The sequence below is a fragment of the Sphingobacterium sp. UBA6317 genome (genome assembly GCF_002440385.1).
GTDB classification, from domain to species: domain Bacteria; phylum Bacteroidota; class Bacteroidia; order Sphingobacteriales; family Sphingobacteriaceae; genus Sphingobacterium; species Sphingobacterium multivorum.
Genome location: NZ_DJTD01000017.1, coordinates 57,672 through 101,809, shown reverse-complemented (window position 1 = coordinate 101,809; position 44,138 = coordinate 57,672). Strand labels below are relative to the sequence as shown.

Below are 44,138 nucleotides of genomic sequence, written 5' to 3'. Positions count from 1 at the left end.
ACCAGGAGTAAAGTTAATATGAAGTACAAGGTTATCAAGTCCTATCAGAGTGAAGCACTCATGGAAAAGGGGATCCTTAAGGATGAGCTCATTGAGCTATCCGGTGCTGCCTGCAATAAATACAACGGCAAGCCGCTACGCCTAGTCCACTTTTGGGACAGCACCACTGGTTGAACATCGGGAATTGGGACCCGCAGCTAAGGTAAATACCTATAAGTTGGTCAATGGAACGCTGAGTGGAGATGATATCATGATCGGTGCCGAAAAAGACGGTTTGGGAAATCCAATTAATGGCGAACGTCAATGGGCTTCAGGCCAGTACAATCTGGTGATCTTATATAAAAACACAACCTTTAATATGAGTACTTTCAAATCAATTCCTATTACTATATTGTACGAATAAAGCTATACTTTAAAGGAGACCAGTTATATTCCTAATAATCTATTATACATTAACGAATCTATATGTGCCTTGGGTGAGCTTAAAAAGGCTAAACTTTTTCTGTTGCAGACTTGTTGATAAAGTATATGAAAAATATGATGTTATCCTATCCCCTTAGAAAGTGGGTTACCACCTATGTATGCGGAAGCTTCCTCGCGATTGTTATGCTGGCGGGTTGTCATGACCGTAATGCCAAGCAGCAGCCGAAAAGTAAAGCAGAAAAGACAATGACCGAGCAGGCGGAAAATACTGACTTTACCCTAGCCTGGCTCAATGCTCTTTTTTATGAAGAAGATTTCGAGCCCGCTTTAAAATCGGATCTGCAGCTCAATAAAGAACAGATCAAAGCCTTAAAAGAGGCGGCGAGTGCCGCTGTTGGAAAGCTAAGTGAGGACGCTGAACCCTCGACCAAATCATTTAAAGAATCTATCAAACAGGCGACAACAGAGATTGTCCGGATCCTTGGTGAACAGAAAGCTGGTCAGTTCTTTCATTTTATTGCAGCACGTTATACGGACGAGCAGAATACACTGCCCTTAGAACCCAATCAGGTACCCGAAGATACACGGGTAGTTGTGAATGCACCTGCCTTCCGTATGGATGTATTTCAGCAGGGCAAGTTGATCAAAACCTACAAGGTGGGTGTCGGCTACCCGGAGTTTCCATTGCCGACAGGCGTACGTAAGGCAACCAATATCATTTTTAATCCGACCTGGACACCACCGGATGAACCTTGGGTAAAGGGCAAGGTAAGTCCTGGTGAGAAAGTACCTGCCGGAAGCAAATTAAATCCACTGGGACCGATCAAAATTCCCATTGGCATGCCATCGTTGATTCATGGCGGAAAAGATGTGTCCAAACTTGGTGCTTTTGCTTCCCATGGTTGTGTGGGCCTCACGGATGGACAGGTGCAGGATTTTACCCAGCAGCTTGCTCAAGTATCGGGAAGTCCAATTTCAGCGGAGAAAATTGCCGACTATGAGAAGAAAAACACCAAAACAGAATCGGTCAAACTTACACAGCCGGTGCTGGTAGAACTGCGTTATGAAACCATCGTTGCGCAAGATGGTCAGCTGCATATTTATAGAGATATATACGAGCGTGGTACCAATACTGTCGAAAATGCGACCCGTGTACTCGATAACTATGGCGTCAAATTTGAAAAACTCAGTGAGCAGGAAAAAAATAGCCTGACCCAAGCCTTGGCGGAAATGAATACCGATGCGCGTGGCAACAAAATTGCCGGGGCTGATCATCCCGATCAGGCCACAAAAGGAGACAGTGCGCAGAAAAGAGATGCGGACAAAGAAAACCGGAAGGAAAAGGGGCAGGTGACCAGGAAAGTCATCGGTCAGCAGGAAATGGCTATACCCATTGCCGCACTACGTGGAAAGGGCTATCCGATTCCGGTTGCGTACAATATAGGAAAATAGTTTCCAAACATAGGTTGCTTCTGGTAACGGAAGCAACCTATATTTAAAATAGAAAATTTTATTTGACCTTGATCAATTAGATAATTAAACACTCAACTCCGCTTTATTAGATAAAGCTGAAAAAAAAGGAATTCAGAAAGGCATTGAAAAAGGTCTTAAGACTGGTATTGAAAAAGGTAAGCGTGAAGAAGCTATTGCCATTGCACTAGAGTTTAAGAAAATGGGTTTACCTATTGCTGATATTGCTAAAGGAACCGGTCTTTCTATCGAAGAAATCGAAAAGCTGTAATCAAATACTTTTAAAGTTTATAGATATTTATTTTGAGCCATTTCCGGAAGGGAGTGGCTTTTCATTTTAAGGATGCTATATGGTCAAAAAAACTCCCCTTTCATTGCTGATAAAAGAGGAGTGCCTTTTTAAACTAAATATATGAAAAATCTTATCGTTAATAATAAAGCGCCCTAATAAATAAGGCGCTTCGCTAGATGTTGGTATATTTCAACCGGCTGATCTAATATAGAAATAATTTTTTGGAATTGGAAAAATAAAAATATTTTTTTATGTCTGCTTCTCCATTTTTTTTGGCTGGCTTAGCTTAACCCAATTATTGGTCGCTCGTCATCGCCGTGGAAGTAGTCAAAAAGTTGACTTGGTTTTATTTGTAATATTTTTGCTAAAGCATACACTTGATAGGGGTAAAAACCGGTATCATCATTTTCATGTCGGATTTTTCTTATTGGGTACACTTGAGGTCCAATTTTCGGTGTCATATCTTTATTTTTACGGCTGGCAACGAAAATTACCTTAGCGAATTTACTTAAGCTTTCATTGGTTTGTGAATTTTTCCGTACCCGTCATTGGCTAAGCCTACACGTTCAATACCAAGTGATGTGTTTCTATTTTTTATCAGATAGGGCCTCTATCAATAACTTTTGTGTAGAAATTAAATCCTTTTGAGTCTGTATTGTTTCTTCCTGCCTAGATATCAGTCGATTAGCCTGGTCTAACTGCTCCTTCAGAGAATTGATTTTTTCCAAAGAAGTATTATTGTCATTTTCGTAGAACGATTTGAAAGGTTCGAGATCAGTATAATATTTGAGAAAATTGTGGTTTAATGCTGAGGTATAGAGTGCTAATTTTTGTACCGATAGTGTTTCTTGCTTTAAATCATATTCAATGTTTTGGGAATTTTTCACTTTAATTTCTTCCATCAAACGCGCATTGCTCACACCTTGATTTTTTGCTTCTCTTTTAATTATATGTCCGATATGAATTTTCATAAAATTATTTCAAGATTTGACAAAAATATTTTGGGTAAAACCAATTTATTTTTGGTTTTTAATTTCTGTTAACTTATATTTGTATCATAATCAGTTAGCTGATTACTGTCTCGTCAACTGAAACCAGCAATTTTATCGACGCGAGACCTTTAGGAGCATATTGTCCCAATTTTGTATATTTGTACAATTTTTGGGAAAAGCTCCTACTGGAAACCGTGTCAGGTCCTTGCTGGTACCATGTTGGCGGTGGAAGGTAGGAGCTTTTCCTTTTGTAAGTTCTTACTTCCCGCCTCGAGACTCTTGTTGATAACCCAACTAGTAAATTATGAGACAAAAAAAGTCATTAACCACAACAGAACGACGGCAGATAAAGGATCAGCTTCGTCAGCTTGCAGTATCACTGCTCATCAAGAACAAATACTGCCCGCCAGAATAGCTTCTCAAAAGCTTAAAATCAGCAATGGCCCTTTACCTCGGATGAGGAATGTGCATACAAAAGCCAACAAAGGCCTGTGGATAGCATCGCCACTGTTGATTTTGCCGACCGGTACTTTTTTAAGATCTATGCCCCAAAAATGCACGGCTCCCTTCTCTTTTATCTTCGCACTTTAAAAGTAAGGGTTTCCGAAATCAAAAGCAAAGATTAAAGAAAAATACGATTGTAGATTATCTATATATAAGGTCGGTTTTTTATTTTACCAACGGACGCGGTATCGTCTCTATCAAATTACGTGTAACTGTCCTGCACCGCGCCCGATAACCTATTTCTTATTTTTTCACCGCTGTGACCTGAGTTCATTCAGGTTCCCGCAAAAAACTGATTTCGGTCGGACAGGGAGAGCTATGTGCTATCGTTACAGCCAAAAACTAAACACATGAAAGCCATTTATGAAGATCTCTTGCATCTTGACAGGCCATTCTATGAGATCCATGAAGACAGTTACGATCCATTGAAATGTATCGAAAGCTTTTGGGGTAATTATCCGCTAGTCACAATACGCGAGTACCTCTACGCATTTGACCTTAAATGCAAAACCCTCGGCGCAGCTACTGAAGGCAAATTAGAAGCTGTACAGCAGACGCTCTTTTTGGCCGATATCCTGCGTGCTCTGATGGCGTATTTCATGACGCATAGCCGTCATTTAGATACGGGCCAAATTAGACTGTCAGCTCTGGAAGCGAATATGGAGGAAATCAGACTAACCAAAAAAATCAACGATTTTTTTCAATCCATTAACCAACCGAAACCTTAAGATGATGAAAACAATACTTTATAATTTACACAAGGCTTTTAAAAGCAAACGAGCACGAGCGATACTGCTGTGTTTGGTTTCTATGTTTAGTTTATCTGCCCAAACGCCCTGCAAGGACAGCGGGGCGGATGGGCTTGATACCATTGGGCCGGTACTTGTCGGAAATAAATTGCCTGAAGATTTCTGGTCCCGAAAAGTGAAAATTTATAACCAAGGGGATACAGCATTTGTAGAACTATCCAGATACAAAGGCAAATCTTTTCTTCTTGACTTTTGGTCTACTACCTGTGGTACTTGCATCAGTGGTATGTCAGATTTGATTAAAATCCAAAAGAGTTTTGGTAAGGAACTTAATGTTTTGCTCGTAAACTCATATGGTAAATTAGACACCTATCAACGTATTCACAAGATGCCTATCGATGTTCTGCGGACAAACGACCTTAGCACTGTGTATGCCGATGATTATCTGATCAAGCTGTTTCCTCATCGTACGTTCCCATTTTATGTTTGGGTGGACCAAAATGGTACAGTGGTAGCATTAACCTTAAAACGGTTGGTTGAAATGGAAAATGTTGAAACATTTATCAAATATAATCGTCTCTATGAAAAGTCTAATTAGTTTGATCTTAATGATGGTCTGCTGTAAATCGGTCTTTGCGCAGGGTAAATATCGAGGAAATGTTATTGATCAGGATCATAATCCTATTGCTTTCGCTACGTTTAAACTGGAGGGAACTGCACCTGCTTATCGGACTGATTCCTTGGGTAGATTTGAGTTCTCCTCTTCCAATGCAATAAGGTTTGTTACATTTTCGGCCATGGGATTTGAAACCAAAAACATAAACTGGGATACCAATGTGACAAATCGCATCATCCTATTGGTTAGAAAAGACAATAGACTCGATGAGGTACACGTGAATACGGGATATCAGACCATCCCGAAAGACCGGGCGACGGGTAGCTTCGGGGTGGTATCTAATAAAGACTTCAATAAAATCCCGAGCAGAGGGATCTTGGATCGTATTGAAGGTAAAGTATCCGGATTGCAGTTTGATAGAAGGAGCGGAAAATCGGTGCTAAATATACGCGGGATAAACACCTTTTCTGAATTAGCGGCCCAGCCCCTCATCGTTGTTGATAATTTCCCTTACGATGGTGCGTTGGATGATCTTAATCCTAATGATGTGGAATCTGTCTCCGTATTGAAGGATGCGGCAGCCTCCAGTATATGGGGATCCCGAGCAGGAAATGGCGTGATTGTCGTGACGACCAAAAAAGGAAAGGCAGGCAATAAGCCGATTATCAATTTTACAACGACAACAATGGTCAGCAGAAAGCCTGACCTGTTCTATAACAAGACGATCAATAGTAGGGATTTTATCGAAGTGGAGCGTTTTCTCTTTGATAATAAGTATTATGATGATGCATATAATAGCGCCTATAATCAGACGACGATATTTTCGCCTGTCGTGGACATGCTGTATGCAAATAAAGCGGGGAGCTTGTCGGATATTGATCTGAATACGCGATTGAAAGCGCTAGAAGGGAACGATTATCGAAATGACCTGCTGAAATATGTTTATCAAGCTGCGGTAAATCAACAGTACTTTTTGGATATTTCCACAAGTAATGCAACCAATAGAAATCGCTATTCGGTTGGCTATGATCGCGGTAGAGGGGATACAAAAGGAGCAAATAATGACCGTTTAACTTTGAGGGCTACAAATAGCTGGAAGCTCGGGCAAAAGTTGTCTATAGAAAATATGATTTCTCTGATCAATGGACGGGATCGGGTTTTCTCTTCGACACCACGCTATCCGATGATTCCCGGGGGTGGAAAAAATAATTTGTATCCTTATGCCTCGCTAGTGGATGACGAAGGAAACTTCCTGTCGATCCCGAGATTTTATAATTCATCTTTTCTTGAAAGGGCAAATGCTGACGGTCTATTGGACTGGACCTACCGACCTTTAGCGGATCGGGATAAGTCGACTTACAAGTCCTGGAATCGGCATCTTTATTTAAATTTTAACTTGCATTATGACATCCTCCCCTTCTTAAAGGCCGATGTGATCTATGGTTATGAGAATAGTAGTAGCAAATCAGAATCGCTTTCCGGAGAGGATTCTTTTGAGGTGCGGGATTTGATCAATAAGTATACGCGAATTGTCGGTGGGGCAAAACTGTACGATTTTCCATTTGGTGCTATACTGCGAAATGGTGATAATGAGATGCAATCGCATAGAGGAAGGGTGCAGGTGAGCCTCAACAAATCTTTTGGAGACGAGCATGCCCTGAATGCGCTGATCGGTACAGAGCTGTATACCAGGAATATCGACCAGCGCTCTTCGGGCTCCTATGGTTACAATGCCGAAGTGCTCAGCCGCAAAAGTGTTGATTACAACACCATCTATAACTTGTATGGAGGTCTGGGATATGGGTATATGACACCCTTGGATGCTTATTCGGGTACATTATCCAGAACCTTATCAATGTATTTTAATGGTTTGTATGAATATAAGGCTAAATACGGGCTTTCTTTTTCTGCCCGTAAGGATGCTGCGAATTCGTTCGGAACGAATGTCAACAGCCAGTGGAATCCATTGTGGTCGGCAGGTTTACTTTGGCAGGTGGCAAAGGAAAAATTTATGCAAGGTGCAGATTGGATCGATTATCTTAAACTACGGTCAACCTTTGGCTACGGTGGTGTACAGCCCGCTGGAGCCCTCAATAAAACTGTGATCGGTTATGTCGGCAATGCTAAATACTCAAATCTACCTTACGCCTTGATCGGAAGCCCGCCAAACCCCGGGCTCAAATGGGAAACAGTGCGCACCTTAAATTTTGGTCTGGATTTCTCAATATACGGTGGTAAATTAACGGCTAATCTAGACTATTATCGGAAAAAGTCTTTCGACCTGCTTTCTGATGACCCCTTTGATCCGACTTCAGGTTATTCGCTGTTGACAAAAAATGTTGGTAAAATAGCAACTCATGGGATCGATTTGACCCTCGCCTCAAATGGTAGTTTCGGAAAAGGTTATTGGCAGTCTTCCATCAATTTTTCCTATAACAAAAATAAAGTGACTGATTATAGAGGGACAATCGGAGCAACCAGCCTGTATCTAGATGGTGGGAGGACGCTTATGCCGTTATTGGGTAAATCTCTGTACCCAGTTTTCTCTTATAAATCTGCTGGACTGGATCCCGTCAAAGGCGATCCAAGGGGATATAAAAATAGCGAAATATCGAAAGATTATCAGGCGCTGACCACGGATTCACTGCAATACCTAAATTATCATGGCACTGCCTTACCTCCAATATACGGAGCATGGAATAATACTATAGGTTATGGCAAGTTTTACCTAGATTTTAGTCTGCTCTTCAAATTTGGCCACTATTTTAAGAAGAAATCCATTGTCTATGGTAGTCTATTTGACTCCTGGGATGGGCATGCTGATTTTGCTAAAAGATGGCAGCAGCCAGGAGACGAATTGGTGACAACAGTTCCAGCGATGCAATACCCCAACGATAGTTATCGCGATCTGTTTTATCAGCACTCTTCCAATAATATCGTCAAAGGCGATCTCATTAGGCTGCAAAATATTAGGTTCGGTTACAACTTTGGCCTAAGCGACAAAAAGATCAAGGGTCAACTTTACATTGGAGCAAATAACGTGGGATTGATCTGGCGAAAAAATAAGGAAAATCTCGATCCTGATTATTTGGATTTGCCTGCTCCGCGTGTAATTTCAGTCGGTGGGAATATTAATTTTTAATACTTGTGACATGAGACAATATATTTACAAACTACTCATAGTAAGCCTATTTTGTATGGCTTCCTGTAATAAATTTCTGGAGGATAAAACAAATAAAACAAGTACAGTGCCATCCACATTGGAGGATTTGCAAGCCTTGTTAGATGCAGGAAATCAGCTGAATCTCGGAAGTTATCCTTTTTTCTTGGAAGCTTGCACGGACGATTTTCTCCTTACGGATGCTGGTTATAATAATCTTGACGTGTTTGATAAGCAGGTGTATACCTTTCAAAACCCAGATTTATATTCGGCAACAGAGAAATTGATATTATGGCGGGATGCCTATAAGGCTATTGCGATAGCCAATACGGTATTGGATGGATTGTCGGATATTAAAATTTTAAAAGGCCTCGATCCTAACAATATTAAAGGACAAGCACTATTCCATCGAGCTTTTATGCACTTTATACTCTTGCAGATATATGCTGCACCCTTTGATCAAAAAGGCAATAATAATGTACCGGGAATACCCATCAAGTTAAGCTCAGATATCAATGACAAAACCAAGCGGTCAACAGTAGGGGAATGCTATCGTTCGGTTATTCAGGATTTGGAGGAAGCAGCTGGCTTGCTTCCAAATGAATTAGGGATAGTGACACGACCTAATAAAATTTCGGCTCATGCTGCACTCTCAAGGGTCTACATGGCGATGGAAGATTACGGAAATGCAAAGAAATATGCTGAATTGGTCTTGACACGGTACGATAAGTTGATGGATCTCAATACAATGAGTGTAGATGCATCTTTTCCTTATCCAGCTATGAATGCAGAAACTTTGTTTTTTGCGTACTCAAATGGTACAACCATGTTTGGTGGAAGCAGAGGCTCCTATATGACTGATGATTTATTGAGTATGTATGATACTCATGACTTAAGGTTTCGGGCGAACTATAAAAAAGGGACCGATGGACGCTACACGTTTAAAGGTCATTACGTAGGTTCGGGAACCTACCTTTTCTTTGTTGGACTTACAACTTCTGAAGTTTTATTAAATGCTGCTGAAAGTAATACGCGACTGGGCAATGCGACGCTAGCTAAGCAACAACTCAATGAGCTCTTACAAAATCGGATTGAGAAGCAATTCTTTGTGCCAATAACGGAAAGTAACATCGAAGCCTTATTGAAGACAGTTATTCGGGAAAGGCGCAAAGAATTGGTCCGCAGAGGGCTAAGGTGGTCGGATTTGAGGCGGCTAAATAAAGACGAACGTTTTAAAAAGGAAATCGTTCGCAAGGTCACGATTGACGGAAAGATTCAAGAATTTAGCCTGAAGCCCATTAGTAAATACTATATTTTTAATATTCCAGCCGAGGTTAAAAATATGACCGGTATGGAATAATCATAAGAAAGTAGCGAAGGATAGTTCCCTCGCTACTTTCTTTGAGCTATAGCTTGAATTAAAACGGTCTGAAATCGGTGACAGTTTCATTTGGTGTTTTACTACTGTTGGCAGTGCTTATGCGAAGTGCGATAGTTGTTGGTGTAGAAGATCCCGAAGGGGTAACAAGTGCCGTCATATCGGGTTGTGAGGGATTTGATGGATTGGCAGGGGCATTGATCTGACAAACAGTTTGTTTAGCACCTTCACATTCTTCACTTGGCCCCAAGCTGTATTTGCTGGGATCGGTAGGAGAGTCTGAGGATGTGCCATGGTATGACCACACCTGATTCGCCGCTACTGTCTTTACTTCTTTCTGATTATTAACCTCTTTTTCACTTTGAATACTTTGTGCATTCGCGCTGAATGAAATTCCTAATACCATCACACCAATGCTCATGGTGCCAATGATTCTTTTTACTATTTTTTTCATTTCTTATGTTTTTAAGTTTATCCTTGTCGCTTATCCTTATTATCCTCCTGGATCGGCCGTGGAGGTGTTTCCTAATGACCGGACGGGCATTTCCCTGTCCTCCGATCTGTTATCTTATACCAAAGTTAGCGCAGTAATTTTCGAAAGATGTTTGAATTTTAGGTAGGCCGTTGTATGATTTTTTGTGAGGTGGTGCCCCGTCTTTTCTTCGAGTTTGTATTTTTATTCTTTAGTGGAAGAGCGCATTTTTGGGACGAAATGTCTGATACAAGGGACAAATGCCAAATATTGGGGATGGATAGGGATTTTTTTTATTTATATGCCCTCGGACAAATACCAGTATGTTTCCGAAAAAAAGCTGAAAAATTCTGCTGGGATCCGTAGCCGCAATAATTGCTGACTTCTTTAACCGAATGTCCTGCCAGCAATAACTCTTGTGCTTTAAGAATAAGATGCCTAGTCCAGGTCTGTTTCGGACTTTCACTATAGATGGCTTTATAGATTTTGTTCAATCTGCTCATGTCTACCTGCAGCTGTTCTGCAATCGCGTGAATGGAGCAGCTGCTGAATGTTTGCTTCACCTGATCCCTAATCATTCTCTCGGCCCTTTCGGCTAGGAATTGATCGGGATCTATCTTTTCATAGTGTTCAAAATTTTTATAAATGGCGATATCAAATAGGTCATAGACAAGTTTTACTGCCATAGCTTCATTGTCTTTATGATAATTGAAAAAATGCTCTTCAATTCTAGAAAGCTGATAGCTTGTCTTTTCTTTGATTGGCCATATTACACTTTGGTAGAGCCGCTTTTTGTCGCGTAGATGTGCTGTACTGAATTTAAAGAGGAAATGGTCTTCTTTAAATATGGCTGATCGTATATACCCTATATCGACCAGAACTCCGTAGATCAAATATTCTCCCTGCATCAGAATCGTTTGCATCTTCCCTTTGGGAATGTAGGCATAAGTATCATATCCAGAAGGCAACTGCACGTGACTATTATTTGCTGAATGTTCTATGTTAATGGTCGAAACGGAATACCTATTATACAGCAGATGATAATCGGATTTATCGGTTTGCACGGACAATTGAAGCGTTCTTTGCACGTGGGCCTGCACGCGATAAAATAGGACGCTATGGTAATCAATATATTCTTCTAGCAATTGGATGCTCGCATCCTCATAGCGCTGTAACTGTGAATCGGGAAGCTTGGGCAAAAATGCTCTTACTTGTCTGGAAAACTGGGGCACCTCGGGCAATATAAAATGAAAAGTTTTGATCATTGGATATACAGTCAATCGGGTTTTATAAAGGGCTCAATCCATGTTTATAAAAGTAAAATCGAGGATTGAGAAATACCTAAAAAAATGATAGATGACCTATTTCTGAGGAAATCATGCACAAAAACAAGGATATCTGACCTCTTTGTCTGTTCCTTCGTCAGTCATTGTCAATATGCCTCCTTTTTTTGTAACCTATCATTCTTTTCCTTTTTTTGAAAGATTTCAGCCACATTTGATCGTTAGCTAATACAATTTTAGTGCTGTACAGCCAGCGGGAGTGGCCTGACCCGTATCGTTGCAGGCCGATGTTTAATTCAATTTCAAACATGAACGACAACATACAGACAAGTGATCAGATCGTCGAACTGGGGTTAACTTTGCCTCAGATGATGCAGCTATTTCCGGAAATGGGAGATGTCGTTGACGATGAAAAATGCTGGGTAGAAATACCTTAACGCTAATTCAGCATCGCTTTCCGTCGGAAGGCGATGCTGTTCACTGATTGAATAATAACCTAATTTTTCTAGACCACAATTTAAATGAACAATAATCAATTGACCAAACCGTTTTGGTTTGCCAACGTATGGAATTTTTTTCCGGAATTTACGGTAGAAGATCTTGAAATAAATTACCTGAGATGGAGCGCTTACCGAAAGTCTTTTGCCAAGATGCTGCAACCCGTCCAACTGGACCGAATGCTGGACGCCTCTTGTCTTGAAATGCTTCCAACTGATCTTAGCGGGATTTTCATCTCTTTCCATTATGGCGCATACCGTCTGATACCGCGCTATCTGCTTGCAGCAGGCTATAAAATCTCTGTACTAGCTTCGCCCGGTATCATTAAAAAGGAACAAAAAGAGACTGAACTCCTGATGCAGCTAAACAATCTCGAAGCAGATAGCCTGCGCTATATCGATGCTTCAAGACGTACAGTGCTCAAAAATATACTTTCGGACCTAAATGAAAAGCGTTTGGTGCTGGTATACCTTGACGCGGACGAAGGGGTGAACCGCCTAGCTGCTAAAGGGTCCCGATCTTTGCTTAAGGTCCCCGTCGCAGCTAGTGGACTGTATTTCCACGCGAGTATCGCCGAGCTTGCCTTCCGGTTTCATATTCCCCTCTCTTTTCTGCTGATGGAAAAAAATGAGAACAATGGCCTGTGGAATCTGGCTTTATCAAAAAGGCTGCGCTGTAAAAGAGCGGAGCAACGTGATGGGTTTATGAAGAGGTTCAAGGGAAAATTAAACAGGGCGATAAACCGCATTGTCATGAAGGAATGGACAGCATGGGAAAACTGGCCCTTGATTCATTTTTATCATCCGGATCTTAAAGAGAGAAAGGTCGTTTCACAAGATGCACTCACGTGGGTAATGCCTATATATTTACAAGAACGTGCCTTTTTTTTCGACGTGAAAAATCGTCAATTTTTCGAACTAAAAACGGATAATTTGCTAAAAGGGTAAAAATTATGAAATGAAGTAAGTGAGTTGATGTATAATTTCTTGATAGGGATGGTGTTTCCTTTTGAAGAAATATTATTTTTAATTAATTTATTCTTTACGCTTTGTTTTTTGTAATTTAAGTGTTCAAAGTACACCAGTTATAGAAAAAACAATTTTGCCAACGTTTAAAATAGGATATAATGGAAGATAGACGGACCAAAATAACCCAGTTTTTCACGCGGAGATACATCTTATTTTTTATCGGAACAGGATTCTTGCTGCTGCTGCTGTTCAAATTGAATATTCAGGTTTGGCATCGATTGACCATGCGACATCTGTTGGCCTTAACCGGACCATACTTGTTTTCATTCGCGATGTATTGGCTGGCGATAAATTTATTGCAGTTAAGTTCTATTTATCTTAAACTGGTCATACTGCTTGTGCTGGGCTGCTGGCAATACCTGAGTATAGATTTCTGGGTGGATTATACCTACTCGTGGCTTCCTGCTCACGGCATTTCATTTGCCGGAAAACTGACGGATTATCATTTGATGCAATTCCACAATCGGATCATGGTAGGCAATTTATTGGTACTGGGGACAGCCTTAATTGTACACAGCGTTTTTAGAAATTGTTCCTATTGGCTAAGGTTTCAATTGCTCACCATGGAATTGGATGCTGGCAGGCTGGCGGGACGTCTCTCTAAGCATTTCGTGAAAGAATGGATCAAGATCGTGCAGCATAACAAACTGCTGCACCGAAACGATACACTGGAACTATTTCGATACATCATTGCAGTGACGGCAAACCGGAAAGTCAAAGTAGCTATTGCCGAAGAATGGAAGCAGCTCAAGGTGATGGCTTCCTGTTTTACAGACCGCCTGATGCTATTTAAGGGGGAAGAAGTCCTCTTTGCGACCGATTGGAGCCGCTCTATCATTGCTGCATCCATGCTCTCGTGGTTTGAAAATGCCCTGAACTATAGTCCTCGGGGAGCACAGGGTCAAATTATCATGGAATGGACGCGGGTAGATGGTCAGTTGCATTTCCAGATGATCAATTATGTCAGCGGCAAGCGCTCACCGGGACATACTGGGGTGGGCAATAAGTTGCTGCAGGAATTATTTGATGCGGTATTGCCCGGAACATATCGGATTGAATATCGCGAACAAAATACTATTTTCAGCGTCCAGCTTACGCTGCTCCAAAACTACCGAAAAGCGATTTAACTGAGTATTTTATAAAATAATGCCATATGCCAATAATCCCTATTCTTATCGTTGAAGATTTTCGACCTGATGCTGAAAAATTAAAAACTCTTTTAGAAGAAACAGATTTGGACCTCCTTATCGATGTGGCGGATAATAAAAAAGATGCCTTACGGAAAATCAACTCCGGCAAGTATGATGTAATTTTTATGGATGTTGTGCTGGACCAAAGGGCCGACGATACCTTGCTCAATGGAATGGATCTTTACCAGTCTATCGATGCCAAGAAAAGACCTGAGGTCGTATTTGTGACAGAGCATGAAGCGTTTTCGCTGCGCTCTTATGATTTGGATGCGGCCGACTTTATGCCCAAACCGGCTACGTTTCCGATGGTCTGCAGAGCGCTAGAAAATGCGTTTCGCCGTTTGGCTGTTCCGATCAATCTTAAATGTGTGCCACAGCCTGAATTCGCCTTAATCGAAATGACCGATAAAATGTGTCAAAGGGTACAGTTCAGTGATATTTACTTCGTGCAGAAAGTGAAAGGGGACAATGAGCTGGCTTTTTTCGAAAGAAATATGAGATTGGATGGGTTTGGCAAACCAGTGCCGCGTAAGGCAAAAAAGACCATTAAAGAGATTGTTGATTTTCTACCGGCAACCGAATTTGTTCAGGTGGATCAATCGACCCTAGTCAATATGAACTTTATTGTTTCCTTTTTGAAGCGTAAAATTGTGATGAGCGAGGGCCCTCAGCGCTCGTTCGCCGTGACCCGCAGCTATATCAAGGAACTCCGGCAGAAGCTGCACGTGATCGAATGAGCAGACGGATAGTAGGGATGAATTAAACTGAATTAATAAACCGAATGATAGTCAAAATAAACTAAGATTATGGAAAAATTTTTTGAAGAAGTAAGATCCGAACTACGCGCGCTCGTACAGGCGGTGCAGGTGATCGCCAAGGAAGCGCGCCAGGTAAGCCAAAACCTGATCAATTCAACGTCCGAACTATTGGACAATACCGATATAAAAGAATTACTGCATATCAGGGATACCAAATTGGGGCAGATCAAACCCCAGCTCCCGGGCTACAATCTGGACGGTAAGGATTATTACTTTAAAAATGAAATCATTGCCTATATTAAGGCAAATCCCAAAAAGTACAAGTAGCGTGGAAGAGACAATTGCCCGGGTTTTAGAAGTGCCGGATCTGGGCAATTTTACGCTTCACTCTAGCTTGACACAAGAAACACACTACCTCGACTAAACGATCACCCTACCTTAGCCCTTGTTAAGCTCAAGGATAACCCATGTGCAGGTGTCGTATTTAACCGTTTTCCATCGTATTCTACCGTATTTCACCGCAGTTAGCTGTAGCTATTGACATCGCTTGCTTTCGAGTGCATATTTGTATCGTCAACGCAATGATGGGCGCCCTTTGTTGTGACAGTCAACAGATTATTTAACATTAAAAACACAAGTAATGGCAAAATCAAAAGGTAATGTCGTCATGGAGGGAGCATCAGGGACAGTAGGCAAGATGCTCGTATTTCGGCAACGTGGCGATCAGACAATCATCGCACGTAGACCGACTTTTCAAAATAAAAAAGCACCCACAGTTAAACAGCTTGATGTACAAAATCGCTTTATGGATGCTTCGTTATACGCTCGTACGGCGATACAGGATCCTGACCTAAAGGCGGCCTATCAGGCCAAGGCTAATATCAACCAGACCGCCTTCAATGTAGCCTTTAAAGATTACTTTACGGCACCGGTCATTCGTCGTTGGGACGATAGTGGATACCAAGGCAATGCCATGGATCAGATTTTATTTATGGTAAAGGATGTGATGAAGGTGGTGAAAGTACAGGTCGGAATTTTCGATGCAAATGACTTGGAGCTGGAAGTAGGGATGGCGCAGGACATGGACGGACAAGGGATATCCTGGATGTACCAGGTGCAGGCCGATAATTCGAATTTCGAAAACGCGAAGTACCGGGTAACCCTAACGGATACGCCCGGGCATGAATATACCTATGAATTAGTATATGGCAATCCGTAACGTATGGAACTGACACTCAAACGTGTTCGGCAGGGGAATAATAGTACCCTGTCCGAACTCTACATCAACGGAACTTTCCAGTGTTATGGTCTTGAAGACACCGTGCGCGATGTAAAGATAAAAGGCCGGACAGCTATTCCTGCGGGAACCTACAAACTCGGGATCAACAGGAAGGGCGGGATGAATACCGCTTACAAAAAGCGCTTTCCGGATATGCACGAGGGGATGATCGAAATTAGTGCTATCCCCAATTTCAGTCTCGTTTATATTCATATCGGCAATACGCATGAAGATACGGAAGGCTGCCTGCTGGTCGGAACCTATTTTCATAAAAGTAATGATGATTGGGGTGTCTATCAGTCGGCCGAAGCCTATAAACAGTTGTATGAGACAATTATTGAACAGGTAAAAATGGGGCAAGTCACCTTAACGATCGAGAACAAGTTTACAGCCTAACGCGAGTTAAATACAAATGAGATATGAAAAAAATCATAGATAAAATTACAAAGGTCCTACAGGTGATCCTGCTGGCGCCTGTTAAATTGCCAAATAAGGCGTTGAATATCGCTAAATATATCGCGCTCGGGCTTGGTATTGTAGAATCTGTCCTAGAAAAAGATAAGGACGAATCAGTGACAGGGGACAAAGCTTCTTCTGCGGACGTACCGGATAACAGCCGACAGGAGGTTGATCGGGATAAGGATAAGAAAACAGTTGCCGGAATTCTTAAGGAAGGGGGGACGGATGCGCTGGAGTGATGTTAAACTTTCTACCATTGGCGGCTCTATTTGTGGCGTCTGGGCATCGTTTTCAATAGGAGGACTACTGTACAGTGCATTAACTGCCCTTGTCGGGACACTCGTCAGCTTTTTGTTGAGCCGGTTGTTACATCGTATGTTCAGGAAGAAATAGAACTTAAAAGCCCTGCTTCTTTTTAGGAGCGGGGCTTTATATGTAGTAGATGTAGGTCGTTTATATTCGTTAGTCCTTCTTAAAAGTTATACGTTAAGTAGGAAAATAAATGCAATTTGAGATGAGGTGTCCAACTGCAGGGATTGTGTAGCTGCACTATTAAATTGGAAATTCATTAGCAGTACACTAAAAAAGAATAAGAAAGATCGTATTTTTGCTTGCATATGTTTATTTATCCCGTTAGCTAGTCTCAAAAGGGCGGCATAAAGAACTGGTTTCAAAGTGCTTTAGTAAATAAATCGGGATTTGTTTAATCGGATTATGCTGCTTGAAAGCAGAATTAAAAAATTAATAGACTTTACATGAAAAAGCTGCTGCTTTCTTTGCTCCTCTGTTACTCAGCTGCTGCTGGAGCGCAAACCGAACGCGTGAATGTCTTCTTAGGATCTTCCGGTGACCATGGCCAGCTTTCGCCGGCAGCGTCCTCTCCTTTTCACCAATTGAGTATCGTACCTTATACTAATCCTACAACGCATACAGGATACGAGTATCTGGCCAAAGAAATTAAGGGGTTTACCCACAATCGCCTGGAGGGGGTGGGCTGTATGGGTAGTGGAGGATTGATCCTGATTAAACCATTTATAGAAAATGATACAAAACCTTTGAATAAAGTCATTGAGCAGGCCAGCCCGGGTTATTATACGGTAAATACAGCAGAAGGCATTCAAGTTGAAGTCGCTGTTGATAATGATTTTGGCCGGGAACACTATAGCTTTCCCGCGGGGAGAAAAGGTTTTTTTATTGATTTGGAACATGCTTTCAATGGCGCTTTTGTTGACAATGAATTTATTCAAGCGGGTAATCTCCTTGTAGGAAAAATGCGTGCGAAAACGACCTGCCATGTTGGTGTCTATACTATTTATTATGCGCTGGAGATTCCTAAAGCCAGGGGATGGCGAAAAGAAGGAAATAAGATATGGGTGGATCTAAAAGAGGAAGCTTTAGTCGCAGATATTAATATCGCTTTTTCGGCTGTGAGTAAAAATGATGCAAAAATGGCGATCTCAGCATACGCTAAGCTAGATTTTGAGACCATAAAAAAACGCGCGGCTGATCGCTGGAAAAATTCCCTTTCAGGGCTCAAAGTAAAGGGCGATCCGGATAAAGTAGATCTTTTTTATTCCTTACTATATCGCAGTTTGCAATCTCCCTATAGTATCAGCAACTCGCAGGGCGATTTTTGGGGAACAGACGGAAAAATGCATCGTTCAAAAGAGAAACGTTACCACGGGTGGGCCATCTGGGACAATTACAAAACACAATTACCACTTCTGGAATTGCTAGATCCCCATATGTATCAAGGCATCATCACGTCTATAGCTGACCTTTACCGTTATGGAAAATATGATTTTGCTGGCCCGCATGAACCTGCCAATTCAGTCCGGACAGAGCATGCCGCAGTGATCCTGCTGGATGCGGTCAGAAAGGGATATGAGGTTGATCTTGCTGGTATCAGAGACTCCTTGGTAGGTGATACTGCCCGCTTTGATTTTAAGAAACCGGACAAATACCTTGAAGCATGTTATGATATGTGGGCAATGGCCAAACTTTTTCCGCAGGAGCGCAAGACCTACCTGGGACGGGCAAAGTCATATCGAACTATTTGGAATAAAGATTTTAAAGATCTGACAAAACGGGATGTAGATCGTATGTCTGCGCGTGATATGTATCAGGGCACAATCAGGCAATATCGATGGAATGTACCCTTCGATGTCGCTGGATTAAAGCAGCTCGCAGGTGGCGAGGAAGACTTTCTGCGGGAACTAAATGAATTTTATGACGGCTATTATTTCAACAGGGCGAATGAACCGGACATGCAATCACTGACTTTGTATAATGCGAGCAAGTCGCCTTGGCGTTATCAAGAATGGATACATCGCATCGCTTTGGATACCACCATTCAATATTATTTCAACGACAATAGCCGAGGAATCGGAGCACATATCGATCGGATTTATAAAAATGAGCCGAAGGCTTTTGTGCGGACGATGGACGACGATGCCGGCGCGATGTCCAGCTGGTGGGTACTTTCGGCCATCGGATTGCAACAACCCTTGATCGGTGAGCCTATTTTCTATGTTAGCGTACCTTTTTTTGAACGGATTATTCTAGGCAATGGTTCAAATCCGCTGGTTATTGAGGTGCCGAATGCGAGTGACAAAAAGCGTTATATTAAATCAATCCTGCTCAATGGTAAGGATTTAGGGCGTTTATGGATAACACACGATGAGCTCAGAAAAGGGGGGACGCTCTCTATTGAATCTACGGAAAATCCTACAGATTATGGGGTGGCTAATAACTGGATAAGTAATGTCAACGACTAGTTTTAATCACTAAAACAGCTCCTCGAAATGGAGCAAGGATTTTGGCACTATTTTATCAGCTGTAAAAATAAAATAATTATATTAGCGTATATGAAAATTGCAGCTAATTTTCTGATGTCTGTTTTGGAGCAGTGCCCTAGTGCGATCGCAATTTTTGATAGCAAAGAGCTAAATATTGCTTTTGTTAGCCAAGGGATGCTGGATATCTGGTGTGTGGATCGCTCCATCCTGGGGCGTAGTTTTTGTGCATGCTTTCCAAATTTTAAGGAAGAAGGTTTTTCATCCATTTTGAAAAATGTATGGAAAACAGGAATTGTCTATCAGGCTGAGGATACACCCGCTTATATTGTTCATGATGGCACGAAAATACTGCGATATTTTAATTTTGAATATAGACCATTGCTTGACGAGGATGGGAAAACCTATGCTATTATGCATACTGCAAGTGATGTAACGGACCGGCATCTTGCTTACAAAAATGTGAAAGAAAAGCAAGAGCAGCTTATGTTTAGCCGCGAATTGGACGTGCTCGTCAGCACATTGGCACATGATCTGAAAAATCCATTGTCTGTTTTGAAAATTGGGAATAGTTTTCTGAGTAAAAATGTGGGTGTTTCCGTTAAGGTAAGTAAAAAATGGTTTGAAACCTTTGCGGCATCTATTCTAAATATAGAAAGTATTATAAATCAGACATTGCAGCTTGGCAAGATACGCCGTGCCGAGAAAGAAGTTGCGTGTGTGGCAATGGATAAAAAAATAGGCAATTGTATTGATGAAATTAAACTGGTATATCCCGACAAACACATGGAATTCATATTAGGAGATCTATTTCCTTTGTATACGGATGGTGGAATCGTTTATCAGGTTTTTATCAATCTCATTGGTAATGCCGTAAAATATGCAAAAAAATCAGGAGAGGCTTTTTTGCATATTTACAGTGAAAAAGCTGACAAGGGGGTCGTATATTATATCGAGGATAATGGCATTGGAATTCCCGGAGATGAGTTGCAGAAGGTTTTTCTTACGAATGAACGGGCGAGTAATACGGCCAAGGTTGCTGGAACAGGAATCGGACTGGCGTTGGTCAAACATCTCATGGAACATATCGGTGGGACGATTCATTTGTCGAGCGAACTAAACAAAGGTACCGTAGTTCGCCTATTTTTTCCGGTTTCATCGCGTTAACCCGTTTAGCGATCGCTTGTACCGCAGCTTTGGTGCTCCTGATTTAGCCCAGTCAAAAGACTACTGTACAGTGCATTGACTGCCCTTGTCGGGACACTCGTCAGCTTTTTAACGACATCAGACTCTGTGTTTTGTGCTTCGGTCTATATTTTGGTCAAAATCGTCATTGCTGCGGTCAAAGGTGTACAACTGGCAAAATTAATTTCCTCCCAGGATTTTTTGCCGTTTACAGCCTTCTCTGGGTCTTTCGCCTCCAACGAGAAGGAAACCTCTTTAGGCTAAAAAACATACCAGAAGGCTATTCATCACTACCGAAATATTTAGATATTGAGAATTTAAGTTATAGGGATGAGGTTCTTGGGTATATTTCTGGTAATCAGCTGGAGATTGATTGTATCTTGTTGTAGAGAGTGCTCAAAAAGTACATTTTTGATGGAAACATGTGAAATAAAAAAAGGTTTTCAGTCGGGGAGAATGAAAACCTTCAAATAACCAATTATAAACCTATTAAGGTGATGTAAATATATGGATTTTTTATTTCTTTTTCAAATTTAATCTGTTTTTTTTGCTAATTTTTTAGATCAAAAGGGGTTTTTATGGATATTTTAATTTATTGTGTCTTTTATTTTTGAGTTTTCTACTAATATTCTGTGTTTTTTTTGTTCAAATGTGTACTTATTTGTGTCGGGTAGGTGTTTTATTTGCTTTTTTTTACTTCGAATGTAGTGTGTGATGATGTTTTATCTGGTTTTAATCGTTTAGAAGATGTAAAATTTTGTCTTAAAGCGAATTTTTTACGCAGGTAAATGCTCATCTATGTCTAGTACATGCGCAAAAATAATTTTAGGACGGGTCAAGGTATGGCTAAACGTTCAGCAGATGGCATGGCGAAGGGTAGTGATTTAATCAGCTACTCCAACTTGTATGTAGAGTAGCTGATTTTTTAAAAACGATTTATCGCTTCACAAATCCAATACCACTGATGCTTGCGGATCCGCCTGCCGTTAGGGGTTTAGATACTGTATTCCAGACCACGGGGTTGAATTGGTCATTGGTGATCGTCTTCTGGACCATAACACTGGTGGTGCCACTGTTTAATACAAATGCATCATGACTGCCTAAAGCCCCCATCAAAGCAGAAACATCATTTAAACTGATGCCAACTGAAAAATTTGTGTCGCCACCATCAACAACCAAGGCATACATCGTTTTATTGTCTGCGGACAGGCCAATGGCTGTTACCGCTTGAACAATAGCTGCTGTAGTCAAAACGTTATAACCTCGGTAACGAACCCAGTTGGTCCCGGATACAAGTCCGCTAAATTGATTCAAATCATAAGGCTCAAAAGCAAACTTGGTGGTATCGGGACAATTACCAATATAAGGCGAGCCATCTTTGCGTATGGCAAAGAAAGGTCTGGTCTTTTCTTTGGTTTTTATATTACTGGTCGATACATTGATCTGCCGACCATTTTTAATGTAAGAGTAGGTCGTAGATAAAGCGGCATTGATAGCCGATAGAATCTGCCCCCCCGCCCGCGGTTCATTATACTTTGCCATATCGCCAATTGGCTGACTAACATATAAATAATCGTCAAATGCACTCATAATTAAAGGGAATACCGCTTTGGATGAAAGGTCTACTGTTAGCAATTGAAAGCTCACCCGTTGATCGAGCTTATTCAGATAACGTATATGGGTGCGTGTAAGTCCATCCGTTACTTTGACGGATGAATCGACCAAAAACGTTTTGATGAGGTCAGTCCGTTCCATAATCCTTTTGGTGACCGCCTCCATCTGTGTATCGTTGGGGATTGTGTCTGTGATCGGATTTTCTACGACCTTATCATCAAAGGAGGGATAATCATCCCTCTGTTTGCACGAATTAGCTATACCCATACAGAATATGCATAGCAGGGCAAAACTAAAAATTGTTTTTCTTTCCATATCTATCGAACTAAGAAAAATGAAACATAGGGCTTCATGATGGTACTGGTAAATCCATCATAGCCTAAGGCATAAACAACATACGACCTGCGGTCAAGTATCGCTCCGGCATTGCTATAAGAGGCGATTACTGTACCATTTGTTACAGGTGATCCGGCTTTGCGGATCTTCCATGTCCGTGTCGCAATACGGTTCAGTTGAAAGTAGGGGCTGGTCTCTAGGTATTTTACATCTTTTGCTACAAGCGAGTCTTGGACAGCAATAGCAGTTGCACTTCCAGTTGCTGCAGCGCCATAATAAAGATCAATGGACGGGACATTGGGCATCAGATTGGTAAATCGGTATTTTGCCTGTGTACTGTCGGGTCGCGAAAGATCCTCTTCATTTAAGATCATTTTCGTATTCTGCGCTGTATCTGTAATATGCAGGGTATAGCGCTTGCCGGCACCAAGGTTTACGGATGATTCGGCCAATATAATGGAGTCGCGTCCATCATCGGTTTTATGTGGAAGGGCAACCTGTACTTTCACATTGCCGGCCTTCCATTTTAAAAAGTCAGGTCTGGAGTCCCCGCGGGTGTTGTACCCGCCGCCGGGAAACGGCTCACGTCCCCGGATGAGCGAAGTGACGCGCTGGTCATCAAATTTGACATACATATAGCGGTCATCGGGATAGATAGATGCCATATTTACCTTCACAATGACATCATCGGGGCCGAGAAACTCTACTTTTCCAAAGTCTTGAATGGACTTCTCGCAAGAATATAGGGCAAATCCACCTAAAGCAAGAAATACTATTTTTTTGAAATTCTTCATAATTTTTTCTTTAATCCGTTAATAAGTTGAAGTGACAAACCAGGTCGGCTTAATCACATACTCCGGCTCTAGGGCGCCCCATCGTTCAAGCTCTGAAGCGTTCCATACGTACTCCGAATTATAACGCGGCCGGACGCGGTAACAATAATCATTGTAAGTCAGCTGGCTGCCGGCCAATGGAATAAACTGCTTGAATATTTCCGTGTTATAATGATATTTTCTTAAATCACACCATTGTTCAAGACCTCCCCAGCCCCATTGCACAATATACTTTTGTCCCATGATGTCTGCTAAAGTCAAATCAGCAGCAGAGAGGGGTATTTCTCCTCCCTTGATATAGTTATCTGCTTCAACAGAAGTGATGACTTTTTCGTTGGTGGTATTGATGTACTTATTGACGAAGTTTATGTGTGCATAAATTCCTTTGATGTATGCTTCATAGGCCTTTGCGGCATCGCCTTTGATAAATAGTGCTTCGGCCTTGACCATTTGCAGCTGCGCGTAGGTCATCAGCGGAAAATCAGCTGCGTCCCTAAAGATAAATTTGCCCACGCCGCTACTGACGTCTCCAAGGATGTTTGGAACTGTTGTGTTGGATACATTGGGATCGCCGCCGATGTAGATGCTGTCAACCGGATTGTTGATCATTAACATGCGCGAAAGACGTGGATCGGTCGATACTTTCGGGTTTTCAATGGGTTCACCGCGCAATCCTCCGGTGAGGTAGCGTACGATCGGCTTGCCTGCCCTGTTATAATAAGATGTGGTGTAAAGACCAAATCTGGAGCTTACCACATTGGCTGTTTCCGATTTATCACCGTCAAATTTAACGCCTGCATCATCGGACGGTGAATCAAATGAACGGTCCACAAAATAGGCAATGGAATCGGCATATTTTTCTTTAAAATCGGGTTTGTTGACCAAGTGAATGTACTGAAGTGCTTTTAAACCGTAGACAAATTTGCGCCAGCGGTCCATATTTCCCCGAAATAGATTATCGCCTTTTTTTGAATTCAGGTTGGCACTATAATCGACAGGGCTTTTTTGATCCAGATAATATAAAGCCGAATCACACCATACACGTACTTTAGCATATACTTCGGGCTGGTCATTATATTTGAAAGATAACTGCTGTGTACGCAAGGCTTCATCGAGAATAATCGGGCCGTGGTAATCGGTGAGCATCTGATAACCCCAGGCCTTTACGGCATAGCCGATCGCGGCGTATTCATATTTTTGATTGACTATTGCATCGTTGATCATCAGCTGCAGGTTGAGTCCATGATCAAAATAGACCATACGCCACATCACACCGCCAACATCACTTTGCTGCGGGAAACCATGACGTTCCCAGATCCGGGAGGATTCGTCTGTACTCGCGCCCAAGATGGTTTGATTGAATTTGTTCATCTGCCGTTGGTCATTGGCATAACCATTGGCCATCTGATAGATGATCGGAGCTAGAAGCAATTCGGCTTTGACTAGCTGCGGATTGGACGGATTTTCATTGATGTCCAGGTATTTTTTACAACTGCTCAATCCGGCAAGGACTGAAAAGATGAGTATATAAAGTTTTGTTTTCATGATATATTCCTCCTAAAATCTCAAGTTAAGACCAAAATTGAAACCTCTTGGCTTAGCCATGTTTCCGTAATCTATACCATATCCGCCGATGCCGCCAAGGCCTGCCGTATTACTATTGCTTTCCGGGTCAAGTCCTGTATAATTCGAAAAAAGAAACAGATCGGTAGCGGTAAAAAATACACTTAATGCAGTTTGTGGCGAAATACGCTGTGTGAGATGCTTGGGAAGTGCATAGCGGAGCGTAACATCGCGCAGTCTAAATGCATAGATGTTTTTCTCGATAAACATCTGCGGTTCTATATTGGTCATATAGTAGGCTGAAGCTGAATAAGGGGTTACCGCAATACGGTTCGTTGTTGGATTGGCTGTATTTTCGAGTCCGTCCTCGAGTACCCCCTCAATCACCCGAGGGTTTTCCCGATTTAACGTCTTAACAGACTGCCCATAGGTATAGAGCCTATAATCCAGTCCATTGAGCACATCGCCACCTTTGCGGAGGTCCCATAAGAAGGTGAGGTAAAAATCTTTGTAGTTGAACTTATTGACAATGCCCAGCGTGAAGTCAGGAATACGATCTCCAATAGGATAATATTTGTCGGTGCCGGCGATGGGTAGACCGGTTTGAGGGTTTATCAAAATGTCTCCGCGACCGTTTCGCTTAAATTGTGTTCCAGTTAAGGTACCGATACTATAGCCCGGCATGACCGAAGACCTTACGCCGCTCAGTACCCAGGTGTCAGAATCATACAGTTCGGGCAATTCTTCCGCTAATGAAAGTACTTTTCCTTTGTACTGGGTAAAATTAAAGGTCATGTCCCAACTGAAATCGGTTTTTTTGATCGGGTTGACGTTGACTTGCAATTCGGTACCGTAAGTCTTGACTTCACCGCCGTTCATCATCCGTAAAACGAAGCCTGAGCCATAACTCAGTCGTGGTAGAATGATCTGCCCGGTGCTTAAACGGTTAAAATAGCTGAAATCAAATGTAAGCCGGCGCTTAAAAAAGCCAAATTCGAGTCCTGTTTCAAAATCGCGGGTTTTTTCGGCTTTCAGATCGGGATTTCCGCCATTCACACCATAGGCAAATCCACCACCTGTGGATAGCTTAGGCTCGAGATTAGATAACGTGTAATAGCTTTTAAAGGGCGCTTTTCCCGTTGTTCCCACAGAGATGCGGTATTTTCCGTCGCTGAGCCATTGCACTTTATTTTTGAAGAAAGACAAGTCTGAAAAATTGAAGGCCAACGAAGCCGATGGATAGCCAAAATACGGATTATTGGGCATCATTCGGGAGGCTGCATCCAGTCGTCCGGTTAAATTTAGATACAGCAGGTTGTCAAGATATCCAAATCCAGCCTGTGCCAAAAATCCAACTGTCCGAAAGTTATTGGCAACAGATCTTGCCAGGCGCGTACTGGGGAATGTGTTGTTGATGCTGTAAAAGTTGGGATCGTAAAAGTCCTCGCCATACTGTGAGTTGGTGAGGGTATTATAATCTTTGAATTCAGTTCCCAAGTTTGCCCGAAAGCTGATATCACGGCCGATTTTTGTATTTGCCGTAGCCATGAATGATCCTGATAGCACACGGCCATTAACTTGATACACATTCATGGATCCGTTGCGTACATTGGTCGAAGATCCAGACCCGGAGTAGGATTGCGGATGGTAAACGCTTTGGCCCAGTGTGTTGGCGAAGTCGATGCCGATGATGCCGTTTAGACTTAGCCAATTTGTTGCGCGATACGTCATATTGGAAGTGGCCAGAATGCGGTTTACGTCATCATTAGCGGTATTGCGGTATACATCCCAAAAGGGATTGTCGAGCTCGTTGTAAATATCTGAATTGTGGATTACACGATTCCCTTTTTCGTCAATCCAGTCGCGCACATCATACAGCGGGTTGAAGCGCATTAGTGTAATCAAATAACCTGTATTTCCTTTTCGGGCTTTATCGTTCTGTGTATTGATATAATTGAAAGAGGTGTTGAATTCAAGCTTTTCGTTAAACTTAGCTGTTCCGTTGAGACGGGTCGAGAAGCGTTTATAGCTTGTATTTGGTACAATACCGGTATTGTTGCTGTATTCGTTGGACCAGCGGTAGGTCACTTTTTCAGAACCACCTTCAAAGGAGAGGTTATGCTTTTGGTTATACCCGGTGCGGAAAAAATTGTTGACATTGTCTTTGTAGAGGGTTGCTCCTTCAGGATATTTTGGCCCCATAGCGTAGACAGAGGTCCCAGAATACGTACCATTGGTACCCTGTGCATACACATATTGCCGCTCGGGATATTTATTTACCGTTTCAACGCGTCCAGATAAGGAATAATTGACTGTAAACTTACCGGCCTTGCCTCTTTTTGTGGTGATCAAAATAGCGCCGCCGGCACCTTGGCTCCCAAACTGAGCTGTAGCTTCGGGTCCTTTCAGAATGGTATAGGTTTCGATGTCCTCTGGATTAATATCCATGGCGCGATTAGAATAATCTAGATCCCTATTGGCACCATTGCTGGCGAGATCATTTTCGTTTAATGTGGAATTGTTGATGGGGACGCCATCGACTACAATGAGTGCATTATTGTCTCCAGAGATAGAGGCAAAGCCACGCAGTACGATCTGTGCAGATGCACCCGGCATACCACTTGTACTATTGATAGAAAGACCCGGTACGCGACCTTGGAGGCCCTGGAAAAACGATTCACGCTGTGTTTCGGATACATCTGACCCTGCGACAATAGGGGTCGAATACCCCAGGGTTTTACGATCACGCCTGATGCCGAAAGCAGTGACAACGACTTCGTCCAAAGAGGAACTGTTTTCGGATAGGCTGACGTTGAGGACCTGCTGGCCGGAAAGCGCTTTTTCGATCTGTTTATAACCGACATGTCTAAAAATTAAGGTGGCGTTTTCTTGTACCGTGATCTTGTAGATGCCACTATTGTTGGTGATGGATTGGGTGTTTTTCCCTTTTTCGAGAACTGTTACACCGCCTAATGCCGATCCATCTGTCGTAGAGACTTTACCGGTAACGATTTTTTGGGCCAGGGCGACACCATACGTACTCAGTAAACTCACTAGTATGAGCATACTTCTTTTCATAATAAAATTGTTGTTTGATTAGTTTCGTTTAATTTGTTTTGCTAATGCACCTGGTGCTTGGGCAACATAAATATTGTGCTATTTCATAAAAATTTATAGCGGTTAGAAATCGGTTTGTATATGTTTTATATCAAATATAGCATAAAAATGCATTTTTTAAAATATTTTTCGTTTTTTTTAGGCTGAAATGTGTAATCTGTTGAAAAAAAACGCATAAAGATGCTTTGTCTAGACTCTTTTGATAGCTATAGATCAGTGCTTCAATAAATTACATTGTTTTTGGTTTTTAATGGAGCAAAGCTTGAGTAAGCTGTAATATTCGCCAAAAAAAATAAAAAATAGTTGTTTTTAAAATTTATGTGCTATATTAGCAGAATTAAGCAAAACCGGTTTTGCTTAATCATTAGGGATAACCAATTTTAAAAATAACATGCATCATACCGAAAATATAATTTTATGTGTCGATTTGGGTGGTACCCATTGTTCTGCTGGTCTCGTATGTGAGCCTTCTGCACGTGTCATGGACGGATCCTACTTTCGCGGAAATGTAAATAGCAACGCAGAAAGAGGACAGATTTTGTCAGAAATAAAACAAACCATCGACAAAACCCTAAGTTCAACCACGCTCCTGCCATCCGAAATTCTCATCTCTTGCCCTGGTCCGTTCGATTACGAAAACGGTATATCCCTAATGGACGGAATGAACAAATATCAGTCGTTACTAAACGTTAATCTAAAAGCATTTTTTGCGCATATCACTGGAATTGATCTAAGTTCGATCCACTTTTATAACGACGCTGCAGCATTTCTGTTGGGGGAGGTTGTCGACAAAAAAATGGAAAATAAGCGCATTATAGGCTTGACCTTAGGAACAGGATTAGGCTCTTCGTTATACGAGGATGGAAAGATTGTAGATCTCAATTTAGGATCGGCGCCTTACCTTAATGGTATCGTGGAAGATGTGATCTCAACCCGGGGCATTCTATCCCATTTAAAAAAAGTCTTCGGATCGGTACCCGTAAACAATATAAAGGATTTAGTACAACAGGATCATTTGGAGGTTTATAGAAAGGAAGCTTTTGACTTCTTAAGCAACGAACTGATTACTTTCATTAAAGAATATATTGGTCCATTAACTCCAGATACAATTATCATTGGTGGCAGTATTGCCCAAGCTCACGCTCACTTTTTTGATAAACTGGCGTCCTCTCTTGACATGAAATTAGCGCTTGCGTCATTTGATGAACGCAACTTATTTCTAGGATTAACCCTTAAGACATTTAGTATATGAAGCCTATTTGGAAATTTACATTAATCGCATCTTTGGGCGGTTTTTTGTTTGGTTTCGAAACAGCCGTCATCTCGGGTGCGGAACAAATCATACAAAAACTATGGAACCTGGATGCTGTCCGCCACGGTCTCACTGTATCCATCTCCTTGATCGGAACTATTATAGGAGCTATTATCGCCGGGCGTATGGCCGACAGGTATGGGCGTAAACCCGTGCTTTATTTTGTTGCCTCTCTATATTTACTCTCGGCGTTGGGCTGCGCCGTAGCTTCTCTTTGGGAATTTTTCCTGCTGTTCCGCCTGCTGGGCGGGCTTGCTGTTGGGATTAGTTCTGTGGTCGGACCGGTTTATACCTCTGAAATTGCTCCTGCAAAAGACCGGGGTAAACTTACAGGAACATTTCAGATTATGATCGTGCTCGGTATTTTTACGGCCTACCTGACCAATTTTCTCTTTATGAGCGTTGAATCTGCCGGCTGGCGATACATGCTCGGTATCATGGCGGTTCCTGCCTTATTGTTTGTGCTTTTATTGAATTTCATTCCCGAAAGCCCCAGATGGTTGTTGCAACGGGGACAGATTGACAAAGCGCATGCGAGTTATTTGAGACTAGATATAAAAGCTGAGATGTTGGGCAACCAGTCTCAGACACCGGCTAAAAATGTCAGCCTTTTTCAAAAAAGGTATGCCAGACCGATACTCTTCGCTGTTTTGCTTGCCTTCTTCAATCAAATGACAGGAATCAATGCGATCTTATATTATGCCCCGCGGATCTTTGAAATGGCTGGTTTTAATGCAGAGCTGGCCTACCTTCAGCCTATTTTTATCGGCGGTACCAATTTGCTCTTCACCTTGGTGGGCATGAGCATCATCGATCGTTTTGGGCGGAAAAAACTGCTGCTGACAGGTGCCGTAGGTATGTTCTTATTTCTTTTATTGGCCGCGTTTGGTCTAAAAGGCGTAAACGCACAATTTTTACTTTTCTACATTATGGGATTTATCGCATCTTTTGCCTTATCCCAAGGTGCTGTGATTTGGGTTTTTTTGGCCGAGATTTTTCCGAACGAAGTTCGCGCTCAAGGCTCTTCCTTAGGAAGCACGACCCATTGGCTATTTGCTGCAATCATATCTTGGGTATTTCCCATTATCGTAGAGGGCAGTACGTTTGGCGGTTATTATGTTTTCCTATTCTACGCACTCATGGTCATCCTGTCTTTCGTGTTTATTCTGTTTATGCCCGAAACGAAAGGTAAGGTATTAGAGGAAATAAACTAAGATTACCTATATTAAATAATTGTTAATTTCTCACAAATAAACGCTATTGATTTATAAACTTCTTAGTTTCGCATTGCAAAACCGGTTTTCTAAATCAAATTGGCTATTAAATGATCTCTAATAAATTTCGACAAGAATATAAATTAAAAAGTTAAAGCATATGAAACATAAAACACATTTAGTAACGTCGCTGTCTATAATGGCTACTTTGATAACTATTTGGAGCTGTAGCGTGCAAAAACAACAAGCACATTCCGGTCCAAATTGGGTAATGGGCGGTTTCGTTCGTCCAGCAGGGGTAAACCCTGTAATCGAGCCGGATAGCACCACAACATTTTTGGATCCCATGACTGGAAAACTCGTACAGTGGGAGAATAATGACACCTTCAATCCAGCCGCCGTTGTTAAAGGTGATAGTATTTATGTGCTGTATCGGGCTGAAGATAGGACAGGTGTGAAAATCGGACATCGAACTTCCCGCCTAGGACTAGCCGCGAGTGCTGATGGGACACATTTTGACCGCCAGCATACGCCTGTGTTTTATCCTGGAAATGACAATCAACGTGAATTTGAATGGCCTGGTGGCACCGAGGATCCGCGCATAGCAGAAGCTGAAGATGGTACCTATGTGATGTTTTATACGCAATGGAATCGAAAAGTACCTCGCTTGGGGGTAGCTACTTCAAAAGATCTTAAAAACTGGACAAAATATGGACCTATTTTTAAGAAATCGAACATCCTTCCTGACCTAGTCAACAGATCGCATAAATCGGCATCGATTGTCACTAAACTGGAACATGGTAAGCAGCTAATTACTAAAGTAAACGGTAAATATTGGATGTATTGGGGCGAGCACGGTGTATATGGTGCTACTTCGGATAATTTACTTGACTGGGAACCGGTTGTAGATGAGAAAGGTGAACTCAAAGCGTTCATTTCACCGCGAGCGGGTTATTTTGACAGCTCATTAACAGAATGTGGCCCGCCCGCCATCCTGACAGATAAAGGAATTCTACTATTGTATAACGGCAAAAACCATCCCGAAAAAGGAGATAAGCGGTTTAATAAAGGTACTTATTCAGCGGGGCAGGTCCTCTTCGATAGCAAAGACCCGGGAAAAGTATTAGCAAGGATGGACGTACCTTTTCTGCGGCCAATGGAAGCTTTTGAAAAAAGCGGTCAATACGTAGACGGGACAGTGTTTATCGAAGGCCTCGTTTATTTTAAGCAGAAATGGTTTCTCTATTATGGCTGTGCTGATTCAAAGGTAGGAGTAGCCATTTTTGATCCCAATAAGCCAGCTGCTTTAGATCCGCTGCCTAATTAGAAATAAGTTTAACTATATGGCCATATTGAAGAACGTCTACGTTTTTTAATTAAAAATAATAACCAAAATAATTTTATAGAATGATACAGCGTGATTTGAATGCGCCCTACAAAAAAGCTTTAAAAGTGAGTTTGCTAGGGCTCGCACTAATGACATCCGCGGCTTACGGGCATGAGCGATGGGACAATAATCCTATACGCATGGTCATAGCCAAAGCGCCCGTCCAGATAACTGGACAAGTAATGGATGCTGCCAGCAATCCCATCGCTGGGGCGACTGTGAAAGTAAAGCGCACACCGTCTATCGGAACCAGTACGGACGGCACTGGAAGGTTTTCCATTACAACAGAACCTAATGAAACGCTATTGATCTCTGCCACTGGCTATAAAAGCCAGGAAATCATGCTGGGGGGCAGAACGAGCTTATCCATTATTTTACAGGATAGCGTGGCAATGATGAACGAGGTGGTTGTGGTGGGATACGGGGTCCAGAAGCGTGCTTCGGTAACAGGTTCAGTTGCATCCATACAGGCTGAAGAGCTGATTAAGGTAAAGACGCCAAACGTCACAAATATGCTGGCAGGTCGATTGCCCGGGATCCGTGCGGTACAACGCAGCGGTGCTCCGGGGGATGATGGTGCTTCGGTCGATATCCGCGGGTATGGCAGTATGCTCGTTATTGTAGATGGGGTACAAAGGGATTTCGCACAGGTAGATCCTAATGATATTGAATCTATATCTATCTTAAAGGATGCTGCCGCCGCAGTATACGGATTTAAAGGCTCAAATGGCGTTTTATTGGTGACGACAAAAAAAGGAAGCAATTCAAAGACTAAAGTAGAATATAATGGCTATTATGGACTGCAACAGGTAACACGATACCCCCGCATGATGAATGCCTACGAATATGCATCCTTGTACAATGAAGCGATTTATAACTCCAATCCGTACACGGGGGTGCCCGCTTATAGCCAGGAACAGCTCGATAGTTACAAAAATGGAACGCAAGGGACTGACTGGTGGAGTTCCTTGGTGCGTGACAATGCTCCACAGAGCTCACACAACGTCAGCATCTATGGCGGAAATGATAAGGTCAAATATTATAATTCTGTTGGCTATGTTGATCAAGGGGGGATTTTGAAATCAGATGACTGGAACTTTAAACGGTATAATCTACGTTCCAATATAGATCTGAATCTTACATCAAATTTCACGGTCGGATTTAAATTGACAGGTCGTTTACAGGACCGTGAAAAACCCTATGGAGGTGATGACCTGTTTACGCAGGCACAGATGGCTATCCCGATTTATTCCATTTATGCCAACAATAATCCCAGTTACTGGCAGGCTATCGGAAATATGGCTAACCCGATACATAGCTCTTATATCGAAAATAGCGGATATGAGTCGCGGCTGAGAAGGGAGTTCAATGGGTCCGTGGATCTAAATTGGAAGCTACCGTGGGTAGCTGGACTTTCTTTGCGCGCTATGGTCGCTTATGACTATAAGAACAGCGAATGGAAAACATGGCAAAAGGCGTTGAGCGATTATCAGTATAATCAGGCGAACGATCAATATACCGAAGTTGCTTTACGAAAAAAGGCAAGTCTGGAGTCCAAGATGGAAAATCTGTATATGCCTACACAGCAGTATTCGATCAATTACAACCGTGTATTTGGACAAAAACATGATGTCAGCGGCTTACTGTTATGGGAAGCTTATCATGACCGTTTGACCGATATATTAGGTTTTAGGGAATCTTCCATTGGTATCATCGACGACATCAGTAAAGGGGATACCGAGAATCAGAATGCAAGCGGCAAAAGTGTAGAAACGGCTCACGCAGGTTTAGTGGGACGGTTCAACTACGCTTTTGACCGAAAATATCTGCTTGAACTGAATTTCCGCTATGATGGATCTTACAAATTTCAGCGCGACCGCAGATGGGGGTTCTTCCCGGGAGTGTCAGCAGGCTGGCGGATTTCGGAAGAGAAATTTTTCAAAGACAACTTACCCCACTTTGATAATGTCAAAATCAGAGGTTCATATGCCAAAGTGGGAGATGAGGGGGATTTTTCGGCATTCCAATACCTCGATGGATATGTGTATGGGGGAAGTTATGTGCTGGGCACAGGAGGCTTGTCTTCTGGGCTGAGAAGCAGTGGAATGGCCAATCCCTGGCTGACATGGTACGAGTCTAATATCATGAACCTAGGCTTTGAGGCTTCCTTTAAAAACGGATTGATCAATACGGAGTTCGACTGGTTTAGACGCGAACGCTCTGGCCTTCCGGCGACAAGACAAGGTACTTTCCCGACGACATTCGGCGAGTCAATGCCGCAAGAGAATTTAAATTCTGATATCAATACTGGTTTTGAATGGACGGTAGGCCATAAAAATAAAATTGCTGATTTTGCTTATAATGTTTCGGCCAATTTTTCCGTTACACGCATTCGATATGGCTATGTTGAACGTGCAGCATCAACCAACCTTTACAATGACTGGCAGAACAATAACAATGACAGGAATAAGGATATCCGATGGGGGAAGACGGTCGTTGGGCAATTTTCATCTTATGAAGATATTTTAAACTCACCTGTGCAGGATAATAATGGAAATCGATCCCTGCTTCCTGGAGATTTAAAATTCAAAGATGTGAATGGCGATGGTATCATCGATGGGAACGATGTGGAACCGATAGGCCATGGTGCAACACCAAGAATGTATTATGGACTAAACCTGGGAGCAAACTATAAAGGATTTGATATGACCTTATTCTTTCAGGGTGCTGCAGGTCATGATATTTACATCAGCGGAGATATCCTTGATCCGTTTATTCAACAGGGGCTCGGCAATGGATTTGCATTTATGACAGACAGATGGCATCGGGCAGATCCTGCCGATCCGAATAGTGAATGGATTGCTGGCACGATGCCCGCCGCCCGGGTAACTGGCCAGGTGGATAACCGGTCTGATAACTCATGGTCTTTACATAAAGCGGATTATCTACGGTTAAAAACATTGGAAGTCGGGTATTCTCTTCCAAAAAAATGGATAGAGTCTTTAAAGATTGACCGATGCAGAGTCTATTTTAATGCCAATAACCTGCTGACTTTCACGGGGAGTGATGCGTTATTGAAAAATATAGATCCTGAAAGCAATCAAAGCCGATTGCGCTATTATCCACAATTGAAAACGTTCAATTTTGGTATTAATATAGTTTTATAAAACCCTATACTATGAAAATGAAATATTTCAGTCCACTTCTTCTGAGCTGTGCATTTACACTGAGTTTATATAGTTGTAACGATTACCTGGACCGGGAGCTCACCAGTGGAATTATCACCTCTGATCTCATCTGGAAAAGCCCGCAGGCGATACAGTCTGTATTGGTCACCATGTACGATGAAGGATTAAGATTAGATGAATTTGACGATTGGTTTACCGGGAAATCCAATCTGCTTAATTTGACCTCCTTGTCGGATGAAGCCACAGGAGCTTATCAAAAAGATTATGCATTTAGCAATGCCAATTCGATATATACGTATAGTGATTATGTATTTGAAGATCCGTTTGCGACTAGATATGTGCAGATACGGCGTACCAACGACTTCTTGAAGAAACTGAGTGAGACTACAGTCTTGAGCGACGAGGAGAAGCGCCTAGTCGATGCTGAGGCACGGTGGATACGAGCGATGCAATATTTTGGTTTGGTGAAGCGCTATGGTGGTGTCCCCTTGCTAACGACACCACAAGAATATGTGCCCGGCGATTTTTCGGCATTACAGGTTCCAAGAAATAAAGAATCGGAAGTTTACGATTTTATTATCAGTGAATGTAAGGCGATCAGCGACATACTTCCGGTATCGCGATCTGCAGAAAGTAAATACAGAGCCTCCAAAGGTGCAGCCCTTGCCTTATGGTCCCGTGCTTCGCTGTATGCTGGCTCGATTGCTAAATATGGTTCAAATGCAAATTTAAGTGGCGAGGCAGTAACGCGAGGTTATGTGGGTATAGCAGCCAATGAGGCAACACGTTATTTTACGGAATCTTATAATGCTTCAAAAGCATTGCTGGAGGCCGGCACTTACAGCCTTTATAACAAAAATTCCGACAAAGCAGAGAACTTCTATGAACTGTTTTCCAAAAGTGTAAATGGGAATAACGGGGAATATATCTTTCAGAAAACATTCAATGTTTCAGCGGGAAAAGGTCACATGTGGGATAAGATGAATGCTCCTTTTTCCTATCGTGGTGACGGGTGGGGATGCGGTGTAACACCTACGCTCGAAATGGTCGAAGCATTTGAATACAGTGATGGTAGTGCCGGTAAATTAGCCTTAAAAAATACGGATGGGACACCTCGTAGTTTTGATAGTCCCTACGATCTTTTTGTCGGGAAAGACCCGCGATTGTTTGCTTCCATCTACGTCCCCGGAGCTCCTTTAAAGGGCAGTAAGGTCGAATGGATACGGGGGGTAATTAACGGACAGAACGGCTCGGGACAAAAATATCAGGCGCAGAATCAGCCAGACAAAGATAATGTGGCTACAATTGATGGTGTGAGGTACAATACTTCGGGTAAAGATGGCGGTGCAGACGTTGGGGATGCGTCAAAAACGGGGTTTTATATGCGTAAGTTTTTTGATGAAACTCTCACGGATATGACAAATATTGATGCTAAGCGCTCGGAGACACCTTGGGTGGTATTTCGTCTTGGTGAGATATACCTCAATTTTGCTGAGGCCTGCGTGGAGCTTGGTGGCAAAGATGCAGAAGCTCTTCAGGCTGTAAATAACATTCGTGCACGCGCCGGAATTCAACCTCTTGCAACGATATCTACTGCTAAAGTAAGACAAGAACGTAAGGTCGAACTTGCTTTTGAAAAGCTCCGTTTCTGGGACCTCAAGCGGTGGCGCGTGGCTCATCTGGATGAATCCCAGGGAGGACTTACTAACTATAGGGGTACAGCGTTATATCCTTGGTACAATGTCAAAAGTAAGAAGTATACTTTTGAAACTGGAGTTCCTCCAAAACAAAAGAGATTATTTCTGGAAAGAAACTACTATATCCGCATCAGTCCTACGGACTTGAGCACAAATCCGCAGCTGGTTCAGAATCCGGGCTACGGTAATTAATTTAGATGTATACAATTATGATAAGTATGAAGAATATTTTTTTTATGCTCGGTGTTATGCTTATTGCTGTTATGAACAGTTGTGAAAATGAGATCGATAATATGGAAGCTCCGAATGGCGGACTGCACGGTACCATATATGACATGGAAACTAACAAGCCTATTCCGCTGCCCGTGGAGGGATCGGGTGGCGTACTGGTTTCTTTATTTGAAATAGGGACAAAGGCGACTGCTTCTGTCGATTTCAGGGCGAATGCAGATGGATCTTATACCAATAATAAAGTGTTTAATGGGAAGTACAGGGTGGCCGTAAATGGCCCTTTTATAGGGGTTTGTGAAGGTTATACCACGGTCAATGGTGAGACGCAGTTCGATTTGAAGGCAACTCCTTTTTCCCGTATTACGGCTTCGGCGACTATTTCCGAAAGAAACCGGGTCGAAATAGCATTTAAGGTTGATAAGGCGGACGACTCCTTTACGTTTACCAACGTATCTGTCATGTGGAACTATACGCCGCGGGTAGATGAAAATAATGCTAATTATGTCACAAAGATTGCTAAAGGCAAAATAGATGAAGGTACGCATGTTTTTGAACTGGCCAATGATAAACAGTTTGTCGAAAACTTTTACAAGATCAAGGCAAATGGCAACAAAATCTACGTCAGGGTAAGTGCGACTGTAAACGGAGTCGTCAATTATAGTGATACCATAGAATTGATAGCAAATGACTGATCAAATAAAACGCAAAGTGAAACCTACAAAAAGATCTCAGATGAAAAAAATTATAACATTAAGTATCCTAGGTTTTTTATTGGCATCATGCAGTAAAAATGATACCAAGGTTGAAGAGCAGCCTGTCACTGGTGTTTCTGTCAAAACTATGACTTACAACATCTATGCGGCGCAAAAAAAGGGTATAGAGGCTATCGCCGAAGTGATCAAGAAAAATGACCCCGAACTCGTAGGACTACAGGAGGTAGAGGTAAATTCTACCAATCTGAATTTTGATACTGGGAAGCGGCTTTCGGAACTCACTGGAATGCCATATTATTATTTTGTTAAGGCGCGCGACCTAGTGAAAGGAGAATACGGAAATTTAATCTTATCTAAATTTCCGCTTAAGGAGACGAAAACGTATTTATTAGATGTTGTAACTTCGGAAGCAAATGCATACATCAGGGCGCTCGGAACTGTTAAGGTGACCAAAGAAAATAAGGACTTTTATTTCGCCGTAACCCATTTGGACCATTTGGCCGATAATGCAAATCGACTCCATCAAATAGATCTTATCCACCAATATACCAAAGACCTTACGTTACCAATTATCTTGTCTGCAGATTTAAATGCCAAACCGACAGAAGAGGGCTATAAAGTTTTGACCAAATGGTTTACACCTGGCTGCCTCAACGGATATTGTGGTTTTACGGCTGGGACACCTAAACCGGATGGAACTATAGATTATCTGATGTATGCGCCCACAGATGCGATAATCGCAGAAACTTATGATGTTGATTACAGTTCTTATTCGCAGTCAGATCATTTTCCGGTCACTGCTAACTTTTTGATCAAAAATCCATAAAAATTTCACCTAATAAACCATGACAACAATGTGTTTTTCTAAACGATCAGGTTCCAGATCCCTCTGCTTTGCAGCATTGATGGCACTCGCCCTGGGCATTTTGAGCTGTAATAAAGATCAAGGCAGCGACATGTCTTACCCTGATAAAACTGATGCGGTCCAAATTACGCAGTATACGCCTATCTCTGGAGGATCTGCAACTGAAATAGCGTTGTACGGAAGTAACTTTGAAACAGATCTAACAAAAATAAAAGTTACCGTCAATGATAAGGAGGCTACCGTATTGAGTTCCAATGGAAGGATTATTACGGCACGTATTCCACAGAATGCCGGTTCCGGCAGCGTGAAACTTGCTATAAATGGTCAAAATTATACCTACAAGCAAAATTTTGAATATGGTTACCAAACCGTCGTTTACACGTATTTGGGAAGTACCAAGGATGATGTAGATGGAGACTATGCCCAGGCTAAACTGTCGGGACCACGCTATTTGAAATGGAGCAAGGATAATGCCCTTTATTTTGTCGAAGAAGGGGCAAGTAGCCGAGATAATTTTGCTGCGCTCCGAGTTGCGGAAAATAATAAAGTAACCACATTGCTTAAGGCTTTTGAAAGCCCTTTATTCGAACGTCTCCGGGCTTTTGACTTTTCAATGGATCAGAGTACCTTATTTCTTACTAATGACAATAACGCAAATGGCGCCATGGGGCTGGGCAAAATGACAAAATCTTCAGGTAAGTACAACAATTTGACAGCTGTGTCCGCACAAGGAGGATTGACCGCTGTAGCAACGAACCCAGTGACAGATGAGGTATTTGTGGGGGTGTATTCTGGCGGAAAGATCTGTCGATTAAAATCCGATGGGAGCCTGGAGGGCCTGTTTGCTATCAATTCAAAAAATGTGAATGTCATGGATATTATTTTCTCTAAAGATGGTCAAACCATGTTTATTTCTGGCGCTTACAATGCACACAGTGTTTATCGTGTGCCTTATGACATAAGCACCAAGAGTTTTGGAACAGTACAGGTACTTGCTGGACCAAATGCCAATACAACGGGGAATGCGGTGGGAAATGGAGAATCTGCCCGGTTTAACACTCCTGCACAGATGGATCTGGATAACGAAGGAAACTTATATGTTGCCGATCGTAAAAACCATTGCATTCGAAAAATTACGACCACCGGTACGGTAACTACTTACGCGGGTACTGCGGGTACAAATGGCCTCCAGAACGGAAACGCTTTATCAGCAAAATTTTATGAACCCGAAGGCCTGCAATTTGGTCCTGACGGCGCATTGTACGTCGCTGACACCTGGAATCATGTTATTCGAAAAATAGTTATAGAATAACTAAAATATGTTTTACCAAATTCTTACTTAAATTAAAGAATAGGATCATGATGATAGCTTTGTCTATTGCAAGAAATCTAAACTTGCGTCTTCTACTGTTTGCTTTAATCACCACTGTTCTGGTGGCTGTAAGCGCGAATGAAACTTCTGCTCAAAAATTGAGCGGTGAAGTTGAGATCAAAACGATGACCTACAACATCTACAGTGCTCGAAAAATGGGTATTGAAGCTATTGCAGCGGTAATCAGAAAGGTCAATCCCGATGTAGTCTCTCTACAAGAAGTAGAGCGCAATACCGATGTGAATCCGATGGATTTTCCAAAGGAAATAGCGGCGTTGACGGGAATGAAATATTATTTTTTTGCACATGCGCTCACCCTGAAGAAAGGAGACTATGGAAATGTTATCCTTTCAAAATATCCGCTTTTGCAAACAAAGTCCATTCATTTGGGGGTTGCTGATGATGGGGATGATACGCGATCTTTTGGATATGCGTTGCTGGAAAAGGATGGTAAACAGTTTTATTTCGCCACGACTCACCTGGGCTATAAAAAGGAAGATGCCACCCGTTTAAAACAGATCAACGAGATTTTGAAGGAAGTTAAAAATTTAAAGCAGCCGATCATTTTAGGGGCTGACTTGAATTCTCGGCCTAATTCGCAGACGATGCCGGCTTTGCAGAAATGGTTTACTTTGCCTTGTCAAATCTCAAATTGTGAATGGACCGTACCGACTCCAAAGCCTACATATACCTGTGACTGGTTAATATATGCACCTCACCAGGCTTTTGAAGTTAAGGACTACGCGGTTCAATTTTGGGCGGACAAAGAGTCAGACCACTATCCAGTTGTGGGAACATTTAATCTGAAATAGTCTTAGTGAACGCTATAGTCGTAATTGTTTCATGTTAACCAAAAGATATAAATTATGAGAAAATTAATTTATGGACTGCAGCTGGCACTTCTGTCCACCTGCATCTTTGCAGCTTGTGCGAAAGATTTAACAAATTCATCACCGGCTGACGAAACGCTGTCCTTACCAACCGAAGTACAAAGTTCAACAACAATAGCCGGAAGCGGGGGGTACGTCATGATGACTTTTAATATCCGGCAGGATGCACCCGATGCGGGAAACCGTGCATGGACGGTCAGGCGATCTTTGGTCAAAGAAAGAATCTTGGAACATGACTGTGATATAGTCGGAGTTCAGGAAGCTTTAGGAAATCAGATGGACAATATGGCCTCAGATCTACAAGGCTACAGCAAAGTGGGCACAGGACGAGAAGGAAATAGTTCTTCTGAGCACTCTGCCATATTTTATAAAAACACAAAATTTAATGCTTTGGAAAGCGGTACATTTTGGCTGGCGCCTGGAGCACCTACAGCTCCGGCCGGACCAGCCTGGGATGCTGCATACAAGCGCATCTGTACCTGGATAAAGCTTCAGGATAAACAGACGGCAATGATCTTTTATGTATTTAATACGCATTTTGATCATAAGGGTGCTGATGCTAAGGTTAACAGTGCAAATCTTCTGTTGACCTATATGCAAAACAAAATCGGCGATCTTCCGGCGGTACTGATGGGCGACCTAAATGCAAATCAAAATTCTGCCGCATATAGTGTGCTTAATAGTCCGTCATGGTTAGAAGAAAGCTGGAATATCGCTGGTTCTAAGTCGCCTGCATTACGTGTTACCGGTAATGGATGGAACATTAGCCCAAGCGGGGATAGTCAGATCGACCATATCTTTGTTACCGGTCAATGGTCAGTTTCCTCCAGGTTAGTCGATTGGTACCATAAAGATCCGGGAGAAATATTGCCATCTGATCATTTTCCTGTTATTGCCCGTTTAAAAATCGATGGAGTAAGTATTTTCAAAGATGCACACTATGGTGGTAAGGGAGTTTTCTTGCCGAGAGGAACTTATAACTTAGCTGACCTGAATGCAAGGGGTATTGAAAATGATTGGGCATCCTCAGCAAGGGTGCCAGATGGGCTTACATTGACGATCTATGAACACCAGAATTTTGCGGGGCTCAGCTGGGCGCTGACTACGGATACGCCGCTGTTTTCTCAATTGACACCAACGGCCAATGATAAGGCTTCTTCAATGAAAGTGCAATAATTGCTGATTCCGCTCTTTTTAAAATAATCTTCTGTCGATCAGTTATTGCGGCCGATCGGGAGGAGATTATTAAGTTTTTCTTTCAGATGATCCTCTTTCTTTCATCACGGAGGGTATCACTACATGACTCGGATTGTCCCTTATCGGTCTCTCTATCTGCTTTAGCAATAGTGATATGATGTTGTTGCTCAGTTCTTCCAGCGGCTGGCGTATGGCCGTGATCGCTGGAGAGATCAGGTTAAAGGCTTCATGATCATCAAAGGAGACAATCCCGAAATTCATTTTCGTGCTAGTGTTTAGCTCATTTATTGCCGTCAGTCCTGCTAAACAGAGATAATTGGTTGCGAAGATGATCGCATCCAATTCCGGATTGCTTTCAAGAAAATCCTTGATAAGCTGCTGTTTTATTGCTTTTTTGTTTTCAAAGGATATATAGGCCACTTTAGGATCAATGGCTAATTTTTCCATCGTCTCTTTATAGCCTAATAATCGGTCCTGCATCTGGCTCTGTGCAGATTCGAGCGTAACGAATCCAATGTTCCGAAAGCCTCTGTCATAAAGATGCATACAAGCTTCTGTCATTGCTTCCCTGTTGTTTGTTCCGACGAAATCTACACCGTCTACCGGATCCCGGTCAAAAAGAACAATTGGGGTATGTTCATCGACCATTTCTTTCACTATATTTTCTATTCCTTTGGTCGGCGCGATAATATAACCATCTAAATGGCTCCGTCTGAAAAAATTGATCATCTCAATGGCTGTATTCGTATCACCGAGGGTACTGCTGTACATTATTCGATAACCTTTCGTTTTGGCTAAATTTTCGATCATAAGCGCTATTGGGCCAAAGAAAGAATCCGAAATATCTTCAACAATAAGTCCGATACTGCTGCTGCGGCCTGTTGCGAGACTTTGAGCTAAGTGATGAGGATAAAAACGAACCTCCCTGACATAATCTAAGACCTTAGCCTGTAATTCTTTACTGATGCGCCTTTCATCAGCTTTTCCGTTAATTATCAATGAAACGGTGGACTTTGCTATATTTAAGTGTTTCGCAATGTCATTTATCGAGATCTTTTTATTTTCCATATATTCTAAAGCTTAAAAATATAGATTTTTATCCACTCGCATCCATAACAGTCCAAAAACATTTGATCTATTATTTTTGCCTTAAAATTAGTTGTGTTTTTAAGGTTGCCTTTGGTTAAGGGGCAAGTTTGAGGCCACAAAATATGTGAGACTGCGGCTTCCATTTTATTGAACGCAATTATAATTCCTGCTTTTTTATATAAGTTTGAAGTTGGAGAAATCGGTAAATTTACGGTGGAGGATAAACGAAATTTTGAGTAAAAGTTTTGAAAGGGAGGATGAAGAAATTGAGCAATTGTAAATAAGTAGTTTTGAAATTTATAGTTAATCAGCTATTCCAACTTGCATGTAGAGTAGCTGATTTTTTAAAAACTATTTATCGCTTCACAAATCCAATACCGCTGATGCTTGCTGAGCCTCCTGTCGTTAACGGCTGAGATACTGTATTCCAGACCACCGGATTAATTTGATCAGTGGTGATGGTTTCCTGGACCATGACGCTGGTGGTACCACTGTTTAGAACAAAAGCATTATAACTGCCTAAAGCACCCATCAAAGCCGTAACATCATTTAAGCTGATGCCTACCGAAAAAGTTGGTGTCGCCACGGTCAATAACCAAGGCATAGATGTTTTATTATCCGCGGATAGTCCGTTGGCTGTCACAGCTTGAACGACCGCTGCTGTAGTCAAAACGTTATAACCCCTGTAACGAACCCAGTTGGTGCCGGATAACAGTCCGCCAAATTGATTCAGGTCATAGGGCTCAAAAGTAAATTTGGTGGTGTCCGTACAATTGCCAATGTAAGGTGAAAACACGATTTCTCTAGTCTTAATGTGAAAAAAAACAGATGCAGTTGATGCGATGCAACTCAGGAATCTAACTCGGTACCATCTTCAGCTTCAGGAACAAAAGACAACACTTGGCAATATCAGGCACAGCAAGAACTGCCACATGATATCCAAGTATTTATTACCAAGATCAACAAAAAACTCATTACTAAGATAGATA

The 44,138-nt window shown here is 42.1% G+C and carries 36 protein-coding genes; 26 read left to right on the top strand and 10 right to left on the bottom strand.

Features of this window, described 5'->3' with window-relative positions:
• The first annotated feature begins 184 nt into the window (after positions 1-184).
• Together B3E92_RS05055 and B3E92_RS05050 are read left to right on the top strand one after the other, a co-directional pair.
• Positions 185-403 (top strand): hypothetical protein, encoded by a 219-nt coding sequence (locus tag B3E92_RS05055; RefSeq protein WP_070569994.1) that lies wholly within the window; start codon positions 185-187, stop codon positions 401-403.
• Between the two features lie 125 nt (positions 404-528).
• Entirely contained in the window at positions 529-1,875 is a 1,347-nt protein-coding gene (locus tag B3E92_RS05050) for a L,D-transpeptidase (RefSeq protein ID WP_070569995.1), read from the top strand.
• Positions 1,876-2,772: 897 nt separating this feature from the next.
• On the opposite strand, the gene B3E92_RS05045 is transcribed toward B3E92_RS05050, so the two are convergent.
• Entirely contained in the window at positions 2,773-3,156 is a 384-nt protein-coding gene (locus tag B3E92_RS05045) for a hypothetical protein (RefSeq protein WP_115045869.1), read from the bottom strand.
• Between the two features lie 875 nt (positions 3,157-4,031).
• Here B3E92_RS05045 and B3E92_RS05040 point away from each other — a divergent pair.
• The 4 genes from B3E92_RS05040 to B3E92_RS05025 are packed head-to-tail and all read left to right on the top strand — an operon-like array spanning position 4,032 to position 9,566.
• Positions 4,032-4,409 (top strand): hypothetical protein, encoded by a 378-nt coding sequence (locus tag B3E92_RS05040; protein ID WP_286895648.1) that lies wholly within the window; start codon positions 4,032-4,034, stop codon positions 4,407-4,409.
• 1 nt (position 4,410) lies between these two features.
• Entirely contained in the window at positions 4,411-5,028 is a 618-nt protein-coding gene (locus B3E92_RS05035; protein WP_286895646.1) for a TlpA family protein disulfide reductase, read from the top strand.
• Complete coding sequence (locus tag B3E92_RS05030; RefSeq protein ID WP_286895644.1) at positions 5,012-8,188, top strand: SusC/RagA family TonB-linked outer membrane protein; 3,177 nt, start codon at positions 5,012-5,014, stop codon at positions 8,186-8,188. The genes B3E92_RS05035 and B3E92_RS05030 overlap by 17 nt, the downstream gene beginning before the upstream one ends.
• A 55-nt stretch (positions 8,189-8,243) precedes the next feature.
• On the top strand, positions 8,244-9,566 hold the full coding sequence (locus B3E92_RS05025; protein ID WP_286895642.1) for a RagB/SusD family nutrient uptake outer membrane protein: 1,323 nt from the start codon (positions 8,244-8,246) through the stop codon (positions 9,564-9,566).
• Positions 9,567-9,624: 58 nt separating this feature from the next.
• Here B3E92_RS05025 and B3E92_RS05020 read toward each other — a convergent pair whose 3' ends face one another.
• Both B3E92_RS05020 and B3E92_RS05015 read right to left on the bottom strand, forming a co-directional pair.
• Positions 9,625-10,038, bottom strand: coding sequence for a hypothetical protein (locus B3E92_RS05020; RefSeq protein ID WP_286895641.1), 414 nt, complete (start codon positions 10,036-10,038; stop codon positions 9,625-9,627).
• A gap of 311 nt (positions 10,039-10,349) precedes the next feature.
• The gene (locus tag B3E92_RS05015) at positions 10,350-11,321 is read right to left on the bottom strand and encodes a helix-turn-helix domain-containing protein (protein ID WP_286895640.1); all 972 of its coding nucleotides are present in this window, start codon (positions 11,319-11,321) and stop codon (positions 10,350-10,352) included.
• A gap of 326 nt (positions 11,322-11,647) precedes the next feature.
• Here B3E92_RS05015 and B3E92_RS05010 point away from each other — a divergent pair, with 326 nt between their 5' ends.
• The 10 genes from B3E92_RS05010 (at position 11,648) to B3E92_RS04965 (ending at position 20,513) form a co-directional block, all read left to right on the top strand.
• Positions 11,648-11,776: a hypothetical protein gene (locus tag B3E92_RS05010; protein WP_286766751.1), complete on the top strand. Its 129-nt coding sequence runs from the start codon at positions 11,648-11,650 to the stop codon at positions 11,774-11,776.
• 84 nt (positions 11,777-11,860) lie between these two features.
• Complete coding sequence (locus B3E92_RS05005; protein ID WP_286895638.1) at positions 11,861-12,784, top strand: hypothetical protein; 924 nt, start codon at positions 11,861-11,863, stop codon at positions 12,782-12,784.
• Positions 12,785-12,963: 179 nt separating this feature from the next.
• On the top strand, positions 12,964-13,992 hold the full coding sequence (locus tag B3E92_RS05000; RefSeq protein ID WP_286895636.1) for a hypothetical protein: 1,029 nt from the start codon (positions 12,964-12,966) through the stop codon (positions 13,990-13,992).
• Positions 13,993-14,018: 26 nt separating this feature from the next.
• On the top strand, positions 14,019-14,792 hold the full coding sequence (locus B3E92_RS04995) for a LytR/AlgR family response regulator transcription factor (RefSeq protein ID WP_286895634.1): 774 nt from the start codon (positions 14,019-14,021) through the stop codon (positions 14,790-14,792).
• Positions 14,793-14,861: 69 nt separating this feature from the next.
• Positions 14,862-15,140 (top strand): hypothetical protein, encoded by a 279-nt coding sequence (locus B3E92_RS04990; protein ID WP_070570022.1) that lies wholly within the window; start codon positions 14,862-14,864, stop codon positions 15,138-15,140.
• 313 nt (positions 15,141-15,453) lie between these two features.
• Positions 15,454-16,032, top strand: a complete 579-nt coding sequence (locus B3E92_RS04985) for a hypothetical protein (protein ID WP_281047749.1) — start codon at positions 15,454-15,456, stop codon at positions 16,030-16,032.
• A gap of 3 nt (positions 16,033-16,035) precedes the next feature.
• Complete coding sequence (locus tag B3E92_RS04980; RefSeq protein ID WP_201639822.1) at positions 16,036-16,488, top strand: DUF5675 family protein; 453 nt, start codon at positions 16,036-16,038, stop codon at positions 16,486-16,488.
• A gap of 23 nt (positions 16,489-16,511) precedes the next feature.
• Positions 16,512-16,790, top strand: a complete 279-nt coding sequence (locus tag B3E92_RS04975) for a hypothetical protein (protein ID WP_281047747.1) — start codon at positions 16,512-16,514, stop codon at positions 16,788-16,790.
• Positions 16,791-17,306: 516 nt separating this feature from the next.
• Positions 17,307-19,328 carry a glycoside hydrolase domain-containing protein gene (locus B3E92_RS04970; protein WP_286895629.1) on the top strand — a complete coding sequence of 674 codons (2,022 nt, stop codon included), beginning with the start codon at positions 17,307-17,309 and terminating at the stop codon, positions 19,326-19,328.
• A gap of 90 nt (positions 19,329-19,418) precedes the next feature.
• Positions 19,419-20,513, top strand: a complete 1,095-nt coding sequence (locus tag B3E92_RS04965; RefSeq protein WP_286895627.1) for a PAS domain-containing sensor histidine kinase — start codon at positions 19,419-19,421, stop codon at positions 20,511-20,513.
• Between the two features lie 143 nt (positions 20,514-20,656).
• Here the strand turns inward: B3E92_RS04965 and B3E92_RS04960 are convergent, their stop codons facing one another.
• The 5 genes from B3E92_RS04960 to B3E92_RS04940 all read right to left on the bottom strand — a co-directional run bounded on the left by B3E92_RS04960 (position 20,657) and on the right by B3E92_RS04940 (position 27,955).
• Positions 20,657-20,770 carry a hypothetical protein gene (locus B3E92_RS04960; protein WP_349681662.1) on the bottom strand — a complete coding sequence of 38 codons (114 nt, stop codon included), beginning with the start codon at positions 20,768-20,770 and terminating at the stop codon, positions 20,657-20,659.
• A 697-nt stretch (positions 20,771-21,467) separates the two neighbouring features.
• Entirely contained in the window at positions 21,468-22,460 is a 993-nt protein-coding gene (locus B3E92_RS04955) for a phosphodiester glycosidase family protein (RefSeq protein WP_286895625.1), read from the bottom strand.
• A gap of 2 nt (positions 22,461-22,462) precedes the next feature.
• Positions 22,463-23,275 carry a DUF4397 domain-containing protein gene (locus tag B3E92_RS04950; protein WP_286895623.1) on the bottom strand — a complete coding sequence of 271 codons (813 nt, stop codon included), beginning with the start codon at positions 23,273-23,275 and terminating at the stop codon, positions 22,463-22,465.
• A gap of 18 nt (positions 23,276-23,293) precedes the next feature.
• Entirely contained in the window at positions 23,294-24,859 is a 1,566-nt protein-coding gene (locus tag B3E92_RS04945) for a SusD/RagB family nutrient-binding outer membrane lipoprotein (protein WP_286735659.1), read from the bottom strand.
• Between the two features lie 12 nt (positions 24,860-24,871).
• On the bottom strand, positions 24,872-27,955 hold the full coding sequence (locus B3E92_RS04940) for a SusC/RagA family TonB-linked outer membrane protein (protein WP_286895620.1): 3,084 nt from the start codon (positions 27,953-27,955) through the stop codon (positions 24,872-24,874).
• A gap of 430 nt (positions 27,956-28,385) precedes the next feature.
• On the opposite strand from B3E92_RS04940, the gene B3E92_RS04935 reads away from it, so the two are divergent.
• From B3E92_RS04935 to B3E92_RS04890, 10 genes are all read left to right on the top strand, one after another.
• A complete protein-coding gene (locus B3E92_RS04935; RefSeq protein ID WP_286895618.1) occupies positions 28,386-29,246 on the top strand; it encodes an ROK family protein in 861 nt (286 codons plus the stop codon).
• The gene (locus B3E92_RS04930) at positions 29,243-30,520 is read left to right on the top strand and encodes a sugar porter family MFS transporter (RefSeq protein WP_286895616.1); all 1,278 of its coding nucleotides are present in this window, start codon (positions 29,243-29,245) and stop codon (positions 30,518-30,520) included. Before B3E92_RS04935 ends, B3E92_RS04930 begins: the two co-directional genes overlap by 4 nt.
• A gap of 160 nt (positions 30,521-30,680) precedes the next feature.
• Positions 30,681-31,847, top strand: a complete 1,167-nt coding sequence (locus B3E92_RS04925; protein WP_286895613.1) for a glycoside hydrolase family 130 protein — start codon at positions 30,681-30,683, stop codon at positions 31,845-31,847.
• Between the two features lie 80 nt (positions 31,848-31,927).
• Positions 31,928-35,074, top strand: a complete 3,147-nt coding sequence (locus tag B3E92_RS04920; RefSeq protein WP_286766765.1) for a SusC/RagA family TonB-linked outer membrane protein — start codon at positions 31,928-31,930, stop codon at positions 35,072-35,074.
• Between the two features lie 11 nt (positions 35,075-35,085).
• Positions 35,086-36,984: a RagB/SusD family nutrient uptake outer membrane protein gene (locus B3E92_RS04915; protein WP_286895611.1), complete on the top strand. Its 1,899-nt coding sequence runs from the start codon at positions 35,086-35,088 to the stop codon at positions 36,982-36,984.
• 26 nt (positions 36,985-37,010) lie between these two features.
• Positions 37,011-37,715 (top strand): DUF3823 domain-containing protein, encoded by a 705-nt coding sequence (locus B3E92_RS04910; protein WP_286766767.1) that lies wholly within the window; start codon positions 37,011-37,013, stop codon positions 37,713-37,715.
• A gap of 40 nt (positions 37,716-37,755) precedes the next feature.
• Positions 37,756-38,562, top strand: coding sequence for an endonuclease/exonuclease/phosphatase family protein (locus B3E92_RS04905; RefSeq protein ID WP_286895609.1), 807 nt, complete (start codon positions 37,756-37,758; stop codon positions 38,560-38,562).
• A 19-nt stretch (positions 38,563-38,581) separates the two neighbouring features.
• A complete protein-coding gene (locus B3E92_RS04900; protein WP_286895608.1) occupies positions 38,582-39,913 on the top strand; it encodes an IPT/TIG domain-containing protein in 1,332 nt (443 codons plus the stop codon).
• A gap of 47 nt (positions 39,914-39,960) precedes the next feature.
• A complete protein-coding gene (locus B3E92_RS04895; protein WP_286895607.1) occupies positions 39,961-40,785 on the top strand; it encodes an endonuclease/exonuclease/phosphatase family protein in 825 nt (274 codons plus the stop codon).
• A 54-nt stretch (positions 40,786-40,839) separates the two neighbouring features.
• Complete coding sequence (locus B3E92_RS04890) at positions 40,840-42,039, top strand: endonuclease/exonuclease/phosphatase family protein (RefSeq protein WP_286766771.1); 1,200 nt, start codon at positions 40,840-40,842, stop codon at positions 42,037-42,039.
• 69 nt (positions 42,040-42,108) lie between these two features.
• On the opposite strand, the gene B3E92_RS04885 is transcribed toward B3E92_RS04890, so the two are convergent.
• Entirely contained in the window at positions 42,109-43,128 is a 1,020-nt protein-coding gene (locus B3E92_RS04885) for a LacI family DNA-binding transcriptional regulator (protein ID WP_286766772.1), read from the bottom strand.
• 376 nt (positions 43,129-43,504) lie between these two features.
• A complete protein-coding gene (locus B3E92_RS04880; RefSeq protein ID WP_286766773.1) occupies positions 43,505-43,945 on the bottom strand; it encodes a hypothetical protein in 441 nt (146 codons plus the stop codon).
• Between the last annotated feature and the right edge of the window lie 193 nt (positions 43,946-44,138).

Excerpts from the sequence above, each read along its gene's own strand:
- B3E92_RS04940 (WP_286895620.1), bottom strand. The coding sequence starts at position 27,955 with ATGAAAAGAAGTATGCTCATACTAGTGAGTTTACTGAGTACGTATGGT.
- B3E92_RS04905 (WP_286895609.1), top strand. The coding sequence starts at position 37,756 with ATGAAAAAAATTATAACATTAAGTATCCTAGGTTTTTTATTGGCATCA.
- B3E92_RS04915 (WP_286895611.1), top strand. The coding sequence starts at position 35,086 with ATGAAAATGAAATATTTCAGTCCACTTCTTCTGAGCTGTGCATTTACA.
- B3E92_RS04965 (WP_286895627.1), top strand. The coding sequence starts at position 19,419 with ATGAAAATTGCAGCTAATTTTCTGATGTCTGTTTTGGAGCAGTGCCCT.
- B3E92_RS05000 (WP_286895636.1), top strand. The coding sequence starts at position 12,964 with ATGGAAGATAGACGGACCAAAATAACCCAGTTTTTCACGCGGAGATAC.
- B3E92_RS04935 (WP_286895618.1), top strand. The coding sequence starts at position 28,386 with ATGCATCATACCGAAAATATAATTTTATGTGTCGATTTGGGTGGTACC.
- B3E92_RS04990 (WP_070570022.1), top strand. The coding sequence starts at position 14,862 with ATGGAAAAATTTTTTGAAGAAGTAAGATCCGAACTACGCGCGCTCGTA.
- B3E92_RS05020 (WP_286895641.1), bottom strand. The coding sequence starts at position 10,038 with ATGAAAAAAATAGTAAAAAGAATCATTGGCACCATGAGCATTGGTGTG.
- B3E92_RS05050 (WP_070569995.1), top strand. The coding sequence starts at position 529 with ATGAAAAATATGATGTTATCCTATCCCCTTAGAAAGTGGGTTACCACC.
- B3E92_RS04920 (WP_286766765.1), top strand. The coding sequence starts at position 31,928 with ATGATACAGCGTGATTTGAATGCGCCCTACAAAAAAGCTTTAAAAGTG.
- B3E92_RS04970 (WP_286895629.1), top strand. The coding sequence starts at position 17,307 with ATGAAAAAGCTGCTGCTTTCTTTGCTCCTCTGTTACTCAGCTGCTGCT.
- B3E92_RS04930 (WP_286895616.1), top strand. The coding sequence starts at position 29,243 with ATGAAGCCTATTTGGAAATTTACATTAATCGCATCTTTGGGCGGTTTT.
- B3E92_RS04890 (WP_286766771.1), top strand. The coding sequence starts at position 40,840 with ATGAGAAAATTAATTTATGGACTGCAGCTGGCACTTCTGTCCACCTGC.
- B3E92_RS04885 (WP_286766772.1), bottom strand. The coding sequence starts at position 43,128 with ATGGAAAATAAAAAGATCTCGATAAATGACATTGCGAAACACTTAAAT.
- B3E92_RS05040 (WP_286895648.1), top strand. The coding sequence starts at position 4,032 with ATGAAAGCCATTTATGAAGATCTCTTGCATCTTGACAGGCCATTCTAT.
- B3E92_RS05045 (WP_115045869.1), bottom strand. The coding sequence starts at position 3,156 with ATGAAAATTCATATCGGACATATAATTAAAAGAGAAGCAAAAAATCAA.
- B3E92_RS04955 (WP_286895625.1), bottom strand. The coding sequence starts at position 22,460 with ATGGAAAGAAAAACAATTTTTAGTTTTGCCCTGCTATGCATATTCTGT.
- B3E92_RS04975 (WP_281047747.1), top strand. The coding sequence starts at position 16,512 with ATGAAAAAAATCATAGATAAAATTACAAAGGTCCTACAGGTGATCCTG.
- B3E92_RS04895 (WP_286895607.1), top strand. The coding sequence starts at position 39,961 with ATGATGATAGCTTTGTCTATTGCAAGAAATCTAAACTTGCGTCTTCTA.
- B3E92_RS05035 (WP_286895646.1), top strand. The coding sequence starts at position 4,411 with ATGATGAAAACAATACTTTATAATTTACACAAGGCTTTTAAAAGCAAA.
- B3E92_RS04980 (WP_201639822.1), top strand. The coding sequence starts at position 16,036 with ATGGAACTGACACTCAAACGTGTTCGGCAGGGGAATAATAGTACCCTG.
- B3E92_RS05030 (WP_286895644.1), top strand. The coding sequence starts at position 5,012 with ATGAAAAGTCTAATTAGTTTGATCTTAATGATGGTCTGCTGTAAATCG.
- B3E92_RS04950 (WP_286895623.1), bottom strand. The coding sequence starts at position 23,275 with ATGAAGAATTTCAAAAAAATAGTATTTCTTGCTTTAGGTGGATTTGCC.
- B3E92_RS04985 (WP_281047749.1), top strand. The coding sequence starts at position 15,454 with ATGGCAAAATCAAAAGGTAATGTCGTCATGGAGGGAGCATCAGGGACA.
- B3E92_RS05015 (WP_286895640.1), bottom strand. The coding sequence starts at position 11,321 with ATGATCAAAACTTTTCATTTTATATTGCCCGAGGTGCCCCAGTTTTCC.
- B3E92_RS05010 (WP_286766751.1), top strand. The coding sequence starts at position 11,648 with ATGAACGACAACATACAGACAAGTGATCAGATCGTCGAACTGGGGTTA.
- B3E92_RS04910 (WP_286766767.1), top strand. The coding sequence starts at position 37,011 with ATGAAGAATATTTTTTTTATGCTCGGTGTTATGCTTATTGCTGTTATG.
- B3E92_RS04925 (WP_286895613.1), top strand. The coding sequence starts at position 30,681 with ATGAAACATAAAACACATTTAGTAACGTCGCTGTCTATAATGGCTACT.
- B3E92_RS05005 (WP_286895638.1), top strand. The coding sequence starts at position 11,861 with ATGAACAATAATCAATTGACCAAACCGTTTTGGTTTGCCAACGTATGG.
- B3E92_RS05025 (WP_286895642.1), top strand. The coding sequence starts at position 8,244 with ATGGCTTCCTGTAATAAATTTCTGGAGGATAAAACAAATAAAACAAGT.
- B3E92_RS04900 (WP_286895608.1), top strand. The coding sequence starts at position 38,582 with ATGACAACAATGTGTTTTTCTAAACGATCAGGTTCCAGATCCCTCTGC.
- B3E92_RS04995 (WP_286895634.1), top strand. The coding sequence starts at position 14,019 with ATGCCAATAATCCCTATTCTTATCGTTGAAGATTTTCGACCTGATGCT.
- B3E92_RS04945 (WP_286735659.1), bottom strand. The coding sequence starts at position 24,859 with ATGAAAACAAAACTTTATATACTCATCTTTTCAGTCCTTGCCGGATTG.